Consider the following 57671-nt stretch of genomic DNA (forward strand, 5'->3'; position numbering starts at 1 on the left):
AACTTTCAAATACCCGCTAGAAGAAAGGGTATACAGAGGGCAAGTCGTTTATCTTATGGGTCCTTCGGGCTCCGGGAAATCCTCCCTGCTGAAGCTTTTGCTAAAATTCCGGCCCGGTAATGGAATAATGATAATTAACACACCAATACATAAAATCAGTAATGCTTCTTTAAGATCAAGAATCGCTTATTTATCTCAAAGTTAAGGGCTGGGATACTCTTTTAACAGAGAACGGTGCTAATTTATCCGGGGGAGAAAAGCAGAGGATCGCCATTGCCAGAATGCTTCTGAAGGATGCCGATGTATATATTTTGGATGAAAGCACAAGCAGTATTGACCAAGCTTCTTCAGATGACATTTTTAAGGCTCTGCTGACTATGGCAAAGGATAAGATTGTGATATATACTTCTCATGTTAGTGCTTCAGTTAAGTATGCAACCAAATTGATTTCAATAGAGACGGAGAAGAAACATGAAGAACTATTGGACAGTCGAGGAACTTGCAAAAGAATTACAAGTGACCACTAGAACGATAAGTAATTATTTGAAGTCTGGTGAACTTACGGGTACTAAAATCGGCGGTCAATGGCGGTTTACCTTAGAAGATATACGAAAGCTGACTGGAGAGGCAAGTCTTAATAATCCTATTACTGAATTCATCGAAAATTTCACTACCCCAGAGACTTTTCAACAATCTTTATTAGCGCTAAATATTCCTATAAAGAACCAAGAAGAGCTCGAAACAATTAGAGACCAGATCATTGAGCAATACAATCAAGTGTATTCAGGCGGGAACCGGAGGTTTAATTATGAACTGCTCTCTCCAGATTATTTTAGAGTGATATTGTCAGGGCCGATAAAGTATACTTTGAATTTTGGAGCATGGCTTGAACAAAAATTTTATTAGAATGTGTTAAAGGGCCATCATTTACGTTGTTAAAAGAAATAAAGGAGGACCAGTCTGTACCTGCCGACCGGTCCTCCTTTATTTACTTGCTCGCTTCAGCTGTATATTAATCCGCAAGCTTCATTAATTCTTCGCCAGCGGCGACTCCCAGCGCTTCAGCCGTTTGCCTCCCGTAGCGCTGTTTTCGTTGAACCGACCGGCTTCGACTTAACAGCAACATTATTCATGTTAATGCTCCTTCTTTCTAGTGTGCTAGAAGGGATCGAACGGATTACTTTCACCATTTATCACTTTTATGCCGTTGAAGACAAATGGATTTGCATAATAAAACCCTGCAGCTGAGGTTGCTGCAGGCTTAAGGTATTCTTTCATATGCGGTTTATCAATAACCGATCATTGGTATCGCCACAGGGTATCTGGCATAAGGCTCCATTTCTCCATTTTTGACCTTATACAGCACCTTTGAAGTTTCATATACAGCATCCATCAGCTCTTCATACGGCTGCATACAAATATCGACCATACCGATCTGATAGTTCTCCCCGTCATACCTCCCCAGACAGAACTGATCGTTAAACTGGAACCAATGCGCTCCGACGCCATAGGGATGTGCAGCCACCTTTTCTACAAAATGTCTCCACATGACGCCCCGTTCCTTCTGATCCGTGACACCTTTCAGGCCGGTAGCCGGCAGCCCTCTGTCTAGAGCCCCGCAATGATACTCGCCGAGCAGAATGGGTAAGTCAACGCCGGCATTTTTGACAAAATCCATGTCTTTGGACGGGTCAAAGTCATAGCAATTAATCGAGAACACGTCAAAATATTCCCATCCGGCCATCATGTCAGGGTTATAAGCTTTTGACCATCTCAGCCCTAAATTTAAATGGTGTTTGTCTACCGCTTTGCAGGCCAAAGACGGAATTCTGATATATTCACGGATCAAATGGATAGAGAATTGCTGCAGATCAAACTTCGACGCGGGATAGGTCCGCGAACAGCAATCGAGCGGCTGCTCCAAAGCCTCAAAGCCTGCAAACCCGGCATCCCAGGCTTGATTTAATGCTTCAATCGTCCCGTATTTATCCCGCAAAAACGAGATTAACCCCTGACGGCAATACGTTCGAGCAGGATTATGCAGGACTTCATCGGCAATCAGAAGCCCCTCCACAAAATTAAACTCCGGCTCATTGCGCAGGAAGTAACCGATCAGCCAGACATCATCTGCCCAGTCAGCAAGCTGCCGGGCATATTGCTCCGATTGCTCGCTGTACTCGGGCGACAGCACATCCGGGAAGTCCCTGAATATCAACGTGTTTGTTGCAGGGAAGCCGGGAAGCTCACGGACATAAGGCAATTTGCTTCTTCCATTGTTGACACAGAGTCCGGGGAAGTTCCCCTGTGAGTTGATTCCGTTCTTCATTAAAATATGGTGAGCGATGTTTTCCCACTTTCCGCGCCACTGATCACCGTAAACTTTTTTCAAATTCATGGCGGTAAAGTTAGTTATTTTATAATGGTCAAGCGGCATATAGGCTGTGCGGCGGCGGCTTCCTTCCCTGTAGAACTCCTTATATTCCGGGTCCTGCATATCAGGCAGCCAGTCGCAATTCTGCTCAAAGCCGTCTATACGGCACTGGTCTCCAGGATTCGTTCCGCAAGGACCCAGGGAAAAATAATCACAGCCTTCCGGGTCCACCAGATGCCAGCGGCCGTCTTCCGATTTGAACGTTGCGAAATAGCCTGTTCCTTCTGTTAATTTCCGGGCAGAATCACCGCCCCAGCGGTTCCATTCGGCAAACGGATACCGGGCCTCGCCTTCAATGACTTTAAGCTTCTTGGCCAGTTCATCCAGAGATTGAATCTTCCCCGGCCACTCCTTGCCCTTCCATTGGCCGAATTCATCCACCAGCTTCTTGCCGGGAACCGGGAATTCCTCAGGTTTGTCATCCGTCAGGAAGAAGTTTTCCAATCTTACCCGGACCTCATGAAAGGAACGCTCCATGCCAAGCTCGAACCGGTCTGCCTCTTCGATCCGGGTACGCTGTCCATGAACCACCAGCTTAAGCGTGCCGGAGTACGGTTGGTATATATCGTGCTGTTATCCAGTAAATGAAGGTCCAGGCAGATCCTTGTCTTCAGACAGGGCAACAGGCCAAAGCGCATGAAAATCCGCTCCTCTTCAGCACCCGGCAAGAAACAGCGGAACATCATCGCTACCGAATGCTCCTCCAGCACCTCAATATCTCCTATAATGTATCGTTTTCCGGAATTACGGATTTCAGCAAGCGAAATCCCGCCGCCTTCGGCTCCGAGCACCACCTCACAGCGATCCGCGCTTAGTGAAGTAAACGTTGCTGCTCTTGCAACAGCATTCTCAAAATGGATTTTCATGGTGTAATTGTGCGGATCACAGCTTCTGCCGCAGGCAGCCCCGGCGTTGCCGCTGTTACTTTGATCGTTCCCGGAGCGGCCCCGGTCCGGATGTAAGCCAGCAGTTTGCCGTGATAGGTGCTGCGGGTGTGGGAACGGTAAGGCTGCAGATCCTGCGCATTGCCGTTCTCCAGGCCAAGCAGCTCGCCCGCTCCCTCCACGGTAACCGTTACGGGAAGCTCCGCTTCGTATATGCCGTTGCCGGCCGCATCGGTAATTTCCAGTTCGATATGGGCCACATCCCGCAGATTTGCCCGCAGCTCCAGCGTATCTGCTGTCAGGCTAAGGCGCTCCGGCGCAGCTGCTGTCCGCAGCTCCCGCTTCACTGCTCTCCCCTGTCCGTCCTTGCCCTCCAGCGTCAGCGTTCCCGGTTCATAGTCCACTTCCCAGCTCAGGAACAATTCCGCGCTGTCAGCCGGACGACCTGTCCCGAGCAGCTTGCCGTTCAAACGCAATTCCGCAGCCGCCAGATTGGTGAACCCGCTCACAATCAGCCGTTCGCCCGGCTCCCAGTTCCAGCTCGGAACACCGCCGTACCGTCCGCCGGTATCCGCCATTCCCGGTTCATCCGCTCTGCGGACGGCGAGATAAGCCATCGGCGTCTCGCTCCACAGGCTCTGACGGTAGTAATAGCTCGGCTTCGGAAAACCGGCGAGGTCCAGGAATCCGGCCTGCGCGGCCCGGACCGGCCAGCCGTGCGCCTCTCCCAGATAATCGATGCCAGTCCAGATAAACTGCGCGCAGACAGCATTGTTGTCGCGGACGGCCAGCCATTCCCGGAGGCCCGGGGAATTTTCGCTGCCATAAATCACCCGGTCCGGATAAGCAGCCTGATCCTGCTCATACAGATGCTCCTTGTAGTTATAACCGGCTACATCAAGCGCGTCGGCATAGCCGATAAGGTTAGACAGCTCGGGATAAGCGAGCGCCGCTGTTACCGGACGGGTCGTATCACATGCTTTCACCGCCTGCGCCAGTTTCCGGGCGATAACGGCGAGACGCTCGGCATTCGGCTTGTTCGGGTCGTATATCCGCTCCTCAGCCGGCTTATTGGCGTCATTGTTTCCGGTCATCGTCTGGAACGAAGGATGGCAATACGGGTCATTCGGATAATCCACCTCGTTGCCGATGCTCCATAAAATGATCGACGGATGATTGCGGTCGCGCCGCACCATCTCCTGAAGATCCGTAATCCCCCATTGCGGGAAATCTTCATAATAACCAAAATGCTTCGGGGGATACACATTATGTCCAACCGACCACTTATTCTTGACGCCTTCCCATTCATCAAATGCTTCATCCATCACCAGAAACCCCAGCTGATCGCACAGATCGAGCAGGTTCGGAGCCGGCGGGTTATGGCTCATCCGGATCGCATTGCAGCCCATATCCTTGAGATAACGCAGCCGCCGGGTCCAGACATCGCCGGGAACGGCGGCTCCCAGCCCGCCGGCATCATGATGAATGCACACTCCTTTGATCTTCATAGCCTCCCCGTTCAAAAAGAACCCTTCAGCCGGATCGAAGGAGAAGCTGCGGATACCGACGGGAGTGCGGACCAGATCCACGGTCTCCCCGTCCTGGAGAACTTCTGTCAGCAGCATATAGAGATAAGGGGTTTCCGGCGACCAGCGCTTCGGTTCTTTGACTTCTATGGTCTGCACGTTGTCCTCCGCTGCTCCGGCGGCTACTGGCAGCAACGCGGCCGCTGACCCCGCCGCGTAGCCCCCGGCATCCAGTAGTGTGTGGCGTATGGATAGCTCTGCCGAAGTCTCTGTTTCGTTCATCACCCGGGTCTCGACCTGCAGCTCCGCCCTGTCCCGTTCTGCCGTAACCGCCGATGCAAAAATGCCGTATTGCGCAACATGAATATCGTGCGTAAAAGTGAGATAGACGTCGCGGTAGATGCCTGAGCCGGTATACCAGCGGGAGTCCGCCGTTTCCGCATGGTCCACTTTTACAGCAATGATATTATCCGGCCCTCCGTACTCCAGCAAACCCGTTACTTCATAAGTGAATGTGCTGTAGCCGTAAGGGCGTTTCCCAAGATAATGGCTGTTCACCCAGACCTGTGAATGGTTGTATACACCCTCAAATGTAAGATAAGCGCGTCTGCCTTGCAGCCCTGCCGGCAGCGCAGCATGCTTACGGTACCAGCCGATCCCGCCCGGCAGATAGCCGCTGCCGCTGGAATGCTCCTGTGAAAAATCCTCCTCGACGGCCCAGTCATGCGGAAGTGTAACCCTGCGCCAATCCCAGTCGTCATGCCCTTTGTACCACGCCCGGGCAGAGTCCCCCCGTTGAAACCGCCAATCGGCATTCAGCCATATCATGCTTCTGGATTCGTTCATCTGATCCTCCCTTATTTCGGTTGTCGAATAGGTTAAAAAAGCCCTTCCGCGGGGAAGGGCTCGGCGGAAGCCGTCTGGGCCGGCAGAATTATTGCGCGGCCTCCATTTTTTGCTTGTACGCATCCAATTGCTTTTGCAGCTCTGCTTTGACTTTATCGTACCCGGCCGTTTTTAGTTTTGCCCTGAATTCTTCAACCGCCTTGGCTGGATCGCTCACTTTACCGAAGTTGATCGCAGGCCCAAGTTCCCCGGCCACCTGCGAAATCGCCGTCAGCTCGCTTTCTACAGGAGACTTATCGAAGACAAATTGGCCGTAAGGATAGGGGATTTTGATCTGGTCGTATTCGGAATAAAGTGTGCCGATCTGATCCCAGACGGTGTCGCTCGGGATTTCAAATTTGTCTGTCCGGCCGCCCCAGAAATCGGAATAATAGGCATCCGAAGCTTCGTTGTAGCTTGCCGGGAGCGTTCTTTTACCGTCCTTAAGCTCGTATTGCACACCTTCCATACCATAATTGATCAGATGGTAAATCTCTTCGTTGTTGCGGATCAGATCGTAAGCCATCAGGGCCCGCTCCGGATTTTTGCTGTGGGCACCCAGAGAGGTTCCGCCGTGCGTGATGGACAGCTCCATCAGATTTTTGCCGCCGGTGCGGTTAAACGGAAACATCTGCAGCTCGGAGCCCGGCTGCGCTTTGTCCATTTCTACACGCAGCGTGGAAAAGGTCTGCGTATGATGCTGATCCAGGCCTGATAATCCGGCTTTAAGCGCTACGCGGTTGTCGTTTTTGTTGTTGAGCGCGTCCTCGCGCCAGAAGCCTTTGTCCGCCCATTCTTTCATCAGCGTTGCATAGTTCAGGAACACGTCGCTGAAGATCGGCTCGGCTACGGTATATTTCTCATCGTTGGATACCGCCGTGAATACCGGCATGTACCCCGTGGAGATCGGAAGATCCAGATTATCGGTGTAGGATTGGACGTAGCCGCCCCATGTCATCGCTCCGGAAGCCATATCCCACGGAATTACATCCGGCTGGTTGTCTTTTACATATTGGAGATATTGGCCGATTTCCTCCCAGTTCTTGATCGGCTCGGTAAGTCCGGCTTCCTTGGCCCAGTCACCGCGGTAGAAGAATCCGTGATTGACCCATTGTGTGTAATCGTTCTCGGGAATCAGCACGATTTTGCCGTTATACCGGCTTTCGTTCCAGTCCTCCTCCGGGATGGAACTCCAGGTCTCCGGCGCATATTTCGGCAGCAGCTCATCGAGGTTCATGAAGGCCCCGCGCTGGGCATTGGCCCACGTATCGAGCCAATCCGTACCGATCGTAATCAGATCGACCGGTTCCCCTGAAGCAAGCAGCAGATTGTATTTGGTTTGCCAGTCAGCCCATTCGACCCATTTCCATTCCAGCTCGGCATTGATTTTTTCCTTCATGATTTCATTGACTTTAGCCAGCACCTTCTCGAATTGACCGTTCTTCGGTTTGTCGCCCAGTACCACATAACTGATCTTAACAAACTTGGATGTATCGGGCGCCGAGCTGTCTTCGCTTCCGCTATCTTTATTCGTGGAAGCTCCGGTGTTCGCCGCATTGTTTCCGCCGCCGCAGGCAGCCAGCGTAAACAGCAAGAGGAACGTCAACAAAATGCTTGATGCTTTTTTGATCCCCATCCTTATACAACCTCCCTGTTTTTTGGTCTGTTCTATGTGAGAAGGCCTGTTTGGCCTTGGCACAACGTTTTACCGTTTTCCATAAATCCCTTGATAGCTTAGCCCTTGACGGCCCCTACGGTAATTCCTTTGATGAAGTAGCGCTGCACGAACGGATAAAATAAAATGACCGGCCCCGTGGCCACCACCGCCGTAGCCATCTTCATCGATTCGAGCGGTACATCGCGTAGCTGTACATTGGATGATGCAGCTGAGTTGCGGACAAAGTCCGCACTTGTAATTACGTTATACAAAAAGAGCTGCAGCGGCCGGTACTTCATATCCGCCGATAGGAACAGCATGGAATTATACCATTCGTTCCAGTAACCAAGGGCGATGAACAGCCCGATCGTAGCCAGTGCGGGCGTTGTCATCGGCAGAATCAGCCTGAGGAAAATCGTGAAATCGCCTGCACCATCGATTTTCGCTGATTCGGTAATCGCGTGTGGAATGGAACGGACAAAACTCTTCATCATTATGATCAGAAACGGGCTAAGCAGCCCGGGGAGCAGCACGGCCAGATAGTTGTCCTTCAAATGCAGGTACTGGGTAATCAGCAGGTAGAACGGAACGAGTCCGCCGGAGAATAGCGTGGTGAAGTAAATGAAGAAAGAGATTTTATTGCGGTACAGGAAGTCCGGCCGCTGCAGCGCATATCCCGTCATGGCGACCAGCAGTAGGCCTACCGTCGTTCCCACCAGCGTGATGACGATTGTCACCACATACGATCCGATAATCAGCTCGGGATTTTCAAACACGATTTTATAGGCGAAGGTGCTGAATTCTTTGGGCCAGAAGTTAAAGCCATAATGCTTGATGGCCGACTCGGAGGTAAAGGAGGTACCGAGCACCAGCAGGAACGGCAGCAGGCAGCAAAGTGCGAAGAAGCCGATAAACAGATATCCGATCCACCGGACGACCACTCCGCTTGTGTCCGTTGTTTTGCGTGCGCTTTCAAAAGTTTCATTCATGCAGAAGGCCTCCTAGAAAAGGGAATTGTCAGGCGACAGCTTCTTGACCAGCCAGTTGGCGGTCAGGACAACGAAGAAACCAAACAGGGACTGGTACAGGCTGACCGCACTGCCCATTGAAAAGTTGAAGTTTGTCATCAGCGAGCGGAAAACATAAGTTTCGATAATATCCGTGGATGCGTACAATGCCGTGTTGTTGGCTCCCACCAGGTTGAAGAACAAACCGAAGTTCCCCTTAAGAATGCCGCCGAGCGAGAACAGCAGCAGGATGATGAAGGTTGGTTTCAGCCAAGGGAGCACGATATGGCGGATACGCTGGAAGGCATTGGCCCCGTCAATTTCAGCCGCTTCCACGATCTCGCTGTCCAGCCCCATAATGGCGGCAAAATAAACGATCGAGCCGTAACCGGTACTCTGCCACAAAAAAGTGATGACGATAATAAACGGCCAGGCTCCCGGACTGGAATAGGCTTTTACAGGATCTAGTCCCAGGTAGGTCAACACCGAGTTCAGCAGGCCATAATCATAGCTAAGGATATTGTAGGCAATGAGACCGATCAGAACGGCGGACACGAAATACGGCAGAAACATCATGGTCTGGGATACTTTCTTGAACCATTTCGACCGCATTTCATTCAGCAGCACGGCGACCACAATTTGCAGGATGTTACCAAGGAGAATAAAGGCGATGTTGTAGACGATGGTGTTAAAGGTAAGGCGCCAAAGGTCGCCCGTTATAACGAGGAAGCGGAAGTTTTCCAGCCCGGCAAACGCACTCCCAAAGATACCGTCGGAGTAGTTGTACTTGATAAACGCAAGATATAGGCCAGGCATGGGCAGGTAGGAAAAGATGATGAAGAACACTATGGCGGGACAGCACATCAGCAGCAACGTCTTGTTGTTCATAAAACGCTTCCAACGGCCTTTTTTGGCTTTTGCCTGCTTTTTAGCCGTTAATCTGGTCTGCGATACAGTGGACATAAGACCCCTCCTTAGTTCAGTCAACAGCAGTATTCAGTTGTAACTTTATGAAACCCATTTCATAATAAGCAAAAAAATAAACCCAGGCATTTATCATACCATCCCTTTATTTATCACTATTTTCACAAGGTTGACTTGTTAAACGAGCAAATAACGGATCCGGTTTATGAAATGGGTTTCATTAAAAGATAGAATGTAAGGGCTTTCTTTTTACAGAATAAGCCCATGTCATTCCAAAGTCAACCATTAATTTCAGATAATAAAAGGTGAACTTAAGCACGTTCAATACAGCTCATTTTAGGTGCGGCGCCGCCGTTGTTTGGCGCACTACCAGCTCAGGAACCACAGAGTGCAGCCGCGGCACCTTTTTGCCGGTAATCAGCTTATGCAGCGTTTCCGCCGTGAGACGGCCGATCTCGTTCGCCTTTAGGGATACAGTGGTCAGCTCGGGTATGCTGTAGGACGCAAAAGGAATATCATCGTAGCCGATGATGGACAGCTCAGCGGGCACGGCAATGCCTGCCCGGTCGGCTGCCTTCAGCGCTCCGATGGCAACCAGGTCATTCATGCACACAATGGCTGTCGGACGGCTGGGTAAATTCAGCACCTTCTCGGCGAACTTGTAACCCATGTTGACGGAGAATCCGCCGTGAAGCATCCATTCTTTGCGTATCGTCAAGCCGTTATCCCTCATGGCCGTGCGGAAGCCCAGGAGACGCTGCTGGGTATTGGACATGTGCAGAAATCCCCCAATAACGGCAATATCCCGGTGCCCAAGGTCAATCAGATGCTGAACGGCAAGCTCAGCCCCTAGCTTCTGGTCAGCCGCCACCCGGTGGAGCTTGGTGCCCGGCAGATTTCCGTTGATCATCAGCACCGGAACACGCTTAGCCGCTTCCTCCACTTCCCGCACGAGCACAGCATCCGGCTTGGACAGATCCAGCCTGCCGCCAATCATCACAATACCATCAACCTGCTTCTCCATCAGAATCCCGAGATACTGCGATTCCCGCTCATACTGGCGGGCCGTCTCCTCATCCGAGGAGACAGTATCACAAAGAAAACAGGTGTAGCCCATTTTACGCGCTTCCCGGTCAAAGCCGGCCAGAATCTCGGGAAAGAACGGGTTGGTAATATCCGGTAGGATGAACCCGATCATTCCGGTTTCTTTGCGGATCAGGCTTCTCGCAAGCGCATTAGGCTGAAACTGATGCTTGTCGATCAAAGCCGTGATTCTATCCCTCGTTTCTTTCTTGACGGGAGCGGTGTTGTTGAGTACTCTGGACACGGTGGCAACCGAGACATTGGCTTCCTTGGCGATATCATATACTGTAACAGGCTTCATTCGGTTACCTCTCTCCTGCACAACGGCATAACTGCTTTATTCTTCATCTTAGCGTTAAGGCCGGCCTTTGTAAAACGGCAAATCACTGTCTGCTCCTGTACGGCGCTCCCCTTCTGTTTCCGGCGTTACCCGGTCAGGAAAGCAATCTCTGGCAAAGACAAGTAAACGCTTTCAAGTATTGGTGTGGAATAATGCAAATGCACCTCCCAGGGTATACCCGATAATAAACCCCATTCCATGAAATGGGTTTCATAAAATTTATTATAGCCTTTTTAACATCATTTGGCTATACAGGAAAATACAAAGAAGAGTACGCCGGTGTTCCGGATCAATTCAAGAACTATAAAAAAGGACCTGTTACTATCAGGCAGGGATCGCTTCATCATAGGTTTGTTTCCAATCAATTAATTATGGAATCTCAGTCCAACGAAGGCTGTTACAATTAATCTTTATTTGTAGGATAACGGAATTTATCTGCCTATAACCTCGAAACGCCGCAGTTAGAACAACCAGATCTAATCTGCGGCGAAGTTAAGATATCTATAATGTTACCGAAATTGAAAACGAAAGGTCTCAGACTTCACAGGTGAAATCAAATTGTCCACTCTCTAGTTTGTGCTCCTCACCATTTGGCATAACAAGTGTGCATTCAGTCGACACCGGTACTTGAACATGAATAGCAAATCTGTTTTCTTCAATACTCCACTCAGAAGATGCATATCCATAAGGCGTCTTAATGCTTCCTTTTGCTGAGGTAATTCCTCCTCCTAAAACTGGTGCAATCCGGAAGGTCTTATACCCTCCGCTGGTTGGCTCAAGGCCAACCATTCGTCTGTACAACCAATCTCCCACTGCACCATTAGCGTAGTGATTGAACGAGACCATCCCTCCACCGGATTCTTCATCTGATTTGTTTCCGCTTAGATCACCTATATTCACTGTTCCATCCGGGCGGAGTGCATCCCAGCGTTCCCAGATGGTAGTTCCTCCGGCTTTAACCTCATACAGCCAGGACGGACATCCCTCCTGAAGCAGCAGCTCGTATGCTTTATCAGGATATCCATTGTCTGATAGAGCAAATAATAGATAAGGGGTTCCTGTAAAGCCAGTGGTCAGCTTATTGCCTGCCTCACGAACAAGCCGGACAAGATTATCCGCCATAACAGCCGTCTCTTTACCTTCTGTCATATTGAAATGAAGTGGGAGGACGTAGGCGGTCTGAAATTCTTTTTTTAAATTACCTTTACCATCAGTAAAGACTTTGCGATAAGCTTCAATAATTCTGGATCTTAGTTTCCGGTAATAAACGGCATCCTCTTCATAGCCAAGCAAGTCAGCAATTTGGGCAGCCAAACCGCAAGAGTTGGCAAAATAAGCTGTACCGACCCACTTGCCCTTCTTGAGCCACTGTCTGGCTGTTTCATCAGGTGCGCACCAGTCTCCGAAATGAAACGGGAAACGCCAGACGTGACGGCTGTTAGGTGTAAACGAAAAAAGTTCAGACCACCACTTGGCCGCTTTCAAAAATTTCTTGATCGTTGGATATTGCCGCTCCAAAAGCCGCTTGTCGCCGCGGGCAAGGTATTCCGCCCAAGGTACAAGAATGCAGCTGTCTCCCCAAGCCGAAGTGGCCATCTTTGGCCAATGGTCGCCTGCGCGGGGAACAACCATAGGAAGGCCGCCTCCCGGTGCTTGCTCCGCCCGCATATCTGCCAGCCATTTGTCCAGAAAGCGGCTTAGATCAAAATTGTAGCAGGCAGTCCGAGCGAATACAGCAATATCACCGGTCCACCCCTGACGTTCATCACGCTGCGGGCAGTCTGTAGGAATATCAACAAAGTTAGATTTGCCGCCCCAACGAATATTGCTGTGTAATTGATTAATTAATTCATTAGAGCATTCGAATTCACTTATTTCTTCAAAATCGGAATGAAGCACCAGCGCTGACAATTCCAAATCTTCGGCATTGATACCTCTTACACCTACATAACGGAATCCCATATAGGTTAGACGTGGAGAGTACGTTTGTGGACCCTCTTTGCAAATATAGGTTGCTGTTGCTTTCGCGGTACGTAGCGATTTAACGAACAACTCCCCGTCAACAAGAACCTCAGCGTGGCGAAAGATTACTTCCTGATGATGCTTACCGAGCAGTTTTGCCGAAATGACTCCGGCGAAATTCTGACCGAAATCATAGATCATTTCACCGCTCGGTGAATGAGTACAGGAAATCGGCTTCAGTACTTCCTGAACACGGACCGCCTCTCCATACTGTGCCGACAAGTGAGGATTCTTGCGTGGAGCTGTCAAGGTTGCCTGTTTCCATACTATCCGTTCCAAATCTACAGTGGCATCATAAGTCTCTCCGTCATACCATTCGGCCATGCGGTAGTTACCCTCTTCTGAGACTTGCCAGGATTCATCTGTAAAAACTACATCATACGATCCGTCGGTATACTCAAGATACAATTCGCATAGAAACGCTTGCCGGTCGGCACTGATCTTGTTCTTCCGGACGTAATTGAAAGATCCGGCTGCCCAACCACCTGCAACGACAGCGATTAACATATTATCATTCCCGAGTGAACCGCTAACGTCATAAGTTTGATACTGTATTTGATGATCATAAGAGGTGAAGCCTGGAGCAAAGTAGTCTCTCCCCACCTTGCTGCCATTCAACATCAGTTCGTAGACACCTAGTGCCGTAGCATTAATCCATGCACGACGCACAGGCTTGCTTATTGTGAATGCACGCTTGAAGGTCATTGGAACAGGTGAAACCTTTTTTGGAAAATCATAACCTCCATCTGTAATCCATTTCCCCTGCCAAAGAACTCCCAACCGTCCCGTTTCAAAAGATGTCTCTGCATCAGCGGTTTGTCCGCTTGTACCTGTTGCAGTGACATGAACGCTATACGTAGTAAAGGGCTTCAGTTCTCCGCTGTATAAATTATTGATTTGATCCGTGGTTTCATATTTCCAGTCCCCTATGGTTATCACTGCGCTTAACAAGCGTTCACCTTTCACATCCGAATCGAGCGCAAATGAAATATTAGGACTTCTATCCGTGATACAGCCTTGTTCCATATTTTCTATTTTTAATTTGTTTATTTTAAGCATCGTTTTGTTCCTCCCTGCGGTCTTTCATTGCTTTCTGTTTAAGTCCCAGCCCCTTCTCCACATTTAAGAAGATCAGCAAGCCAATTAAGATAATACTGGTAATGGTTTCAAATCCCACAAAAGCAAAGGTGATCATGTCCTGAACAGATTCTGACTGGGTACTGACTAAATCACCTGCTTGATTATAAAAGGGGGCTGCATAACCCGCAAAAGATAACATGCCGTTGAAAATACCTGTACATAAGCCACCCATCGTTACGGCAATAGTGGTATAAACAGACATCGCAATTCCATCACACCGAAACCCGGTTTTCCATTCCATATGGTCTAGTGTGTCTGCGAATAGCGCCATAAAAATATAGGCGCTTGGCAGAAAGCCTAAATTCTTAATGAATTGCCCTGCCAGAACAATTGGCATGTTGGCCGGATAAACCCAGCAAACAGCACTACCTATGCCAACCAGAACAAAACCTATAAGAGTTACATTCCTTTTTCCAAATTTTTTGGCTAACGGCCATACAGCAAAAATTCCAATGCCAAGCGGAACTCCGCCTACAACGGAAATTAACGTCTGTGTAACACCATCACTATAGGTCCCTAGCACATAGTTGCAATAATAGACCAGACTCAGATTTTTCAGACAGACACCAAAGGTATAGATTAAGAAGTAACTCAGAATAATTAACATATACCGGTCCGAAACTATAGCCTTCAACTGCGTACGAAAGGGTAACTTGGACTCGTCACCATCAATATTTCCGCCTGTACTCTCAGCCGTCACGCGTTCCTTCGTAAAAAAATATTCAAGTAGAGTAAGTGGTAAGACTGCTATGGAAATAACGCACATCACGAGGATCCAGCGGCTTTTATCAACCCCGATAAGCGGCAGAATAGTCATTGGAAAAATTAAGGCCACAATTATTCCACTCATCATAATCGTTGAAACCTGACTGAATACAGACAATTTCCCGCGCTGTATGCTATCACGAGTAGAAAGAGGCACCATTAAATTATGGCCTACATTATAAGTCGTGAAAGCAATTGAATAATACAAATTGTAGGATAGAACAATCCAGATAACCTGTATTTTCGTATCTGCTTGTGGCACGAGGAACAGCAGTATACCAGAAACCAGCATTAGCGGTGCAGATAATAACAGCCAAGGCCGTGCTTTTCCCTGTCTTGTTCTTGTGCGGTCAATCATATATCCCATAACAAAATTCGCTATGGCGTCAAGGATCTTTGAAACGATCGGAAATACAACAAGGAACACTCCACCGCCAACGGAGGTCAAACCAAGTACATCCGTGTAATAAACATTCAGATAAGCCGCCAGAACAGCATTCAACAGCAACGCTCCGGAAGGACCAATCAGATAACCGAGCCAGCGTTCCTTCGCAGTAGTATCCGCTGAGGTTACCCGGGAATTCATAGCATTCGATTGTAAAACCGCTTTCATACGATTCATTTTTTTTACACTCCTTATTGTTCATCCGGAAGAGGAAGCGGCTTTTCCCTTTTTAAAAGGGTCTTCAGCCCTTTGATAAGGTTCCCGTTAGCCAGTTCTGCAAAACCGATCGCAGTTTGGTATGTGAATTTCCCTCCTGATGACATGCACATTGAGCGGATTGAATTGTAAGGCATCATTTTTACGACAAAATGAGAATTTTTCATTCGGGTATCGCGTTCCAGCGAATCCGGCATAGCCTGCGCTTTTTTATAATCCTTTTGTATGACATGCATAACTCCGGTATACAGGATGCGCCCCATCAAAGTTCTCTTAAACTCAGCCAGAGTGGATTCGATTGTTAATTTAGACTTTGATACTGCTACTGGGAGAGGATATCCGACCAGCTCCGCAAAAGCAGAAGGGATACTGAGCGGCGGCTTATCGTAAGCAGCCATAATATCAGCCGAATAGGGAATTACGGCTTCCTTCTCACCGGTTATTGTTATAGATGCGTTTAAACGAATATCGGCTGCCGAGGCAGCCACAGCTATTTCATACGTACCATTCTCCAAAACCCACCGCTGCTCTTTAACGTTCCAGTAAGATAAATCAGATTGGTTAAAGTTCAGCTCAACCGTTTTGGTCTCTCCTTCTGCCAAGAATACTTTAGAGAAGGCACGGAGCTCTTTATCTGCTTTAAACACCTTGCCACGATTATTTTTCACATAGAGCTGTATGACCTCGGAGCCGCTGCAGCCGCCGATATTTGTCACATCTGTCTTCACTGTAATCGTCTCACCGCTCTGGCTAAAGGATAAATTACTATATTGAAACGATGTGTATGACAGTCCGTATCCGAAAGGGAACCGTAGTGTGGTACCGGCCTTATCGTAGAAGCGGTATCCGACATAAATACTTTCATAGTAATTTGAATTAGCACTGCGGTTATAATCAGCGTAACAGCTTGTATTGCTGTTATGCATGGGCCAGCTTTCTGCAAGCTTCCCTGAAGGTGTAACTTCCCCATACAGTAAGGCCGCTGCAGCTTCTCCTCCATACATCCCCGGCAAATACATATTTAGCATTGATGAAAGCTTATCGAAGAAAGGCAGTTCTACAGGTGCACCGGCGAATAAGACTAGTATTACTTTTTTTCCTGTAGCAATAAGCGCGTTTAACAACTCTGTCTGGTTATCTCCCATCCTCATATGCTCCCGGTCGAAACCTTCACTCTCCTCGAAGTCGGAAAGTCCTCCGAAGAACAGAATGGTATCTGCTTGCTTCGCGGCATTAAGCGCTGCTTGCTCCAACTTAGTGTCCCTCTCCGTATAAAAGCAGCGAAATCCCTTTTCATATATGTAAGAAATTCCGCGTTCATCAAACGCGTTCATAGGGGTAATGACCTTGGGCGGATTGATCAGTGACGAACCAGCTCCCTGATAGCGCATTTTTTCGAACATCTCACCAACAACAAGCAGGTTTTCCTTTCCGCTTAACGGCAGAGTGCCGTCATTTTTAAGTAGCACTGCACTGTCTTTGGCGATCTCACAGGATAGCTGTGCATGAGATTCTGGATTGTAGCCCCCGCCTTTGGGCTTCTTGGGAGTGCATTGTTCAACAAGGCCCAGCATTCTTTCAACTGCTTGATCCAGCTTATGCATAGGTAATTTACCGGTTTTGGCTGCTTCAATGATTGTTTTTCGGTTATGCCACACGCCACCAGGCATGTCGAGGTCGCAGCCTGCCAGCACACCTTCTACTCGGTCGCAGGTAGCACCCCAGTCTGTCAATACAACTCCTTCATAGCCCCACTCCTCTCTCAATATAGAAGAGAGTAAGTTCTTGTTTTGAGAAGCAAATACTCCATTCAACTGATTATATGAACACATCACAGTATATGGCTTCGCCTCTTTGACGACGCTTTCAAATGCACGAAGATATATTTCTCTAAGTGCACGCTCATCAACGATACTGTTACCTACAAAACGGAAATTCTCATTTGAATTGGCTGCAAAATGCTTTACACTGCAGCCTACTCCCCTACTTTGAACCCCCTGTACAAATGCCGTGCCAAACTTACCTGAAACAAGCGGATCTTCGGAATAATACTCAAAGTTTCGCCCACATAGCGGACTGCGCTTGATATTAACTCCCGGTGCAAGCAACACATCCACTTCCTCGGCATTACATTCTTCAGCAATGGCTTCACCCATTCTCTTTGCAAACTCCGGGTTCCAAGAAGAGGCAACCGTAACTGAGGTCGGAAACGCAGTAGAGTGAGCATTGTCGGAGACAGCGAATCCACCGCCTGCACTCCTTACCTTTCGAAGCCCATGGGGACCATCAGTTAAAAAAAGTTTCGGTATACCTAATCGAGGTATTCCATTTGTATTCCAGGAATCAATACCTTCGAGGAGCGCCGCTTTTTCTTCAATTGTCAACAGATTAAGAAGCTTTTTCTTACTTTTCATTGTTTCCTCCTTGCAGTAATTATTGTCCCAGTCTACGACATTTTCATGAGAACGTATTGTACATCTATGAACTGGATTGCAAATTTCGAAGCATTTTCTTTAACAATAAAAAAGCAATCGAATACCCCCATCTATACCGGGTACTGATTGCTTTAATGTGCTTATTATTTGAGGTAGCTACGTACCATTTCTAAATGAATTTCTGTATTTTAAAGGAGTCTCTCCTGTATACTTTTTAAATTGATTTTGAAAATAGCTCTGTGAGGAGAAGCAAAGATAATTACTGATCTCACTCAAAGGTTTATCAGAAAAAGCCAGCAGCTTTTTAGCTTCCTCCATTTTTATCTTATGGACATAACTGCTTAAACTAATACCCATATCCTCGTTAAACCTCCTGGATATATAGGAAGCACTAACACCCAAGTCAGAAGCAATCTTACTAACTAATATAATGGAGTTTATATTTTTTTTAATACTTTGAATACATTCGATAGTAATGAGCGAAGCATTTTTAGGAATTTCGTTCATCGCCACTCTCTCGGCAAAATCAAAAACCATCTGTTGCCGCAAGAATGAAAGCGTGTCAAGCCGGGACAAGCTTTCTGACTGTTGAATATAAGTATCGCTGAGATGATATGCCGTTTCAATATCCAGGCCACCTTCTATAGCCGCCCGGGTAACCAAAGTTATGCTGGCAATAAAAATATTTTTCTCCTGACGCAGCGCATCCTTTGCAACAAGGCCGCCTTTGCCACGTACAGAATTTTCAAATAAAGCCTTCAGCCTTTCCACATCTCCAGTACGTACAAATTCAATGATTTGTTGCTCGAGAGTATAGGTATTATGGAAGGTAAGTTCCGTCTCTGTTTCATACAAGTTTTTTGACATCTTACTCTTAATGTCTGCTTCAAAGCTGTTGAAATGGTTACCGGTCATCAGCAGCTTCTCAACAGTTACTCTCTTCCTTGTAAGTGCAAAGTTAAAAAAGCATAGCGAATTCAAAAAGCCTTCAAAAGAGATTAATGGTATTTTAGTTATAAATTCAGAGAATGCTGTGCTGTATTGATAAGAAATTGTAGAATGAATCATAATCTTGGAAAGATGATTTTTTGTTAAAGGCGTGTAGTAGCCCGGCCCCAATATAAACTCTCCCGCTGAACCATCATTAGTAATCTTCCCGTAAAATAGAAAGTCTTCTGAAACATAGTAACTCACAGCATGCTCATCTTGGGCCAAAATAGTAAGTGCTTTGCTCACGGGATCTAAAGATGACGGAACATCGGGCAGCATCCGTACAAGTTGCTGGTCTATATAATATCTTATTGGTAAGCCAGTGATATTATAGAAAGAATCCATTAGAAAATGAATATCTTTTATAAGCATGGTGTTCACCCCTGTATCACTAGTATGCGTTCTTAGTTAATTACGTTATGCTTGCTTACAAAGAAAAAGCTTGCCCTCTAGGAACAAGCTTTTTAACCAAGGACACTCTATTCTCCTGCAATATCTAACTCAGATACTATTTTTTTATATTCTCGTCCATCCTCCTTGCCTTGAATAGGGTTCCACACTTGAGCAAAGAACGGTTCACGCTTAGCACGTTCTTTGTAATTCCAGCTTTCACGTTCACATTGAGGGCAGAAATGTCCTCCCTCAAGAACAAGTTTGGGACTGGCGCTAAAGGTATGTCCGAATGCACATTTGAAATTAAGTTGTTCCGCCCAATCGCCCGTCGCCATCTCTGTAGATAGGCATTCACCACCGCGGAATTTTGCAGCCCCTTTCATATCTTCAATATTTAATTGTGAAGCAGGCTTATTCTCATCATAGCCATGATCGAGCTTTATAACTTTGTTCCAATCGGTGAATTTCTTCATCTCGGATAGTTTACCCGGAATCGACTCCCAATTTTTCTTACTGCCCCAATAAGCTTCGATTTTCTCAATATCATTATCCTCGATAAAACGCAGTGTCCCGCGTTCTTTCACTGCTTGTTTTTTCATTGTCCGCTTAATCATAGCCCCCATAAATTTCTGCCCACCGGGCAGCTTCGTAATGACTTTAGCTACGGGAACAAGTGCACCGAGATTATCGAGGTAGCTCTGATAAAAGTACTCCATCGAGTCCCTGCGGAAGTGGAAATAGTTCTCCAGCTTGTCAGAATCCAGATAATATTGCCCGTGAAAATTCCTGGTAGCATACCATTTGGGGTCGATCACATGATCTAAATTGGTGATGCCAAGCTTGCCGTAAAGCACTTGGTACATCTCAAGCGTGCTGACCCGGCAGCTTTCTCCCCCGCCAATATTGTATATATGCTGCCAGAACCCTTTATCAAGTTCTCCGTCAATATCCTGGATGCACAGATTTCGCATTAATCGTCCTGAATCGCGGTCAGATACGTACTCAAGTACATTTTCCAGACAATTATGGAACATAATCGGGTCTTGAATCTTACTCATCGCCGGTCCCATAATACCCGTCTGTCTGAGACTCACCCAATAGCTTAGTCCAGATTCAATGACCATACGCTCGGCAGCAATTTTTGAAACGGCATAGTAATCATATACACTTGGCTTAAGAGGATCTCCCACACGTCCCCAATGGATTGGCGGCATACGGTCACCTGTTTCTGCAATTGTACCGATATTTACAAAACGCGTTGTACCTGCACGGCCACTTTTCTTAATGGAGTCAACGATGTTTTTTGCTGAACCATAGTTAATCTGCATGGCCCGTTCGGGAAGCTCATCAGCCGCAGGAGAAACAAAAGCAGCTATATGAAGTATAATGTCGGCATCCCTCACACATTCGTAAACCAGGTTGCGATCCAATAGATTACCATAGACTACTTTAACACCACTAAGCCCCTCATATGGCTTGAGCTTCTCACGGCTGTTAGGATTGTCTAAATCAAAGAGTAACAGCTCACATTTCGCCAAATCGTTGATTAATAACTTCAACGTCTCCCCACCCATATTGCCCGCTGCACCAGTAATCATGACCCGTTTTTTCTTCATTTTTTTCACCTGCATCATAAGTATATTGACAAATCATTAGTCTACCTTCAGAATACAGACACAGTGTCTATTTAACAACCATCAGTTGATTGGTTCTCTGATGTAACATAGACATTCGATATGAAAGTGTCTATTTCAATAGAAATTTATTTTTTCAGAGGTGATATGACATTGAATCAACGTGAACGATTAACCAAACTCTTGCTGAAACAGAGCTTGATAAGCTTGCTCAAAGAGAAAAACATAAGCCAGATCAGTGTAAAGGAATTATGCAATTCAGCTGGAATTAACCGCTCTACTTTCTATTTACATTATGCTAATGCATATGAACTGCTTGAATATGTTGAGCAGGAGATTATTAATAATACGAGTGCCTATCTGGATAAAATTGAAGCGGGAGACAACGGTACTACTTATATCCTGGCTTTTCTGGATTACATTAAAAAGGATGAGGAGCTATTCTCTGTAATGCTCCTCACCTCTAATGAAAACGTGTTATTTCCCAAACGCCTTCTGAGTGAAATACTCAAGAATATTGATAGCCAGCTTCAACTCAACGTACCCGACAGGTTGAAACGGTATACTTATTCTTACCTGGTCAATGGAAGCCTGGCGATCATCCAAGAATGGATACAAGAAGGATTTGTAATCTCCAGTTTTGAACTGGCAGGGCTCATCTTCTCCTTAGCTGACCATTCATTATTGGCGTTTGACCCCATAGAAGAGAAGTAAGTATCTTATTGATTTATCCCATCAGTTTTACTCTTCAGCTCTTTCATTACTGATTCACCTTCAATGTCAAGATTAGGCAAAATCCGGTCCAGCCATTTCGGCAAATACCATGCTGATTTACCCATCAGAGTCATAACAGCCGGAACGATGAGTAGTCTTACTATAAAAGCATCAAAGAGAATACCAAACGCTAGTGCGAAGCCCATCGACTTAATAATCGGATCTTCTGCCAGCATGAAGCCGGTAAATACGGAGATCATAATCAGGCCCGCAGCCGTTACTACACCGCCACTGTGTCCCATTCCAGCCAATACGGCTTTTTTTGCATCTCCTGTATGTTTGAATTCTTCACGCATTCGGCTAACAAGGAAAACCTCATAATCCATGGCAAGGCCGAATAGGATGCCTACAACTATAATTGGAAGAAAGTTTAGAATCGGACCTGAACCGTAGAAGCCAAAGACGCTGCCCATATGTCCATCCTGAATGACGAAGACGACAAATCCAAATGTTGCGGCAAGGGAGAGAATAAAGCCCAGCACCGCCTTCACTGGCACCAGCAGCGAACGGAATACGACCATCAGCAGGAGAAACGCCAGTCCGACGATGATGAGACAGAATTTGGGCAGCGCATCACTCAGGTTCTGCGAAATCTCAAGATTAACGGCTGTGCTGCCTGTGACCATAAATTCCACATGGTTCTTCTCTAGAATGTCAGGAGCCTGATTTCGGATTGCTTCGACAAGCTTAGTTGTTTCCGTATCATGCGGCCCCGTCGCCGGGATAATATTGATCAGCGCAACTTCTCCCGATGGTCCTGGAATAGCCGGTGATACCGCACCTATATTGGGTATAGCTTCCAGTTCCTTTAGTGCACTTGATACGTTGGTCATGAAGTCTCCTTCACCTTCGGCAACCGCCAGAACAATGAGAGGACTGTGAAATCCTTCACCGTACCCTTCGGAAAGCAGGTCATAAGCCCGGCGCTCCGTTTTTTCCGTTGATTTCAGACCGTCGTCGGAACTCCCCAACTGCAGATGTGAGAAAGGTAAGGCAATTACACCCAGCAAGATCATTCCTAGAATAACTATCGTCCAAGGCTTACCGGTTACAAAATGCCCAAGACGGTTACTTTTTGCGGTCTTCCGTTTACGAGGCTGCAGCCACTTGTTTCCGCTTGAAGCAGTGACCCTGCTCCCCACTGCGCTGAGCACAGCAGGAACAAGGATGATCGAGGTGAGCATTGCTATGAATACACAGAATGCGCCTGCCAGCCCCATGGCTGTGAGGAAAGGAATTTTTACAACTGCCAGCCCGACCAAGCCAATTATGACTGTTATGGCTGCAAAAACTACAGAGCTTCCTGCTGTCGCATTTGCGATAGCTATAGATTCCTGAGCGTTATAGCCCTCCGCCAATTGCTGGCGGTACCTGGAGACGATAAAGAGCGCATAATCTATTCCTACTGCCAGCCCAAGCATAGCTGCGAGCGACATTGAGGTTGAGGGAATATCCAGCATATTGGAACCAATCATTACGCCGAGCAAGCCAATCCCAAGGCCTACTACTGCAGTGGCAATGGGCAGTACTCCGAGCAAGAAGGAACTGAATGTGATTGAAAGAACCAGAAAAGCGATGAGTACACCAATAACCTCAGACGGACCCATGATTTTCATCTGAACGTAAGCAGAGCCAGTCAGTTCAGCTTGCCAGTCCGAGAATCGCATGCCTTCTGCAACAGCTGTTATATGTTCTCTGGAAGCTTCTGTGACTTCACCTGCAGGTATTTTATATGTGATGTCCATGTAGGCTATAGTCTTGTCTGCATTTAGTGACTGATTATCATAAGGACCCGCCACTGATTTCACTTGTGTATCTTCCACAATCTCTTTTAGTGTTTTCTGAATGACTGCCTGAGAGGATTCTGAGGACAATGTCTGACCTTCAGGTGCTTTGATGACCAGTCGGGTTTGTCCCCCGTCTTCCTTCGGCCCGGCGAATTCCTTATTTAATATATCAATCGCCGCTTGGGATTTAAGCCCCGGAATAGATGTGTTGTCATTGAACGCTGGCCCTATGCTCAGTGCAAGTATTGCAAATGCCAGTAGAACTACAAATCCTCCAAGCATGACTAGTTTCGCATTTCTTGCTGACCAGCGGCCTAATCGGTATAAATATTTTGCCATTTCTTTTCCTCCCGACATCCTATTTGTTTATTCTCTATGTATTTAGTTTATAGGAAAAATTTAAAGGGCGAATCGTACCAAGGGGAAGGAATGGACATGTACCTTTGGGAAGAAAACGAACAGCATAACTCTTTGAGTGAATAATGAGCATGCAATAGAAAAAGACATTATCCCGGCATATCCCAAAAGGGAATGGCTAGATAATGTCTATTTGAACAAGTAATGCTTACAGGGTTAAACCTCCATCGACAGCAATTATTGAACCCGTCATATAGCTAGATTGGCTGGTTGCGAGCATTAATACTATTTCGGCAATTTCGGCAGGGTCTGCAAATCGCCCCATTCGCATATTAGGAAATTCCTCTGGAGTATATCCATTGTTTTGCATCATTGTCGGTACAGCTTGTGTAAGAGTGGTATCTACACCTCCTGGGCATATCGCATTTACTCTTACTCCCTTGCGTACATATTCTAGAGCAGCAGCCTTTGTCAATCCAATGACAGCGTGCTTACTGGCTGTATAGACCGACATACTATGTTCAGCGCGAAGCCCCGCAGTGGAGGCTGTATTTATAATCGAACCGAATCCTTGTTCAGCCATTATTTTTAGTACATGCTTTAAGCCTAGAAAGACACCCCTAACATTAACATTAATTATGCGATCAAACTCTGCTTCTTCGATATTTTCAAGCAAAGAGAATTTTTGCAATATTCCTGCGTTATTTACAAAAGCATCTATTCTTCCGTATTGTTCCATAGTTGTTTGAACATATTTCAGAACATGCTCATTCTTTGAAACATCTGCCTGAATAAAGATGCCTTCTCCGCCTTCTTTTTTAATAAGACTAAGCGTTTCTTCCCCGGTCACAGAGTTAAAGTCTACAACGCTAACCTTATAACCTGCTTTAGAAAGCTTAATCGATGATGACCGGCCAATACCACTACCCGCTCCTGTAACAATAGCTACCTTGTCTTCTAACCTAATCGAACCTTCATAATCGCTCATAATGAGTTCCTCCATCAAATGATTTTGCTGGATCCAGCAATCCACTCAATAAGTTTACAAATCATTATGTTCGAAAACTATATGGAAATGCGACATCTTTCATCCTATTTCAATAAGTTAGCTTGCGGAATGCTCCAGGGGTCATTCCACAATACTGATGAAATAATTGATAAAAATGATACATATCATGGATTCCTACCAAATTCGCTATTTTTTCAATACTTATAGTAGAGTAACTCAGTAACCCGCAGCTATGACGAATCCTTGTCTCCATCAGCAATTGCTTATATGATTTCCCAGTCAGATTTTTGAAATTACGCTGAAAATGCCGTGTACTCATGTGTAATTGTTTACTGATGTGATGAACCGAAACCGAATCCTTAAATTGGCAAGCAATATGATGGAGGGGTTTGTACAAAGGATCTCCACTGTTCTCGAATTCTACTAAACTTGCCTTCATCGGCTTAGACAAAAGAAAATCAGTGAAATATTTCCAGGCCTCTAGTAGCCTGTTCTCTGCATAGCTAACTGGCTTTCCATAAAATGAATAAGTAGCTTTGAAAAATTGAATGAATTCATTACGATAACTTTGGTTTACTGACCATTTCATTGGAAGATGTGGAACGGCCTTGTCTTTCCCACAATCCAGATAGATATAGCGTAGCACTTGAACTGATTTTTGCTGATGAATTTCCATTTCTAAAATATCCGCTTTAGATGCACGAGTGATGAATAAATCACCCGGCATAGCTTGTCTTTCAGCATACCCTAAATGTTGTAAGCCAGTACCCTCTACGATATAAGTGATGACTACGTATGGCGGTAGTTTATTCATGGCTGTCCCCCGAATCAGTGAGTAAATTGCGATTTATGAAATCTCACGAGCTGACTAGATATGAAGAATACCTAGTTCTAAGGCAGTAACTACCGCCTGGGAACGTGATTCTACTCCAAGCTTACTGTAAATGTTGGTTAAATGCGCTTTGATCGTCCGCTCTGTAACTCCCATATCAAATGCAATTTCTTTGCTTTTGAACCCCCGTGCTACCATTTGTAGGATAATCGTTTCTTTATCAGTCAGGTATACATGCCCTTTCTCTTTAGCCTCCGGAGTATCCAGCCTTTCTTTGGCAGCTAATACTTCGCCAGAATATCAGCCTGCAAAAGAGTGCTTCCCCGTACGGCCGATTCGATGGTCCGGAATAGATCCTCCCGGCTTGTATCTTTCAGTAAATAACCTTTTGCTCCAAGTGCCAATGCTTGTACCATTAACTCATCTTCGTTGTAGGTCGTTAATATTATGATTGGAATTACAGATTGTGCAGCATTTAAAGCCTTTAATGTATCCAATCCACTCATAACTGGCATATTCAGATCCAGTAAAATCACATCAGGTACAAGTGTTTCAATTAAACTAAGTGCAATCTGGCCATTCTCTGCTTCACCGACAATACTAAAACGCTTATCGGTCTCCAAAATCATTTTCAATCCTTCTCGTACCACTAAGTGATCATCAACGATGAGTATTTTATATGGAATCATATCCCGTCTCCTTTATTAACCGGAGCTTCTATTTGAATTCGTGTACCACTTGATAGGCTCCTGATTGTGATTTCCCCGCCGATTAAGCGCACACGTTCATACAATCCCAGTAGGCCATAATGCCCGGTTTTTTTTCCAATAACATTTGTATCGAATCCTACCCCATTGTCTTTAATTTCGATCTGAATGCGGTTATTCTGCTCTTGAACACTTATCCATACCTTATCTGCTTTCGCATGCTTCGCCACATTCATCAAGCATTCACTGATGATTTGCAGACTATGCTCCTTCAACGTTCCCGTCATAACAGAAGCAATTTTTAGTTGTTGCATGACATCAATGCCTGTCGCTTGATTAAATCTATGCACTTCATCTCTAACCGCCTCTTCAAAATCCGTTTTGGAGACAGACTTTGCCCGTAAATTATCTATTGCAAGACGCGCTTCTGCAAGTGTCCGCCGTGCTTGACTCATGGAGACCTCGACAAATTCTTGTGCCCGTTGAATGTTTCCTTGAGTGATATGGGCATTAACAGCCTCCAATTGCATTATAAGCCCCGCAACTCCCTGGGCCAAAGTATCATGAAGATCACGTGCCAGACGCTGGCGTTCATTTGCAAGTGTGAGCTCCTCAACCTTCTTGTGTGCCTTTTCCAGATCCTCCAGAAAGATTTGGGTACGTATCCGGGCATGTACCTGTTGAAAAAACATCGAAGCGTATGCCCCCACAACAATCAGCATTAACAGAAACAACAGGACTAAAAGTACAAGGTCATATTCATCTCCTACATAAATGATGGTGTAGAAGAACATTGAAACGCAATATAAACTAACAAGCGCTATTTTTCGCCTTTGATAAAACAGCCCTATGCTTTGACCGATTAATACAGGGAACAAACCGATTATAACCGCAGGCGAGCTATCCGGCATTAGTAAAGCACATGTAAAAATCAACAATCCTTGAATGATAAAGTAAAGCCATGCTTTGCTTAAGGATATCCTATATAGGCTCCAATGAAGAGTAGCATGAACAATATAAACTATAGTAAAGAGCAAAGCATTAAGCAGAACAAGCTCGCCGATGCTTTGCAGGATCATTGAAGCTGCATACACTAAAGAAACCCAAATGAGTATGGGAATTCTGGCAACCATCAATTCATTGATTCTTTGATCTTGCAACTCACTCTTTGACTTAAATATCCGTGATATCTTCATCTCATTCCTCCGCGTTAGTTCTTACCATCGTCTAATGATTTTCTCCGAAGAATTAACCGTATTGCTCTTATTGAGAAAAAATAGCCTATAAGCAGTAGGCCGCCTGTATATAAGGTAATACGGATTTTGCAGGTACGATTCATCTTCTGCTTTTCTGCTTGTTGAATTGAATTTAGGGCTTCTCAAAAATGGTATGAAACCCATTCTTGATATCATTCCAGAACCCGGCATAGGCATAATTCGGAAAGCTCCAAGGCAGTACAAAAACAACGAGTAGTATCATTAGGCTGAAGTGACACATTAATGGTTTATTACTCATAATCAAAAGGGTTATCATCAAAACGAATCGCATAAATCTCAATATTCATAATTAAAATCAACCCAGTCATTATTACCACCTCTAGCTTATAATTAATTGAGAGTTATTCATTGTCCAATTGACTCACATTGTACAATAATTCATTACTTCTGGAATCGTACGAAAGGGAATAGCCGACTGTACGAAAGGGCTGTATCATTCCCTTCTTTTGTTCATTGGTTCTAATACGAAAAAAACAACAGAGTATGAATACCCTGTTGTAAAAATTAATAATATCATGCTCATTATATATTGTTCAAAGTAATTTCTGCGTTGTAATATCCGCTGCTTTCCTCTCTGACAGATTGTCCATCCGGCAAAATTATTGTGCAGGAAATCTGCTTTGGCCACGATGCAATGAAGTAGAAAGACGAATCAATCAGCTTCCATTCTACAGAGACGATTCCTTTGGATGTCATCACGCGGCCTTCCGCCCGCTCAAGCCTTCCGATTCTTGGACTGATACGAATCTCTTCGCATCCAGGAGCAACAAATTGAACTCCGAGTGTCTCTGTTGCATACTCGTAAATAGGGACCGAACCCCATGCATGAGCATCACTGCGCTTGCTGACTGTATCCTCCATCCATGTTGTTAAGCCGTTGCCTGCCATCTGACGCCAAGGTGCCAGTAAGTCATGTACTTTGTCATATAAGCCGACAACAGCAAGAGCACGGAACAGATAGATGGCCATTGCGAAGGAACAGGGTACGAAATCAGGATTCTCTATTGATAGCTTCATCGCCCTGCGGGCTCTCTCTCCTGACAGGGTCCCGCTTAGAACTGCCCAAATCTGCGTATGCTGGCTGTATGCTTCGACCCCGGGACCGTCAGTTAGACAGCCTGGATAAGCTAATGAGCTGCAGTGCTCCTTTACCGCGTTCTGCATTTGAACAGCACGGGTCAGGTATTCTTCCGCAAGGCCACTTCTGCCGGCGTAAGCTGCCAGTTCGGCTGCTTTCTGCAAAGCATACGTATACATCAGACAATAGACTGTCAGGGTGCCTTCCTTGGCTGCTCCAGGAACTCCGTAATCCTCTCTCCATTCTTCAGCCCAGTCAACAAAGGACCAATATCTCGGATTCATAGTTCCGACCAGACCTCTTTCATCAATCGTTCGATGGAAGTAACCAAGTACAGCTTCTACCCCCGGGAGGTATCTTTCGATGAGCGCACGGTCTCCGGCAAACATCATATGATCATGCAGCATAAGTATCCAATATAATGAGAATCCCGGGATAACCTGTGATTCAACGGATGGATAACGGGATTGTGTTAACCCTTCCGGAAGCAATGAGCTGTAAAAATCGTATAAGGTTCTTCGTGCCATCCGGTCATCACCGGATAAAAGATAGGTGAACTGAATTTGAGATCGTGTATCCATAACATATTGCAGCTGCTCATAGTACGGGCAATCCTCATAGGTTTCATGCATGCAGCGCTTGAGCGTTCTGACACTGATCTCCCACAAGTCAGTCTCTTGCGGATCAGAGGAAGTATACGCAGCCGCTACATTAAGCGGATAGCCCGTTTCCCGGTATGCAAATCTATGCAGAACCATACCTTCATCACCGGTCTCAATTTCTAATCTGACATAGCGGAACGTTCGGAACCAAAATGGCTCGTAGGATTCAAATGGCTGAATGCTGCCTGCAGGCCGATAGATATCCACATCCCCATATAAATCTCCGTTAACGCTGTCCGTCCTAATTCCTTTATCTCGAATCCAAGGCACAATAATAGGCGGTTTCTCGTAACATTCGGCGCAAATCAGCCGTATATCACTGCCATGTCCCCCGCTCATTATCAGCTCCAGATAACCAGTAGTTAACTCACCGGCATCGAAGTCTATCGAAATGCTTTTACCCGGTTCAATTACGAGTGGTTGGTCGTTTGTTATTAGCCCCTGCCAGTCCAGTTCGCCTGCTTCTGCCGTAAGCCGGCTGACTCCAGTAAACCGTCTCTCTACTTCATAGAGATGTGGAATTGGACGTTCCCTTAGCTCCCAAGGCTTAAGCCCTCCATGCACGATGTCAAACTGGTATACTGCAGCCTCTTCCCACTGCTCCGGGCGATAGGCTGTCTCGGTCCAACCGAAGGGTCTTATGGACCCGTTAACAGTTTCAGTAATACCAAGAAATTGTGTGTATACACCTTGAGATAATGAAATGGATTCATCCTTCATACACTGCCAGGAAGCGTCTGTATGTGAATTAATGATTACCTTATTCTGCTCATCAAGAATTGCTGCGTGAACATAAAGACCAGGTAAACGCGTTCTCCATACAGAAGCATTCCCTCCTCCCTCATAGGGCAACCGGAGAACCTGAACGGCTATTACATTAGTCCCCTCAGTCAGATATTTTCCGATTTCAACTTCCTCATAATACCATGTGAAACGGTCTCCTTTGCAGGGTCCGCGGCTTACAGAAACGCCGTTTACAAAAAGGCGGTAGCGGCTGTCAGCCGAAATACGGAGAGGACAGGTATACGAACCCTGTTTAACCTCAAATACTTTGCGGAAATAAACAAACCTGCCCGCCTCGCTCTCGTCTTCCGTTTTCCATTCAGGATACCATATCCAGCTTGCCTCTTCTTCCCATTTAGGACGCATTGCGGACCTCCTGTATAATGTTAATTTATTCTTTCACACTCCCTGAAGCTACCCCTGAGATAATCCGTTCCGAAAAGATAAAGAACAAAATGAGTACCGGAATAGTTGCCATTACAGAAGTTGCCAGTGCTTTGTCCATGTTGAGCAGAATGTTAGATGTATATTTCATAACGGCGAGCGGGATAGTCTTAACCGAATCGTCTTGAAGCATTATCAGCGGCAGGAAGAACTGGTTCCAGATGTTAACGGACAGTACAATGCATAAGCTGACAATGACCGGTGAGGCCAAAGGAAACATTATGCGATAAAACACCTTCCATTCCCCTGCACCGTCTATGCGTGCGGACTCCGCAAGCGCATTCGGCAAACCGGCAAAAAAATTAGAGAGCATCAGTACTGCCATCGAGATGCCGGCGGATAGTACCAGAATTACGCTCCAGGGTGAATTAATGAGTCCTAATTTCTTGATAATCAAGAATACGGGAACAACCCCAAGCTGCACTGGAAACATAAGGCCGACCAAAAAATACAGCATTACACCTTGTTTAAATTTAAAGGAATAACGCCCCAAACCATAAGCTACCATAGAAGCCAGTGCTACGATGATCATAATTGTCATGATGAGAATAAACACGCTGTTCCAGATGTTGATTCCGAAATGCTCGTCACGAAAGATTTTAATATAAGAATCCAGAGTAAACGACTTCGGCCATCCAAGCGTATTTGACAGTACGTCTTGCTTGGTACGGAATGAATTCCAGATCAGATAACCGAGGATAAGTATAGTAAAGGAAGAATATATCCACAGAATCAGCTTGGTTACATATAACTTTTTGATGTCAGCCATAATAATCAGTTCTCCTCCTTATACGTTAGTCTGAGCTGGATTAGAGCGACAACGAAGATAATGGCAAACATAACGCACGCAATCGTAGTTCCCATCCCCACAGAGTTTGTACTGACCGATCCTCCCATGGCACCGTTTGTTCCGAATGTAATTCTGTAGAAGAACAAAGTCATAACATCCATCGAATTATTAATTCCTCCGCTTACACCACCCAGCAGATAGCTGAAATCAAACAATGTCATGGCAGCAATGTAGCTGATCATAGCTATATTCACGATACTGGAGCGAATCTGCGGAATTATAACCGAGAAGAAACGTCTCCAGTATCCGGCTCCGTCCAAATAAGAAGCTTCCATGACCTCATCTGACAGCATCTTCATGGCAGCTACGAAATAGATCATACTGAAGCCGACCCCGGCCCAGGCATTAATAATGAACAACGTAATGACTTCATACCCTGGTATTCCAAGCCAGTTCCGGGCATACTCGCCCAGCCCGATGATATTAAGCAGTTCATTGAAAATACCGATATTCTGATCAAAAACAAGTGTGGCCAGGAAGACAATAACACTGGTGGTAATAAATTGCGGTGCAAAGATCATGGTTTGAAAAATTCGATAGCCTTTGACACGGGTATAGATCACGTAGGCAAAATATAACTGGACAGGAATTAGGAGTCCTACATTAAGCACAACTAAAATAACGTTATTTTTAAGTGCATTTAAAAATTGCCGTTTTAATTCCGAGTTAGTAAAGAGTTCAATATAATTATCGAAGCCTACGAACACCTTCGCACCAAAACCGTTAGAATGGAACAGGCTGAGCTGTGCCGCAGAAAAAATCGGATATATAACAAAAATCGAATACAGAATGAAACCAGGCAGAATGAACCACAGGTACGGCTTCTTACCAAACCACTGCAACATAGATAATCTCCTCCAAAATTATCAGGACGGTTAAGCTGCTATGCTCAACCGTCCAATAAAAATATCTCTTTATTTCGTACGGAGCAGCGCTTCCTCTAACATATCTGCAGCTTGTTGCCCATCAATTTGGGAAGTCAGCAGCATAGGGATTACCTGTTGCAAGAAAATGTCGGTCAGCTTAACCTCTTCTGTTGAGACATCTGTCAGAACGGAATAAATATTATGGCCCAGTGAATCAAAGGCACTTAGCTCCTTAACCCCTTCGTCTCTCGGTGTGATGTCCTGCAGTGCAGGCACGGCGCCGGTTTCATCCTCAAACAGCTGCTGTGCCTTTTGGCCGGACAGGAATTTAACGTATTCAGCCGCTTCTGCCGGATGTTCAGTTGCAGCGGATACAGCGTAAGTAGTTGCATTGCTAAAGCTTTGCGGAGCGATACGCTCACCTGAAGCTGTTGGAATATAGAATCTGCCCAGATTCACACCTGCTCCGACAAAGGTCGGATCGTTCCAGGTTCCGTCTGCAATCATCGCTGATTTTCCGTTAGTAAAGGCCAGTTGCGCGCCCGCATTGTCCACTGACGCCAAATCCTTGGTGAAATATCCCTTATCCGCGAAATCCCTAATCGTCTGGAATGTTTTAATAATGTCTGGATCGTTAAATGAACCTGTTCCTTCTTTTATTTTGTTCAATGCTTCTTCTGCAGTTGACGGCATCATGGCAAAGGCAAGCCACGCCCGTTCAAACTCCGCTTTACCCGGTACGCTGAAAGGAGTGATTCCTTTGTCCTTGAGAGTTGCGGCCAGTGTGATGAACTCATCAAAGGTCGCAGGTACCGTTACACCTTCTTTTTCAAAGATATCTTTGTTATAAAATATCAGCTGCGAATCCATAAAGGCAGGCGGAGCAGCGTACAGCTTACCCTCAACCATCGCATACTCCAAGGCATCTTCTCCATACCGGCTTGTATCCATTTCATAGCTGTCAAGCGGAAGCAGTGCTCCACTCTCAACGTAGAGCTTCATCTTCGGTGTTTTGTTACCCTGTACAAAGAATACATCCGGTAAAGAATTACTTTTGACAGCCGTATCAATCGCTGTTTCTGTTCCTGAAAATTGATAATTTAATTTAATGTTCGGATGCTCGTCTTCAAATGCTTTATTAATTGCGGTAAATGCAGATTCAAATGAGGATTGATTAGCCTGATCGCCCCAAACAGTTAATTCAACCTGCTTACCAGCATCAGCACTGTTCCCGTTGCTTGATGCCGGGTTCTCGGTGTTGTTTCCACATGCAGCTAAAAGTAATACAGAAGCTCCAGCGGCCACAAGAAGTGCTTTTTTTGTTTTCCCCTTTGTCATTGAATTCTTTCTCCCTTCATGTCTTGCGTTATATATTGCCTGTAATAATCATAGTTCACCGAATAGAAAGGAACCATGAACAGGTTTTTGTTTATGATGCCACTTTATTGGCTTATTCAAATTCACAGTAGCGCAAAAAACCGGAACAGTATGCTCCGGTTAAACAGTGTTCCATATTATTTGCTGATCATTCCATTAATTTAGTTTGGATGCCAGAGAACCTTTAAATTCAGATACTGTCATTCCCGTAACCTTCTTGAATACCTTTACGAAATAATTAGAGTTGGGATACCCTACCCGGGAAGCCACTTCCTCAGCTGATAGCTGAAACTCTCTTATTAACTGCATCGCCTTGCGTATACGGATCTGCGTAACATACTCCAGAAAAGTCATTTCCATTTCCTGGCTAAACCGGTGACTGAAATAGTGTATATTCAAATTAACAATTTTTGCAGCTTCTTCGAGCCGGATACTATCCGCAAAATGTTCTTCAACATACACAAATACTGGTTCAAGCCATGGATGACGGCCAGGTTTTGATCCGGCTGAGGCTTCCAAATGTTCAACCGTTTCCAAAAAGGAATTCTTCAAGTCATTCCATGTAAGGAAGTGCCCTTTTGAAAAAAATGGAGACGGAACTGTACTTGCTTCGTCTATACCACTCAGCAAATTACTGTCCATGCGATCATTCAGGTATACTTTCAGCATCCACTGAATCAATCGGAAAGCCGTCTCAGGAGAATGAAGTCTGCTCAACTCCTCTCCAACAACGTCCAGCCATTGCTTAAATTCAGTGTATGAGGCTTGTTTCATCAAAATTGCGAACTGCTGCTGCCACTGCTGAAGCTGTAACTCTATAAGCTCCGGATCAGAATAACCATGAACTTCAAAATGGTACAATCCTGGTCCCTTAAAGAAAGAACACTCAAACATCCGCTCGGCTTGATTTCTTAGCATCTTGCAATCCTGGAAGTTTCGGCTCTCGGATAGTCCAGCCACAACTGTAATCGCCAGATTCTGTTTGACTGTATCTATCCATTCTTTTACCAGTCCGGTCAGCATCATAATCTCTTCCTGTCCCTCTTCATTGCAGAAGAGCAATCCATGAAAACTACCCCGGTCAACACCAAGAGGGACAGCATATACCGTTTTGTTCATAAGATCCTGAAGCAGAAATCCCAGTGCGGATTGATCCGAATCGTGATCCGAGTGATTCAATAGCCAAGAATGGATCGTAACCCATCTGACTGAAGATGTATACTTCAACATTTCTGAGAGTATAGGAAAGTTTACCGGATCCGTAACAACAGCAGGTGCAATAATCCCCGGAAGCATTCTAGAGTGTGTCATTAAACGCTGCTTCTCTTCGTCTAAGGCATTAGATTGGCTCCGTTGCATCTGCTCTTGTACGGCATTCTTTTTTTTATCAGTTAATCGGGATAGGGTAGCAATCAATTCTTCGGGATCAAAAAGATGCTTGGGGATGTAATCCTGGACGCCCAGTTGTATGGATTTACGTGTGTATTCAAATTCTTCATAGCTGCTCAGAACCAGAATAATCATGTCCATGTCAGCCTGCCTAATGTGTCGAATCAATTCCAAACCATCCATTTCAGGCATGCGAATATCTGTCAGCAGAACATCCGGAGACCCCTTCTGACAAAAGGCTTCCCAAGCCTCTTTTCCGTTCCGGTATACTCCATGCAGCTCATAGCCAAAAGCCTGCCAGTCAATTATGGTCTGGAATCCAACCCGAACGAGAGACTCATCATCAACAATAGCCAGCTTAATCATACGCCTCTCCACCTTCTCCCATAATTGGCAGTCTAAGATCTACTGTTGTTCCAGTACCCGCCAGGCTTGTAATCTCCATTCCATGTTGCGGTCCGTAGAAGATCTCGATTCTCTCTTTTACACTCAACAACCCTATATGGTTGCCCTCTCCACTACTCAGGTTCTCGTGAATTTGTTTTAACCGCTCAGGTTCTATACCGCTGCCATTATCCCAAACCTTGATGTGAAGCCTCTCCTCCTCTTTCCGGGCTTCAAGGTGAATCTCTCCGGAATGATTGATGGAGGAAAGGCCATGAACAATAGCATTTTCAAGAAGAGGCTGAATCAGAAACTTTAACAGTCTGCACTGTGCAACCGTATCATCCAGTTCAAACTTGAAGACAAAATTCTGATACCTCACCTGCTGAATTTTAACAAATTCACGCATGACGTTTACTTCATTTTCCAGGGTGACAAGCTCGTCAGTATCCCTGATTGAATATTGCAGCAAATTGCTCAGTGCATCAACCATTTCTCTAATATGATCCTGTTTTCGTATCATGGCCATCCAACGTATGGAATTCAGCGTATTATACATGAAATGAGGCGAAAGTTGATTTTGAAGTACCTTTAACTGGACCTTCCGTTTACGCTCCTCGCCCTTCTTGACTTCAGCTACTAAATTATAAATTTCATACATCACCGATATAAAGGTGTCATTTAGCTGCATAATCTCCCGTGCACCTTTAAATTTTAATAACGCATTCGGTTGCTCCCCGCGTATCCCTCTTCGCATATTTGCCAGAAGTTTTGCCATAGGGATGACAATGTCTGTACGGATCAAATAGGAAGCAGCTAAGCCAAGAAGCAGACAACCGCCAGCCAGCCATGCAGCAAAAATGCTCATTCGATAAACAGTAGCATACAAAGTGTTCAGGGCGTATTCTGCTGTTAATGTCCATCCATTAAGTGAAAGTGTCTTTTTTAGCCGTAGTGCATCTGTAATTTGATTGTCCTGGATTTCCGGTTCTGTCAGGAGTACCTCTTGCTGATGGTCTGCCAGCTTAAAAGATGTGCTGGAACCTGCCAATGCAGAATTAAGAACCTCCCTAAATACGTCTGATGAAACTACAAGGTAGAAGGTGCCTAATGGGCGGAAATTATCATCTTTTATAATACGGCCAAGTCTGAATGCGCCTATATCTCCAGAGTCAGAAGATTTGTTCTTCACAGTAGCCCAGTAAGCTGCTCCATTTGCGTTAATGATCTCCGCCAAGTCCTGCCTGTCCAGTGGCTCTTGACTATCCTGACCAATAATGTATGTGCTCTCATCTGTTACAAATACGCATCCGATGATTCGTTTATCATCCAAGCCGCCAATGATCGGCAATACACTTTTCTCCAACTGCTGCTGCAGTCCCAGCTTCTCAAATTCATTATGAACTGGAACAGCAAGAGTGCGGGCAACCTCATCCGAACTCAGAATATGCAGACTCACATCATTATAAGATTGTACTGTTGCTTCCAGTTTATCAACCGTCAGCTTTGCAATCGTCTCTGAATAAGCCTCCGCGTTTGCCCGAATCCCTGTATTGTAATTTTGGGCTAGAAGGCTAAGGCCAATTATAGAAGGCATTACAAATAGGGGAAGGTAAAAAACGACAAGCTTTCTTGTCAGGCTCCACCTGTTCCATCTTCTATTTAACCATGTAAGTTTCAGAAGGAATTCTCTTGGCGCTGTCATAACGGGCTCCTGTCTGCTCCTTTATTGATTTTTTCAAAAATACATTATAAAAGCTTAAAAGAACAACCCGGTTTTCGAGTTGTTCTTAAGTTTGATATGAATTATTACTTCAATTTTATTTAAATCATTCTGGCCACTTCATGCGCTTCGCTGACGGCGTTCAAAGCTCTGCGGGCCCGTAATGCATCACCGATCACATGAATGGGTATATGACGTTCATCGCAAAAAGTAAGAAGACCTTCATAGCTGCGTGACTTTGCCCCTATAGCAACAACCACTGAATCACATGGATACGCCGAGATATCACCCTTGTTTTCAATAACAACTCCATACTCATTAATTTCAAGACATTTGGTGCTGGTCAAAAGATGGACTCCTGATTCATGCAGGCTTTCCATTACACAAATCGAACGAAGTTCACCTAAGTCTTTAGCTACTTTATCCAGCATTTCAACAACAGTAATCTTAGAAGCCTTGCCATGCAGGTATTCAGCTACCTCGAGTCCAACCAGGCCTCCGCCGACAATAACGACTTCTCCGGAAACCATTGCTTTTCCAGACAATACATCGTGCGAATTTGTAACCTTTGCCAACTGGCTTCCGGGAATATTTAGCTGCATCGGAGCTGCACCTATGGCCACAATAACTTCGTCTGGTTTAAGCTCTTCCAGCAATGACTCTGTAACAGGGCTATCCAGTCTGACCTCAATACCCTCTCTAATTACCTGTTCTCCCCGGGATATAGCTGCTGTTTTCATCTCTTCTTTTCTTGGCGCTTCACCAGCCAGAGCAAATTGACCTCCCAAAGAATTAGTCGACTCGCAAACAATGGGATGATGCCCTCTACGTTTTAGGACCATAGCTGCTTCCAGCCCTGCGATTCCGCCGCCTGCAACTACAACCTTCTTAGGATGACCCGTCAAAATTAGTTTGTATTCCGTTTCTCTCCCCAAAGCCGGGTTTCTTAAACATGTAATATAAGGGACTTCGCTTGAGACAAATCCGTCATAACAGCCCTGATTGCAAGCGACACATTGTATGATATCATCACTGTTTCCGGATTGGGCTTTCATACAGAACTCAGGATCAGCAAGCTGGGCGCGTCCGATAACCACCATATCTGCTTTGCCATCCGCCAGGATTTCCTCTGCTTGACCAGGGGTATTAATACGTCCTACCGCAACAGTTAGCATTCCGGTTTCCCGACGGATTCTGTCTGCATTATTAACATTAAAGCCTCTTGGCAGGTCAATTGGAGGAACTTCATATTTTATTGCTGCAGAGGAGAAGTTGCCACGCGAAACGTCAAGCGCATCTACTCCGGCAGCCTTAGCCAAATTGCAGAATGCAATAACATCCTCTATACTCAGTCCGCCCTCCAGATAGTCATCATGAGCATCAATACGCATAAATAACGGCATATCATTCGGTATATTCTGGCGGATAGACGAAATACATTCAATCAGAAATCTGGCCCTGTTCTTCAGGTCTCCCCCATATTCGTCGTTCCTCCGGTTAAAGAAGGGACTCAGAAATGAATGAGGGGTGTAGTTATGGCCTGCATGAAATTCAATGGCATCAAAGCCAGCTTGTACTGCACGCTGCGCCCCTTCTCCAAATGCTTTAGCTGCAGCTTTTAATGTCTCAATTTCTGCTCCTGGTATGGTATATTCTGTACCGGGAACGGGCACGGGACTTGGAATAATGATCATCTGCTCCGGATCACTGGCAACTGCCAATCCGCCTAGCCATAACTGAATTCCTGCCTTGCCGCCTGCCTCATGAATTGCATCTGTAAGCTGCTTTAAACCCGGGATATATTTATCTTCTGAAATCGCCAAAAACTTCTTAGGGGAAGCTGGAGCATATACCGAGCATACTTCGGTGAAGTTTAGGCCGCATCCTCCCTCTGCTCTTGCAACATGGTAATCAATCAGCTGCTGAGTGACAAAACGTTCTTCATCAGGCATTTTAGTTCCCATAGCTGGAAAGATGATTCGGTTCTTCAACTCTAAACCTCTGATTGTAATTGGGCTGAAAAGTGTAGGATAGGCCATAAACATTCTCCTTCTCATTCTTTTTATAAGGTCCCGGTACTTTGTAAAAATTTTCACATAATCAATATTACCTTGATTACTGACAGCTCAAATATACCTGAGAAAAGAGAATGTTACAATATGTTTAAAACAATTTGTTTGAATTTTCCGCGAACTCTCTTATTTAGAAAACAACGAATGAATCAATAATTTAAGATACTCTATACGAGCTTCTTTGCTGGCCAAGATTAAACCATCTGTTTCCATAACTCCTTCGTATTCCGTTGGATAGTTAATAGATGAAGTGAAAATTAAATACTTGAATTTGAAGTTTAACTCATCTCCTGGGATAAGATTGCGTAAGCATTCTTTGAGCAAGTTACCAATTTCCTGGGATAGATCAATAATTCGTTTTGAAGTTTCATCATTATCCGCACATTCTAAGGAATGCGTATGTATCACTCTGTTACCGGGAAAACGCAGTGAATATTCCATTATCTCATTTGCAGATAACAGCAGTTTCTCTTTTTCACTGTAGGTTTCATTTGAAGTATTGATAATACGGCAAGGGTATTTTCAATGTAGAATTCTTTTACCAGTTTAAGCATTTCGTCTTTGCTTCTAAAATAATAATTAATAGCGCTCACGTTTACATTGGCTTCCTTAGCAATTGCCCTAATCGCAATATTACAGCTTTTATTCTTCCCCATTAGATAAAGTGCACGATCCAAAATTCGTTCCTCAATATTTTTTAACTCCCTCATTGTTACCCCTCCGATAATTCACTCTTATGACATTATAATTAGAAACAATAATGATAAACAACAGATACTATTTTTCCAAAACTTTATTTAAAAAACACCTTTAAGTTGCCACCACTTGTCTTAAAAGTTAAAGAGCAAGAAAACCTGGATAACACCAAATACTTTTAAAATCAAAAAAGTCCTGTCTTAGGAATTCCCTAATCAGGACTTTTTTGCATCATTTTTGCAGCTTTCATTGCCATTTTTGCAGCATTTGGTGATCCACCACATTCACATAATGGCAAGATCTACCTTCAAATCCTCACCCGCACCGGCTATATCCGCAGTTCCCGCACGTCTTACACCCCTCTATGTTTATAAGCGATGCACTCCCGCAGGAAGGACAAAGATCCCGCGAAGCCGCCGAGTGGCTATGCGCCCCATGGCCGCCGTGCCCGGCATCCGCAGGAGCCGCGGCTGGGACACTCGATTTCAGTTCGGCGCTCAGCGCCTCATTGAAATCGAGCTCCAGGGTGGCCGCGATTGGAGCGGCCACGTGGTCGTCATGTGCGTTGTTCTGCACATGGGTCTCAAGGGCTTTGGCTACCGCGTCGGCGATGGACTCGACGCGGTTGGCACCGAAGCCGATGGCGCCGGAGCCGCCGATGCCTTTGAGATGCTTGATCAGCAGCTCGACCTTCTCGCCGTGATCGCCGTAGCGCAGGAACAGCGAGCAGACCCGGCCCAGGGCTTCGGCCATGGCGAAGACGTCGGAGCCGGCCTTGCCGACATTCAGGAAGATTTCGGCCGGAATGCCGTCCAGGTCGTTAATAGTGATATACGCCATACCGAATGGCGTGTTGATCTTATAGGTAGCGCCGCGCAGCACCTGCGGGCGTTTTTTGTATTGCTTGTCGACCACATTCGCCTGCGGTGCCGGAGCTGCTGCCACTACCGGAGCCGGTACTGGTGCGGGTGCAGGTTCAACTGCAGCTGGCTCTGCTGCGGCGGGTTCGTCCTTCTTGTCTTCCTTCTTCGACGTTTCCAGCACCTGAACATCGCGGCTGCCGTCGCGGTAGATCGTTACGCCTTTGCAGCCGAGGTCGAAGGCCATTTCATACAGCTCAGCCGTTTCTTCGACGGTGAAGTCGGACGGGCAGTTGGCTGTCTTGGAGATCGAGCTGTCCACCCAGCGCTGAATCGCCGCCTGCACACGGATATGATCCTTGGCGGACAGATCCATCGAGGTTACGAAGTATTCCGGCAGCTCCTCACCCGGATTGGCCTGCAGCCATTCCTGGGCAATTGGCACGAACTGCTCGTCATAGCCAAGCCGGCTCTGACGGAAATATTTGAAGGCAAATACGGTTCAATCCCGGTAGATGTTCCGACCATTGTACCTGTGCTGCCTGTCGGTGCCTGGGTAATAACAGTGACGTTACGCATGCCGTGCTTACGGATGGATTCGCCGACTTCCGGAAACACATCTGTAATATTACGCATGAATCCGCTCTGCAGATATTTTTCTGCGTCAAAAGCCTTGAAAGATCCCTTCTCACCTGCGATGGCCGAAGAAGCCAGATAGGCCTCTCTTGCCATGAAGCCGTAGAGCTTGTCCAGGAATTCCAGAGATTCCGGGCTGCCGTAGCGGATGTTCAGCTTGATCATCAGCTCGGCAAGGCCCATCGTACCGAGACCTACGCGGCGCTCCAGCTTCTGGTTCGCTTCATTTTCCGGGAAATGATACGGTGTCTTGTCGATGACATTGTCCAGGAACCGGACAGAATAACGCGTCGTTCTCGCCAGATCCGCCCAGTCCACATCATGATTCTCAGCATCATAGAATTTGGACAGGTTAACCGCCGACAGGTTGCAGACACCCCAGCCCGGAAGCCCCTGCTCACCGCAAGGGTTGGTGCAGATGATCGGGTTGAAATACCAGCTGTTAGACATCTGGTTGTAATACTCCATAAACACAACGCCCGGCTCCGCCGACTTCCAGGCCGATTCGATAATCGTATGCCAGACATCGCGCGCCTTGACAGTCCGGTAAGGGATAACCGCACGGCCGGCAGCCTTCCATTTATCCAGATCGCCGTCCCAGATTTCGTCGTAGTCCGGATCGGTTGTATCCGGGAAGACCAGCTCCCAGTCCAAATCCTCTTTGACGGCCTTCATGAAGCTGTTGCTCACGCACACCGACAGGTTAGCATTGGTTACCTGCCCCATTGTCTGCTTCACGGTGATGAAATCGACTACGTCCGGATGCCAGTCGTTGATCATCAGCATCAGCGCACCGCGGCGGCTGCCGCCCTGCTCAATCAGTCCGGTGGTGTAGCTGAACAGGCCGCCCCAGGATACAGAACCGCTGGATGAGCCGTTGACGCCTCTGACAATCGCCCGGCGCGGGCGCAGCGAGGACAAGTTAATGCCGACACCGCCGCCGCGGGCCATAATTTCGGTCATTTCGGAGAGGGTCTGCATAATCCCGCCGCGGCTGTCTTTTGGTGAAGGGACCACATAACAGTTAAACAAAGTGAGCTCTTCGCTCGCCCCCGCTCCTGCAGCAATCCGTCCGCCCGGCACGAGCTTCCAGTCATCAAGAATAGAACGGAATTTGCCGGTCCACTCCTCCTGCAGTTCGGGCGTCTTCTCGACAGAGGCCATGGCTGCGGCCAGACGGTCCCACATTTCTTCAGGAGTCTTTTCTATATTAAGGGTCAGCTTCTCCACGTCAGATTGCACAAGCTCGCCGCTGCGGGTCTTGACGGTTACTATCCGTCCGCTGCGCTCGACAATTTCGCCAACTTCCTTGGTGGGAAATTTCGGGTCATCCTTGGTCAGCACCAATACAACATCGCCCACCTTGGCGTTATTGCTGTCCGCATCCTTCCAGGCGTAACGGTCCAAAAATATTTTCTCGCTCAGTCCCTCAAGACGCTGCTTGGGTTCCACTGTACTCAATAGAAAAACCTCCCGGTATGTGATATGTAACACAAGTACTGCAGCAATTCGGCTTGTCAATAACAAATTAACGCCAAAAGTATGCCGCAAACCAACATTTCAAGCTTTTGTAACAATATATTGTGTAAACATGCTTTAACACTATACCACATATTGTACCAGAGTTCCTTTTCGAAAATAGAAGCCTGTGCGCAAAAACAACCGTTTTCGGCGGCATTTTCTAGCGAAATCTCGGTTTTTTAGTCTCTGTTATGAATTCTCTTTTTTACGAGCATACTACTTTTACGCATTCCGATATGAGACCTTGCCGGAGGAGGCTGCAACATGATGCAATTATCCCGCAATTCCTTACCGCAGGAGGAGGGCACATCCGCCCCGCTGCTGCCGGTTCCCCTGTCCTTTGAACGGAACTGGCTGCAGGATCTGGAATCCAGGCTGGAAAAAGGCGGCCCCTGGGGCGACTGGAAATTATCCAGACTGGCTGTGCAGGGGGAACAATGCGGCCTTGTCACCAGCTTTGACGAGCTGCAGTGCACGAAGCATTTGTCTGGCCTGTCCCCGCTGCCTCACCAGCTTGATACCGCCCATAAAGTACTGTTTGAAATGTCCGGCCGGGCCATTCTTGCAGATGAGGTGGGGCTTGGCAAAACAATTGAAGCCGGCCTGATTCTGAAAGAGTATCTGGTACGCGGTCTGGTGGGCAAGGTACTGATTCTGGTCCCCGCTTCTCTTGTGCTGCAGTGGGTCCGGGAGCTTAATGCCAAGTTCGGAATTAACGCCGTCGCCCAGAAAAAAGCCTATTCTTGGAGCAATGACATTGTTGTCGCCTCCCTTGACACGGCCAAACGTGATCCGCATAAGGAGCTGCTGTTAAGCTCTGAATACGACATGCTGATTATTGACGAGGCCCACAAGCTGAAGAACAAAAAATCAACCAATTACCAGTTCGTACAGCAGCTGCGCAAAAAATACTGCCTGCTGCTCACCGCGACGCCTGTCCAGAACGACCTCGGCGAGCTGTTCAATCTGATTACGCTGCTGAAGCCGGGACAGCTGGGTAACCAGGGCGATTTTGCCGCCAATTTTGTTGTCGATAAACGCCAGCCGAAGAACGAGGTGCAGCTGCGCGGCGAGCTCTCCAAGGTGATGATCCGCAACCGGCGCGGCGAGGGGCCTGTTACCTTCACAAAGCGCAAAGTACGCAATATTCCGCTTACTCTATCACCTGAGGAAAAGGCACTCTATGACGGGGTTACCGCGTTTGTCAAAGATACGTACCAGGAATCCGGCGGTAATCTCAGCAGCATGCTCTCTCTTGTGACGCTTCAGCGTGAAGTCTGCAGCAGCCGTGACGCTGTCTTCATTACTCTTGTTAATCTGATCAAAAAGCTGCCTGCCGATTCGCCCAAACGTGACCGGATGATGGAGCTGCTGCAGAGTATCCGCACAGTCAAGACGAACACCAAGGCGGAAAAGACGATGGAGCTGATCCGGGATATGAATGAAAAGGTGATTGTCTTCACGGAGTACCGGGCTACCCAGGAATATTTACTGCAGTACTTCCGTGATCACGGGCTGCAGTGTGTACCTTATTCCGGCGGAATGAACCGCGGCAAAAAAGACTGGATGATGGATCTTTTCCGCGGACGCGCCCAGGTCATGATAGCCACCGAAGCGGGCGGCGAGGGCATTAACCTGCAGTTCTGCCACCATATGATCAATTTCGATCTGCCCTGGAACCCGATGCGGGTGGAGCAGCGGATCGGCCGGGTACACCGGCTGGGCCAGCAGAATGATGTCGTCATCTATAATCTGTCTACCCAGGGAACGATCGAAGAGCATATCCTCCATCTGCTGCATGAGAAAATCAACATGTTCGAAATGGTTATCGGGGGGCTGGATGTCATTCTCGAACGCTTTGAACAGAAGGAATCACTGGAAAAAAGCCTTTATAAAATCATGCTGGAAGCCCGCAGCGACGAGGAGCTACGCAGCGGACTGGATCATATCGGCGAGTCGCTGAGCGAGCTGTCCCAGGAAACCCGGCAGGAAAGCGGGGTTACGCCATGACGCTGAATGCACAGGAGGTCCGCAGGCATGTGATGGATTATCTGGAGGCTACCGGCTGCACTGTTATCGAGGTTTCACCGCTGCATGTAACGGTCAAGCTCTCGCCCCGCGCCGACCGGATGCTGACCGACAGGCCCTATTACTGGGGGTTCGTGGAGCGGACAGGCGCGGAGCCGGAGACGCTTTCCTTCACCTTCGTATTTGATCCCGAGCAATATGATCATGCCGCAGCTCAGGCGGCTGCAGCTCCTGCCCGGCCGCGCGGCGGTATGAATCTTCCGCCGGCAGCTGCGGTTCAGCCGGTCAGCACAGAAATGGAGGCTGCGTCAGAGCCTGCCGAGGGCGCTATTGGCGGCTCCCCGAACGGTGCGCCGCCCGGAGTTTCCACGGACCCGCAGGACAGCATCCTTGCCCGCTACTTCGGCATCGTGCCGGCACTGCCGCGGCTGGGTCCGGGCCTGATCCGCCGTGAGGATGTCACCTACGGCAGCAAGCGGCTCAAGCAAATCTGGCACGCTGCGAGAGATGAAGGCAAGTGCCTGCAGCTCTTCGAGGACCCTGGCAGCAGACAGCGCATGACTTTATTCTCGGCAGCCTATGAGCCTTGGCTTGGCGTATGTTATAAGGTCGAAATGACCTGCGATCTCAAGCGGGAGGAGCTGCATTTCCTCGGCATCTCCCTGACCACAGGAAGAATTGTCCCTGATTTCGGCACCAGGCTGGGCAGTCTGGAGCTGACCCCCCGCCTGCCGGAGAATATTCATATCCAGCCCTATGAGCTGACCGTTTCAGGCGGTGCGGACAGGCTGGAGAGCTATCTGACTGAGCAGCTCGCCGGACTGGATTACAGCTGGGCTGAAGAAGCCCGGGAGCGGCTTAGGCTGGAGCTCAGCATCGTGGATCTTTATTATTCGGAGCTGCTTAAGGAGCCGGACGAGGAGAAGAAGCAGGCCATCGAAGAGCAATATAACGCCCGGCGGACCGAAACTGCCTGGCAGTATGAGCCGCAAATCGCAGTTTCCGCTGTCACATATGGTCTGTTTCATCTGCGCAGCTCATAGAATACGACCAGGTCTGCTAAAAGCAGGCAAAAAAACAAGCCGTATTCCCCGCAGCCGCGCGACAGCAAGCAACAGCCTTTTCAGGGCTTGTCTTCTACAATAGCTGTAGAGGACAAGCCTGTATGATTTTGGAAGAAGAAAGGTGAATGATGAGATGAAAGCATCAGCAAGACCACAGGCAGTGCCTTGGCGCCGCCGGCTGTTCCCCCTTCTGTGTCTCGGACTGGCCCTGCTGCCTGCAGCTGCGGTGGTTCCGTCAGCAGGTGAAGCAACTGCTCAGGGCAGCCGTACTGTTGTGCCACAAGCCGTTTCTCAGGCGCTTCAGCCTGACCTCTCCATAAAGCCTCTGCCGTCACCCAAAACTCTGCAGGAATTTACTGCCGATACAATCAGCAGGTTATCTGCAGCCGCACCTTTTACAGCATGGAAGAATGCCGAAACGGAATATTACCCGCTTGGACCAGGCACACACAGCTGGCTGATCAATGTGCTCAGCGGCGGGCAGCGCATCGGTTATCTGATCATCTCTGCTGCTGAAGACGGCGGCTATATGCTCAGTGAATACGGTGCGGGTACGACCGGACTTCCATACAGCTTGACCGAACTGCGCCAGTTTGTGGTGCAGGAGGCCCTTATTCCCTCATCCTATTCAGGCAACGCCGAACTCACAGCTCTTTATGCTCCCATGCTGCCGGTATGGAAACTGACCGTTGATAAACAAACCTACTATATTAATGCTGTAACCCTGCAGCTTCTGCCCTGGAATTCAGCCAAGGCTGATGCTGTCCTGGAAGGGACCCTGCCGTCAGCCGATGTGGTAACCAGCAACGGCAGCCGCTGGTCTCCGCTGCAGGCCAGCCTTAGCGGCGGCCAGGATGATCCGTATGCGGATATCCGGTGGCTGGCCAGCTCCAGGCTGAAGGCTGTAGACAGCGGCAATGTTGCCGTCCTGCTTGGCAAGGGACGGGCCCTGGCCTATCAGTCGCCTGGAGCGAATGATACGACCGGCGCTCCTTTTATGATCACCGGCTATCAGAGCTGGCGTCCCTCCGTCCAGGAGAATGCCAAAAACAGCCGCACAGTGATCTATGCCGCTACAGGCGGAAAGGGTCGCCGCTATCTGCCCTTTGCCCTGCTGCAAAAGACGGGGACCCTGCATAAGCTTCCCGATACACAGGGCAGTGATTTGGCTTACGGGACTGAGACTGACGCTGTTACAATGTTGCGTTAGCTGGTGAAGTTGCGCGTCTGCCGCTGTTAAGGTGTAACTGCTGTAAAGTTTGTGTTAGCTGGTGGATGAGTGCACTTGCTCCAGCAACTGATTTAGATGACTTCGTAAGCAGCAGTTTATCAGTATTTGCTCATCACCGATTACTACAAGTCACGCTAACGGACTCTAGAATCTTTATTCACCGCAAAACTAACTTTCGTATACGTTAACGGACTCCAGCGCCGTTAATAAGCGGCGTTTACCTTCCATTGGGCTGATTTGGCAACAATAAGAGCGCAGCGGTCCGTTAGATTTTCGAATGGTCTCATACAGCATAAATAGCGTCATCACGGTCCGTTAGCGGGCTGCAGACGCGGGTTGCAGTTGACGATTGACAGTCTGAGGCTCAAAATTCCGGGTTTCCATCCGCAACCATCTTTGCGGCAGACCACCAATTCTACAGTCCGCTCGATCCAGATAAGCTTACCTCTAAACACAAAGCAACCTTCCCGGTAGTTGTCGTAATACGGCCGGGAAGGTTGTTTTATTTGCGTTAGACCCATGCTGCGCTCCTTGTATCCGTAGTTCACTTACGGCCCTCCCGGGTCCATTTGCTCCGCCAGATCGACAGGCCAAGCGGCAGCATGCCGAACCATTTTTGCGCCCAGGGCTGCTTCTCCGCTCTGCGCCGTTCCCGGCTGGCCTTCGGATCCTCCATATAGACTACTACCTTTTCGGTAATGTACTTTACCAGATCATCTCCGCTGGAAGCCATTATCCATACCTCCCTTTAGATCTACACTTCATCCGGTCCGTGCCGGACCTCTATGGATCTAGTGTGCTCGAAAGGTGACCTCTCTAAACCGTCAGCAGCCCGTATAGAGTTGCCTTATACAGCACAATCTAACAAAGATACCACCGGATGAACCAGTAGAACGTGCAAGGAGGTCATACACTTGAGAAATGCAAGCTTGCGGTCTGCCGGCTTTGATAAAAAGACTGTGTACCGGAGATGGCGCAGATGGACCATTCTGCTCGCTTCAGCGGGACTTATGGCGCTGCTGGCCGGACCTGCCGATGCCGTGCAAAAGGAGCCTTCGGCGGCCCCGGCGCCTCTGCAGAAGGATGAACGCCGGCAGGTGCTGGGCCATGATCAGCGGATTATCCTGATTGATGCCGGGCACGGGGGAGTTGACGGCGGAACCTCCCACGGCGAGATCCTGGAGAAGGACATTACACTCGCGATCTCACGCCGGTTGTTTCTGCTGCTGCGCAGCGACGGCTTCGACGCTATCCTTAACCGTACCGGGGATTACGCCCCGAGCGACGAGAACCGCTGGCTGCGCAGCAAATCCCGCCATCTGCGCGATCTGGCCCAGCGCAAGGAGCTGGCCGAGACTCTGCCTGCAAATGTAGTTGTCAGCGTACACATTAACTGGGCGCCTTCACCCGCCAAGCATGGGCCGTTGGTGCTGTACCGCCAGGAAGGGCGCAGCTTTTTGCTGGCCAGGTCGATCCAGGACCAGCTGAACAAGCTGTATGGAATGAAGACCGACCCCAGACCCGGCAAGCCGTTCTATCTGCTAAATAAAATAACCGCCACAACGGTAATCGTTGAGGCGGGATTCATAAGCAGTCCGGAGGACCGCAGCCGGCTCTGTACGCCTCATGGGCAGGAGGAGCTGGCTGAGGCCATTGCCGGCGGGATCGCAGCCTACCTTATGGAAGTGTAAGCCGCGCATCCCATTTCCATTCTTCCTTAACCAGATCCGAGATGCCGACAAAGTCCACACTGTCCTTCAGTTCTTCAATGCCGCTGCGGATGCCCGCGGCGGTCTCTTTGCCCTGAATGCCGACATGCCCGATGGTTATACAATACCGCTGGTCCTGTGCATGCTCCTGTACCAGCCGCATTTGCTTCAGGACATGGCCTGCAGAGTGGACATCATCAAGGAAGATGTGGTTCTCCACCGGGGGAAGCCCTTGCTTACGGGCAAGCTTACCGGCTATTGAACGGTAATTGGTATGGCTGTCTACAAAAAACAGTCCCCGTTCCCTGCAGACTGCCAGCACAATGCCCATTACCCGTTCATCCCCGGTCACCTTGGAGCCCATGTGATTGTTGATACCGATGGCGTAAGGGACATTATCGAGCGCCGTTTCCACCCGTTCCCGTACCTCCGCGTCGCTCATACTGGTCAGCACAGCTCCCGGTCCCAGCCACTCCGGCTTGCCCTGGCGCGGCTCCATAGGCAGATGCACCAGCACATCATAACCGCGTTCATGCGCCCTCTTGGCGTCCTGCTCCGTAGTGGACAGGAACGGCATGACCGCAGCGGTAATTTTGACCGGCAGTGCGAACATTTCCTCTGTGCCGCGCATCCCGTTGCCGAAATCGTCAATGATGATCGCTACCTTGCTGCGGGCTGCCTGTGCCGGCTTATTTCCAGTTGCCTGCACATCATCGATCCTGGAGGGCTCCCTGACTGCTGTGGACCTGTCCCCCTCTGCCCTTATTTCAGAAGCTGCTCCCGCTGCAGACGGGGCTCCCGGAATCAGAGATGTCATAAGGACAGCTACAGCAGCATAGGAGAGGAGCTTGCGGCAGCTGGGCAACGGGTACTGGCTTTTGTTCATAAGAAACGCCTCCTTCGTCTATAACTAATACTCTCATTGTTTGGAATCCGCAGGAGTAATATGTACAGGCGGGATGCGCAATAATTAACAGCCCTGCCCAGTCTGCCGTCCAAGGAGGTCGGCTGCCAGCAGCGCTGCATATACATCCTGAGGTGCCACCGCAAACGGCATGTTTTTCATCGGTCCGTCTTCGGCACAGCTGGCCGCAGCAGCTGCCATAAGCTTCTCCTTAGAAACACCTCCAAGCCCCATCTGATCAAGGGTAAGTGGCAGCCCAACCCCACGGCAGAAGCCGGCAACGGCAGCAGTCTCCTCTTCCGGCGCCTGCTCCAGCATCAGCTGAGCCAGGGTGGCGAAAGCCACCTTCTCTCCATGCAGTATGTGCCGGCATTCTTCAAGCACGGTCAGCCCGTTATGAATAGCATGGGCTGCAGCGAGGCCGCCGCTCTCAAAGCCTATACCGCTCAGGTAAATGTTCGCCTCAACAATGCGGGCAACCTGCGCGGAGGCTCTGCCCTGCCGGACATCCTTCAGGGCGCAAGGCCCGTCCTGGAGAAGGGTATCATAGCAGGCCCGGGCGAGAGCCAAGGCAGCGATCGAGCCCACCCCGCCGGCTTGAGTGAAAGCGCCCGACCTGCGGCAGGCTCTCGCTTCAAAGTAGGTCGACAGCGCGTCTCCCATCCCCGCTGCCAGCAGCCGGGCCGGTGCCTTAGCGATCAGCCCGGTGTCGGCGATTACAGCATCAGGGCTGTGCCGCAGGGACAAGTAACGGTCAAATTCTCCTTGTTCCGAGTACAGCACAGATACCGCGCTGCACGGCGCATCCGTTGAAGCAACCGTCGGAACCACAATGACCGGCAGTCTGGCGTAGTGACTGACCGCCTTGGCGGTATCGAGTGTTTTGCCTCCGCCGATCCCCAGAATGACCCCTACCCTGTCAAGATTGAGCTCAGAAACAATCTGTTCCACTTGCACAAAGCTGCACTCGCCCTTAAATTCCCTCACCTGGAGTCCCATCGCCTCCCGGGCAAAGCTGCTCCGGATCTCCTCACCATATACAGACAAAATATAAGGGTCAACGATTGCATAAGCCTCCCCGGCTTCCATTTGTACACAATAGGCTCCAAGCCTGGCTATCTCGCCCTCACCCTGAATGTACTTTGACGGTGCATAAGTAACCTGTCTCATGCCGATCCCTCCTTTTTCCAATTGACCTTCATTGTAAAGAAGCCCTGCTCCCTGCGCTATTAAAAAAGCCCCAATCCCGGCGGGATGGAGCTTTAGCAGGCAGTTATCTATTTTTTTCGGGCAGGCATCCGTTTGACATCTCCGGTCAGTGTACAATCCTCATTGCGGGTTCCAATGCCGCTGACGGTAACCTTGTTGTCGATGAAATCCACGATCTGCTGCAACGAAGCAATCTGATCGAGGATATTTTGCTTGTGGGTCTGGATTTTGTCATACAGCTCCGGGTATTCACTCAGCGCGGAATCCGGGGTCTGGCTCAGATAGGGACGCATCTCGTCCAGCGGCATTCCGGTTTTTTTGAGGCAGACAATCAGCTTCATCCGCTCCACATCCGTCTCGCTATAGATCCGGTGCGTGTTCCCTTTACGTTTCGCCCGGGGCAGCAGCCCGATTTTTTCATAGTAGCGGATGGTATCCTCGGCAATACCGGTAAGCTCCGCTGCTTTTTTAATGGAATACCCCTCCTGGGCTCCCTCTTCTGCTCCACCTGCTTGTTCTTCCTTCCCCAGTTCTTCTTTCGCCTGTTCCATTCCAGCTTCCGTCGCCTCTATCAATTCCTGCACCTCCAGAATTTCCCGGCCTATTCTTGAGCCTGTAATATCCGATTAACTTATTGTATAACTTGGAGTCAGCTCCAAGTCAAGCGCCTCATTTTCCGCCAAAACATCCCTTGACTTGGAGTCGGCTCCAGGTTATAGAATGAAGCCCACCATCAGATTTGCCGAACCGGCTATCCTGGTCACTATATTTAAACAAAGGAGAGATATCAATGAATGAACAGTATAATCATGCCAGCCGCGGAACCGTGCTGATTACCGGAGCCAACAACGGCATCGGACTTGAGCTGACCCGTAAAATGCTGGGCGAGGGCTGGCAGGTCGCCGCGCTGATCCGCTCCGCTTTTCCTGCCGGTGATCCTCTGATAACTGAAGCTGCAGCCAGCAAAAGGCTGAGGATATACAACGCGGATTTGACCGATTTCGTAAGTCTGCACCAGGCTCTGGATGCAATTAAAGCCGGCGAGTCCAGGCTTGATCTGCTCTTTAATAACGCCGGAGGCAGTTTTTCGGAACTAAGCTATTCCGCACAGGGCCGTGAGCTGCATTTCGAGCTGCAGACGGTTGTCCCGTATATTATCACTATGGAAATGAAAGAGCTGCTGCTGAAGGGTTCTGCACGGACCGTCATCAACACGTCCTCCAATGTGATCCTCAGTGTACAATCCTTTGACCCCGCCCTGCTGGAGCGGCCCCGTTCCTTCAGAAAGCTGTTCGGTCCGTACGCCGTCTCCAAACTGGCGCTGTCCCTGTGGACCAAGGAACTCGCACCGCAGCTCGCTGCCGAGGGCATTATGATCCGCAGCGCAGACCCTGGGGGCAACAACACGCTCCGCAAGGATAAAAATTCAGGCCTGCCCTTTTATATCAAGCCCCTGATGAAAATGTTCTTTCACCATCCAAGCTACGGTGCCGGTCTGTTGTATAATGCCGCTTTGGGCAGACACAAGGATCAGCCGGGTATTTTCCTGATGAAGGATAAGGAATCCGCCCTGAAATTCTCTGAGCATGCCCCTGCCGTTCTAAGTAAGGTCAGGGATATTTATGCCCAGGAGTTCTCAGCCATCCGTAAAAGCTCCTAACAGCGTTCCCGCAATATAGCCATCCTGCTAACCAGGCAGAAACGGATAAAAAGCGGCGTCGCAAGCTCTCTCCCGGGAGAACAGCTGCGCCGCCGCCTTATTTATTTTCCCCGTATTCAGTCCAGCCGCCCGAAGGCCCGTAAAAACTGCAGCTTCTCCAGCGCAATCCAAGCCTTCCACCAGTATTCGCTGACGGCAAACTCCCGCTCATAGCCGGCCCAGCTCCAGTTCAAGTTCCATATGCCTTCCCCGTTGCGGCTTTCAAGCGTATAGTCCAGTTCCTTCTCGACAATAGCTGCATTGTCTTCGTAGCCCAAACTTTCCCGCTTTTGAATGAAAAACGAAGGTTTGCAGGTATAGCCGTTCCAGTCACCGGCATCCCGCTGCAGCAGGGCATTAATCCGCCGCGCAGCCGCTGCGTTCATCTCAGCGTAAGCGAACTGCTCCTGCAGTCCTGCCAGGGCGATATACTCAAGCAGCGTAACGACACATTTGAGCGGATGCATCTCGATCGCCGGTTCCTGTAAAAAAAACACTTCAAGCTCCTTCGCAATCGCGAAGCCGCGTGCATAAAGCGCGCTGTTCCTGTCAGCATACCGCAGAATGAAGCCGGCCAGGATCGCTGTCGGATTGAATATGCTGCGTGCTGTGCTCTCCGAGCCCATATTCCACCAGGGTGCATGCGGATAATCGTTGTTAGAGGCAATAACATTCCGCCATGTGCTGCCGTCCATTTCGGCTCCGCTGTCCAGATACCTGAGTATGCCCTGAACAACGGGATGATCTCCGTCCTCAAAACCAATCTCCATCAGCATATCCGCCCCGGTTGCGGTCTGAAGCGGCGAGGAATACGGATTCCAGGCATCCGGCTCCAGCGCATTTCCGAATCCGCCGTCTTCATTCTGGTAGGCTGCCAGTGCCGTCAGCACAGCAGTCGATCCGCCATTCTCGAAATGAAACTGCCACTTTGCCAGTTCAAGCGGACGGGCATTACGGTAAAACCAGTTTCTGATCCCTTGAAAATCCTCGCGTGCAAGCTTCATCCACATTCCCCTTTTATTCAATTTACGCTGCCCAAGCAGCCCTTACCCCTGTATTATATACCTGACAGGCTGCATCTTGGCTGTGATGTTGTTCAAGCAGGTTAATATTATAAACATACCAGTGCATATTATAGAGTACGCAGAGGAGGGAATTATGAAGAAGAATGCCGCCGGAATGTACGCTTTTGCCAAAGAGCTGTTCAACAAAATTAAAAACGATGATGTGCAGGGCGTCAGTGCGCAATTAACCTATTATCTCATCCTATCCCTGTTTCCGTTCCTGATCTTCATCATGACGCTGATCGGGTACGCCCATATTTCCCTGGAGGACAAGATTCAGCAGCTACAGCCGATTATGCCGGCCGAAGCCTACTCTATTATTGAAGAAATTCTGCAGGATGTCTCCGAGGGGCGGAGCCAGGCCCTGCTGTCGTTTGGTATGCTGGCTACACTGTGGGCCGCCTCGAAGGGAATCAACGCCATTATCAAAGGCCTCAACCGCGCTTATGATATTGACGAGAGCAGGGTCTTCTGGAAGGTCAGGGGGATCGCTTTTCTGGCTACGCTGTCCATCGGCCTGGTGGTGCTGCTTAGCATTCTGCTGCTTGTATTCGGGAGCTGGCTGAAGACACAGGTCTTTTTGCTCACTGATCTGCCTTATGGTCTGCAAAAGCTCTGGGATCTGCTGCAGTATGCCGTCCCCTTATTTGTTATGTTCGTGGTATTCACGCTGCTCTACTGGATCGCCCCCAGCCGCAGGCTTCGCCTCAAGGAGGTTATGCCGGGTGCGCTCTTCTCTACCGTCGGCTGGATCGTCACCTCTGTCCTTTTTTCCGTCTATGTCAATCAATTCAGTGATTTCACCAAAACCTACGGCAGCCTTGGCGGGGTTATGATCCTGTTAATCTGGCTCTATATCAGCTCAATCATCATTCTTGCGGGCGGAGAGATCAATGCGCTTCTGCTGAACCGCAGGACTGTTCCGCACAGCCGGACCTGAATTTGTATATCCCAGCATGACAAAAAGGTACTTTCCATGTATGGAAGGCACCTGTCATTATAGGATCGTAACGGGTATTTATACTCCGGACCCGTTAAGTTCGTATTTGCAGCAGACTGCAGATTCAGCCTCCCTGAAGCCCTCACCGGTATACAGCGCCTTTGCCTGTTCATTTTCTGCGTTCACACACAGGATACTCCGGCTATATCCGTTATTCTTTGCCGTGTGAAGCGCTGCCCGCAGCAGGACTCTTCCAAGACCTTTCCCCTGATACTCCGGCAAAAGCGCCAGCGGGCCGATGTTCATAATCGGCTCACCGCCGTATTCATCGTCCGAGCCGCGAACAACACCCACGGCTTTGTCCCCGTGGTACAGCAGCAGCATACCATTCTCAATATAATCCGCTCCTGCAGTCATTGTCTTTACCATCTCCGGAGTTACCGGCGTTTCACTGCCCTGCAGTCTGGCGAAACCGGCATTTCTGACCTGACACCATACATCCTCATCTGCCCCCGGCCGAAACTCTCTCAGATTAAAGGTTTCCGGCACACCCGCATCCGGCAGCTCCCCAATGTCACGGATAAGCAGATAAGAATACCGCTCCACCTTGAAACCCGCGGCAGCAAGCTTTGACAGCTCACCCGGATTGGCAGACGGGACAAAAATATTCAGCTTATCCAGTCCGGCCTTATGCTGCAGAACCGCCTGCAGCAGTCCGCGGTACACTGCCGGGTCCTCAGGCTCTGCATGCAGAATCCGAAGCCGCGCCTTCCGCCCTCTGCGGGCGTAATCATCTAGAATCAGCGAAGCCGCCCCGGCTATGTCGCCCTGCGCATTTACTGCAATGTATGTAGGATTCTCCGCATTCAGTTTAAACGCTGCAAGATCTTCGTCGCTGAGATAGGAATCATCCAGCAGACTCCGGTGCTTCCGGCAATAGTCCAGAAAGCCGTCGATTTCCCCCAGCTCCAGTGCTTTGATTATCAAACTCTCTCCCCCTTCGGTATCGAAAATACTTTCAGTTAAGCTCACCCCGATTTCAAGGGTTCAAACCGTTAAACTGCTTAAGCATTTCAACAAATTCATAAAGCCGCTCATCCTTCCAGCCCGCAATCCGCTCATAAAAAACAGCGCCCTTCTCTTCAAGCGCCTCCACGATCTTCTCCTGCCCGTGCCCGGTGAGCGAGAGAAGAATGGCCCGCCCGTCCTCTGGAGATGACTCTCTCCTCACATAACCCAAGGCTTCCAGTTGTTTGATCAGGCGGCTTACCGAGCTGCGGTCCATTGCTGTGGATTCCGCCAGCACCGCAGCACTGGCCGGGCCATAAGAATACAGCCAGCGGATGAGGTGAAAAGCCGCCGGCTGCAAAGAATCATCGAAACGGGCTGCCGCCCTCACATTGATAGCATGGGACGCGCTAAGCAGCGCATTCAGCTGTTCTCCGAGCGCTGCCTCAAGCGCTTTTCTCCCTGTATCAGCCAAGGAATCTCTACTCAATCTGTTCACCTTTCTTCCTTCAGTTCAGAATGAACATCCAATATAGTTGGTTGACATATATCAATCATATTAATATGATGGACATATATCAACTATATTACTATACTATTATATCACACGAAGGAGACTGAACTCATGTCTAAAAATCCTGTAGCAGTCATTACCGGAGCCACCAGCGGACTCGGGCAGCTGGCTGCCGCTAGGCTGGCGCAACGCGGCTTCAGGCTTGTTTTGACAGCCCGGAGCAAGAAGCGTGCCGAAGCCGCAGCACTTATGATCAGACAACAAGCACCGGGGGCGCATATCGACTTTTATTACGGTGACCTCTCGTTAATGAAGGATGTCCGCAGAGTCGGACAAGAAATCCTTTCCTCTCATCCAGCAATCGACGTATTGTTAAACAATGCCGGTATCCATGCCTTTGAACCGCGTGTCACTTCTGAAGGCTATGCTGAAATGATTGCTGTCAATTATTTAGCGCCCTGGCTGCTGACCCAAATCCTTCAGCCCTCTCTATTGAAGGCCGGACAGGCCCGGGTGGTCAATGTTGCCTCTGAAGCCTCACGCCGTCATGGAACGCTGCAGCTGCCAGAGGATTTAAGTAACACCAGCCCTTTTACAGCACGCGGCTCATCCGCGCTTTACGGCAAAACCAAGCTGCTCAATATTATGTTCACCGCTGAGCTGGCCCGCAGATGGTCCGGCAGCGGAATCACTGTGAATGCCCTGAATCCTGGATTTAATGTCACTGGACTTGGACGTGAACTCAGGTTCGCCGCGATGCTTGAACGGTTGTTAAAGCTGCTTCGTATCGGCGACCCGCGCAGAGGAACAGAAATCATACTCAGGCTCATTCTGGAGCCTGAATACGGTAAAGTAACCGGCGGATATTTCAATGTCGGAACCGGCAGCTCCATTGAACCGGTCTTCCCTGGCAATGATGCAGCACAGCAGAGAAAACTGTGGGAGGCTACTGAAGAGCTGCTCTGCAAAAGGGATTAACGGGTGCCGGTTCAGATCAGTTCGCCGCGTTTTTTCAGGAACCGGTACAGTACAAAGGCACATACCGCACACAGCAGGGCACACAGGCCGATAAATCCGTATCCCGCCTGTAACCCGTGCAGCAGGGCATTCGGGTTATTGTCACCATATAGCTTCTTCACCGCTTCGATTACAAAGCCGATCACATAGTTCCCGATTACACTTCCCAGTCCCATCATGGTAACTGTAAAGGTAATGGCTGTATCGCTTCCGTTAGGATACCGTTTGGCAATAAAGGCCATAACAGTAGGATAGATCATCGCAATCCCTAAGCCAGCAGCCGCGAACAGAAATGCCAGGGACTCTCCTCCGGCAATCGCCGTAAAGGTACAAACGGCGGAGAAGCCCGAGAAAATAATCAGCGACAGGGTGAAGCCGATTTTGTCCGTCACCGGTCCGAGCACAAGCCTGCCGACTGAAAAC

The 57671-nt window shown here is 48.2% G+C and carries 42 protein-coding genes and 3 pseudogenes (2 of these 45 running past the window's edge); 10 read left to right on the top strand and 35 right to left on the bottom strand.

Features of this window, described 5'->3' with window-relative positions; translation table 11 throughout:
- Both AWJ19_RS37750 and AWJ19_RS26060 read left to right on the top strand, forming a co-directional pair.
- Nucleotides 1–205, top strand: a pseudogene (locus AWJ19_RS37750) (ATP-binding cassette domain-containing protein); its annotated part reaches 608 nt to the left of the window's first position; the annotation flags it as partial.
- 266 nt (nt 206–471) lie between these two features.
- Complete coding sequence (locus AWJ19_RS26060; protein ID WP_068728141.1) at nt 472–906, top strand: helix-turn-helix domain-containing protein; 435 nt, start codon at nt 472–474, stop codon at nt 904–906.
- Between the two features lie 382 nt (nt 907–1288).
- Here the strand turns inward: AWJ19_RS26060 and AWJ19_RS26065 are convergent, their stop codons facing one another.
- The 12 genes from AWJ19_RS26065 to AWJ19_RS26120 all read right to left on the bottom strand — a co-directional run bounded on the left by AWJ19_RS26065 (nt 1289) and on the right by AWJ19_RS26120 (nt 20759).
- Nucleotides 1289–2962: a beta-galactosidase gene (locus AWJ19_RS26065; RefSeq protein WP_128083699.1), complete on the bottom strand. Its 1674-nt coding sequence runs from the start codon at nt 2960–2962 to the stop codon at nt 1289–1291.
- The gene (locus AWJ19_RS35415) at nt 2878–3297 is read right to left on the bottom strand and encodes a hypothetical protein (protein ID WP_068728143.1); all 420 of its coding nucleotides are present in this window, start codon (nt 3295–3297) and stop codon (nt 2878–2880) included. Before AWJ19_RS35415 ends, AWJ19_RS26065 begins: the two co-directional genes overlap by 85 nt.
- The gene (locus AWJ19_RS26075) at nt 3294–5687 is read right to left on the bottom strand and encodes a glycoside hydrolase family 2 TIM barrel-domain containing protein (protein ID WP_068728144.1); all 2394 of its coding nucleotides are present in this window, start codon (nt 5685–5687) and stop codon (nt 3294–3296) included. The genes AWJ19_RS35415 and AWJ19_RS26075 overlap by 4 nt, the downstream gene beginning before the upstream one ends.
- An 88-nt stretch (nt 5688–5775) precedes the next feature.
- The gene (locus AWJ19_RS26080; protein WP_068728145.1) at nt 5776–7362 is read right to left on the bottom strand and encodes an ABC transporter substrate-binding protein; all 1587 of its coding nucleotides are present in this window, start codon (nt 7360–7362) and stop codon (nt 5776–5778) included.
- Nucleotides 7363–7460: 98 nt separating this feature from the next.
- The gene (locus AWJ19_RS26085) at nt 7461–8372 is read right to left on the bottom strand and encodes a carbohydrate ABC transporter permease (RefSeq protein WP_068728146.1); all 912 of its coding nucleotides are present in this window, start codon (nt 8370–8372) and stop codon (nt 7461–7463) included.
- A 12-nt stretch (nt 8373–8384) separates the two neighbouring features.
- On the bottom strand, nt 8385–9278 hold the full coding sequence (locus AWJ19_RS26090) for an ABC transporter permease subunit (RefSeq protein WP_241781901.1): 894 nt from the start codon (nt 9276–9278) through the stop codon (nt 8385–8387).
- Between the two features lie 367 nt (nt 9279–9645).
- Entirely contained in the window at nt 9646–10698 is a 1053-nt protein-coding gene (locus tag AWJ19_RS26095) for a LacI family DNA-binding transcriptional regulator (RefSeq protein WP_068728148.1), read from the bottom strand.
- Between the two features lie 573 nt (nt 10699–11271).
- Nucleotides 11272–13818, bottom strand: coding sequence for an alpha-L-rhamnosidase (locus tag AWJ19_RS26100; protein ID WP_068728149.1), 2547 nt, complete (start codon nt 13816–13818; stop codon nt 11272–11274).
- Complete coding sequence (locus AWJ19_RS26105; protein ID WP_068728150.1) at nt 13811–15286, bottom strand: MFS transporter; 1476 nt, start codon at nt 15284–15286, stop codon at nt 13811–13813. The genes AWJ19_RS26100 and AWJ19_RS26105 overlap by 8 nt, the downstream gene beginning before the upstream one ends.
- Before the next feature lie 14 nt (nt 15287–15300).
- Nucleotides 15301–17739, bottom strand: a complete 2439-nt coding sequence (locus AWJ19_RS26110) for a glycoside hydrolase family 3 C-terminal domain-containing protein (RefSeq protein ID WP_068728151.1) — start codon at nt 17737–17739, stop codon at nt 15301–15303.
- Nucleotides 17740–17916: 177 nt separating this feature from the next.
- On the bottom strand, nt 17917–19122 hold the full coding sequence (locus AWJ19_RS26115; protein WP_068728152.1) for a helix-turn-helix domain-containing protein: 1206 nt from the start codon (nt 19120–19122) through the stop codon (nt 17917–17919).
- A 107-nt stretch (nt 19123–19229) separates the two neighbouring features.
- Nucleotides 19230–20759: an NAD(P)-dependent oxidoreductase gene (locus AWJ19_RS26120; protein ID WP_068728153.1), complete on the bottom strand. Its 1530-nt coding sequence runs from the start codon at nt 20757–20759 to the stop codon at nt 19230–19232.
- Nucleotides 20760–20930: 171 nt separating this feature from the next.
- Here AWJ19_RS26120 and AWJ19_RS26125 point away from each other — a divergent pair, with 171 nt between their 5' ends.
- The gene (locus AWJ19_RS26125) at nt 20931–21491 is read left to right on the top strand and encodes a TetR/AcrR family transcriptional regulator (RefSeq protein ID WP_198536642.1); all 561 of its coding nucleotides are present in this window, start codon (nt 20931–20933) and stop codon (nt 21489–21491) included.
- 5 nt (nt 21492–21496) lie between these two features.
- On the opposite strand, the gene AWJ19_RS26130 is transcribed toward AWJ19_RS26125, so the two are convergent.
- The 15 genes and pseudogenes from AWJ19_RS26130 to AWJ19_RS26195 form a co-directional block, all read right to left on the bottom strand.
- Entirely contained in the window at nt 21497–23677 is a 2181-nt protein-coding gene (locus AWJ19_RS26130) for an MMPL family transporter (protein ID WP_068728155.1), read from the bottom strand.
- A 226-nt stretch (nt 23678–23903) separates the two neighbouring features.
- Entirely contained in the window at nt 23904–24662 is a 759-nt protein-coding gene (locus AWJ19_RS26135) for a glucose 1-dehydrogenase (RefSeq protein ID WP_198536647.1), read from the bottom strand.
- A 130-nt stretch (nt 24663–24792) separates the two neighbouring features.
- Nucleotides 24793–25518, bottom strand: coding sequence for a helix-turn-helix transcriptional regulator (locus AWJ19_RS26140; protein ID WP_068728157.1), 726 nt, complete (start codon nt 25516–25518; stop codon nt 24793–24795).
- Nucleotides 25519–25572: 54 nt separating this feature from the next.
- A pseudogene (locus AWJ19_RS26145) lies at nt 25573–26222 on the bottom strand (response regulator transcription factor).
- Nucleotides 26222–27439 carry a sensor histidine kinase gene (locus tag AWJ19_RS26150; RefSeq protein WP_068728158.1) on the bottom strand — a complete coding sequence of 406 codons (1218 nt, stop codon included), beginning with the start codon at nt 27437–27439 and terminating at the stop codon, nt 26222–26224. The pseudogene AWJ19_RS26145 and the gene AWJ19_RS26150 overlap by 1 nt, the downstream one beginning before the upstream one ends.
- Nucleotides 27440–28042: 603 nt before the next feature.
- Nucleotides 28043–30409 carry an alpha-L-rhamnosidase C-terminal domain-containing protein gene (locus AWJ19_RS26155; protein ID WP_068728159.1) on the bottom strand — a complete coding sequence of 789 codons (2367 nt, stop codon included), beginning with the start codon at nt 30407–30409 and terminating at the stop codon, nt 28043–28045.
- Between the two features lie 25 nt (nt 30410–30434).
- Nucleotides 30435–31256, bottom strand: coding sequence for a carbohydrate ABC transporter permease (locus AWJ19_RS26160; protein WP_068728160.1), 822 nt, complete (start codon nt 31254–31256; stop codon nt 30435–30437).
- 5 nt (nt 31257–31261) lie between these two features.
- Nucleotides 31262–32182, bottom strand: a complete 921-nt coding sequence (locus AWJ19_RS26165; RefSeq protein ID WP_068728161.1) for a sugar ABC transporter permease — start codon at nt 32180–32182, stop codon at nt 31262–31264.
- 69 nt (nt 32183–32251) lie between these two features.
- Nucleotides 32252–33541: an extracellular solute-binding protein gene (locus tag AWJ19_RS26170; protein ID WP_068728162.1), complete on the bottom strand. Its 1290-nt coding sequence runs from the start codon at nt 33539–33541 to the stop codon at nt 32252–32254.
- A gap of 195 nt (nt 33542–33736) precedes the next feature.
- Nucleotides 33737–35335 carry a response regulator gene (locus AWJ19_RS26175; protein ID WP_068728163.1) on the bottom strand — a complete coding sequence of 533 codons (1599 nt, stop codon included), beginning with the start codon at nt 35333–35335 and terminating at the stop codon, nt 33737–33739.
- Nucleotides 35328–37058: a sensor histidine kinase gene (locus AWJ19_RS26180; protein ID WP_068728164.1), complete on the bottom strand. Its 1731-nt coding sequence runs from the start codon at nt 37056–37058 to the stop codon at nt 35328–35330. Before AWJ19_RS26180 ends, AWJ19_RS26175 begins: the two co-directional genes overlap by 8 nt.
- Before the next feature lie 119 nt (nt 37059–37177).
- Nucleotides 37178–39115, bottom strand: coding sequence for an FAD-dependent oxidoreductase (locus AWJ19_RS26185; RefSeq protein WP_068728165.1), 1938 nt, complete (start codon nt 39113–39115; stop codon nt 37178–37180).
- A gap of 159 nt (nt 39116–39274) precedes the next feature.
- Complete coding sequence (locus AWJ19_RS36025) at nt 39275–39589, bottom strand: hypothetical protein (protein WP_198536643.1); 315 nt, start codon at nt 39587–39589, stop codon at nt 39275–39277.
- Nucleotides 39589–39858 (bottom strand): TetR family transcriptional regulator, encoded by a 270-nt coding sequence (locus tag AWJ19_RS36030; protein WP_198536644.1) that lies wholly within the window; start codon nt 39856–39858, stop codon nt 39589–39591. Before AWJ19_RS36030 ends, AWJ19_RS36025 begins: the two co-directional genes overlap by 1 nt.
- Before the next feature lie 301 nt (nt 39859–40159).
- Nucleotides 40160–42801: pseudogene (locus tag AWJ19_RS26195) on the bottom strand (adenosylcobalamin-dependent ribonucleoside-diphosphate reductase).
- Nucleotides 42802–43125: 324 nt separating this feature from the next.
- Here AWJ19_RS26195 and AWJ19_RS26200 point away from each other — a divergent pair.
- From AWJ19_RS26200 to AWJ19_RS26210, 3 genes are all read left to right on the top strand, one after another.
- The gene (locus AWJ19_RS26200; RefSeq protein ID WP_082708121.1) at nt 43126–44871 is read left to right on the top strand and encodes an SNF2-related protein; all 1746 of its coding nucleotides are present in this window, start codon (nt 43126–43128) and stop codon (nt 44869–44871) included.
- Entirely contained in the window at nt 44868–45932 is a 1065-nt protein-coding gene (locus AWJ19_RS26205) for a YqhG family protein (RefSeq protein ID WP_068728166.1), read from the top strand. The genes AWJ19_RS26200 and AWJ19_RS26205 overlap by 4 nt, the downstream gene beginning before the upstream one ends.
- A gap of 154 nt (nt 45933–46086) precedes the next feature.
- Entirely contained in the window at nt 46087–47163 is a 1077-nt protein-coding gene (locus tag AWJ19_RS26210; RefSeq protein ID WP_128083700.1) for a hypothetical protein, read from the top strand.
- A 565-nt stretch (nt 47164–47728) separates the two neighbouring features.
- Here AWJ19_RS26210 and AWJ19_RS26220 read toward each other — a convergent pair.
- Nucleotides 47729–47917, bottom strand: coding sequence for a YqzE family protein (locus tag AWJ19_RS26220; RefSeq protein WP_068728169.1), 189 nt, complete (start codon nt 47915–47917; stop codon nt 47729–47731).
- 181 nt (nt 47918–48098) lie between these two features.
- On the opposite strand from AWJ19_RS26220, the gene AWJ19_RS26225 reads away from it, so the two are divergent.
- Entirely contained in the window at nt 48099–48875 is a 777-nt protein-coding gene (locus AWJ19_RS26225; protein WP_068728170.1) for an N-acetylmuramoyl-L-alanine amidase, read from the top strand.
- Here AWJ19_RS26225 and AWJ19_RS26230 read toward each other — a convergent pair.
- The 3 genes from AWJ19_RS26230 to AWJ19_RS26240 all read right to left on the bottom strand — a co-directional run bounded on the left by AWJ19_RS26230 (nt 48862) and on the right by AWJ19_RS26240 (nt 51581).
- Nucleotides 48862–49779 (bottom strand): divergent polysaccharide deacetylase family protein, encoded by a 918-nt coding sequence (locus tag AWJ19_RS26230; protein WP_068728171.1) that lies wholly within the window; start codon nt 49777–49779, stop codon nt 48862–48864. The two genes, AWJ19_RS26225 and AWJ19_RS26230, sit on opposite strands and share 14 nt — an antisense overlap.
- An 84-nt stretch (nt 49780–49863) precedes the next feature.
- Nucleotides 49864–50967: a glycerol dehydrogenase gene (locus AWJ19_RS26235; protein ID WP_068728172.1), complete on the bottom strand. Its 1104-nt coding sequence runs from the start codon at nt 50965–50967 to the stop codon at nt 49864–49866.
- Nucleotides 50968–51074: 107 nt separating this feature from the next.
- Entirely contained in the window at nt 51075–51581 is a 507-nt protein-coding gene (locus AWJ19_RS26240; protein ID WP_241781897.1) for a MerR family transcriptional regulator, read from the bottom strand.
- 215 nt (nt 51582–51796) lie between these two features.
- Here AWJ19_RS26240 and AWJ19_RS26245 point away from each other — a divergent pair, with 215 nt between their 5' ends.
- Nucleotides 51797–52666 carry an SDR family NAD(P)-dependent oxidoreductase gene (locus tag AWJ19_RS26245; protein ID WP_128083701.1) on the top strand — a complete coding sequence of 290 codons (870 nt, stop codon included), beginning with the start codon at nt 51797–51799 and terminating at the stop codon, nt 52664–52666.
- A 116-nt stretch (nt 52667–52782) separates the two neighbouring features.
- Here AWJ19_RS26245 and AWJ19_RS26250 read toward each other — a convergent pair whose 3' ends face one another.
- Nucleotides 52783–53709: a hypothetical protein gene (locus AWJ19_RS26250; protein ID WP_068728173.1), complete on the bottom strand. Its 927-nt coding sequence runs from the start codon at nt 53707–53709 to the stop codon at nt 52783–52785.
- A 154-nt stretch (nt 53710–53863) separates the two neighbouring features.
- On the opposite strand from AWJ19_RS26250, the gene AWJ19_RS26255 reads away from it, so the two are divergent.
- A complete protein-coding gene (locus tag AWJ19_RS26255) occupies nt 53864–54709 on the top strand; it encodes a YihY/virulence factor BrkB family protein (RefSeq protein WP_068728174.1) in 846 nt (281 codons plus the stop codon).
- A 78-nt stretch (nt 54710–54787) separates the two neighbouring features.
- Here AWJ19_RS26255 and AWJ19_RS26260 read toward each other — a convergent pair whose 3' ends face one another.
- Both AWJ19_RS26260 and AWJ19_RS26265 read right to left on the bottom strand, forming a co-directional pair.
- Complete coding sequence (locus AWJ19_RS26260) at nt 54788–55696, bottom strand: GNAT family N-acetyltransferase (RefSeq protein ID WP_068728175.1); 909 nt, start codon at nt 55694–55696, stop codon at nt 54788–54790.
- Between the two features lie 52 nt (nt 55697–55748).
- Nucleotides 55749–56207, bottom strand: a complete 459-nt coding sequence (locus tag AWJ19_RS26265) for a MarR family transcriptional regulator (protein ID WP_198536648.1) — start codon at nt 56205–56207, stop codon at nt 55749–55751.
- 135 nt (nt 56208–56342) lie between these two features.
- On the opposite strand from AWJ19_RS26265, the gene AWJ19_RS26270 reads away from it, so the two are divergent.
- Nucleotides 56343–57209, top strand: coding sequence for an SDR family NAD(P)-dependent oxidoreductase (locus tag AWJ19_RS26270; protein ID WP_068728177.1), 867 nt, complete (start codon nt 56343–56345; stop codon nt 57207–57209).
- An 11-nt stretch (nt 57210–57220) separates the two neighbouring features.
- Here the strand turns inward: AWJ19_RS26270 and AWJ19_RS26275 are convergent, their stop codons facing one another.
- On the bottom strand, nt 57221–57671 hold the final stretch of the coding sequence (locus AWJ19_RS26275) for an MFS transporter (protein WP_068728204.1). The gene runs 749 nt beyond the window's last position; only the last 451 of its 1200 coding nucleotides appear in the window; its start codon lies off the right edge, out of view; the stop codon is at nt 57221–57223.

Source organism: Paenibacillus sp. DMB5 (assembly GCF_001517085.1).
Classification (GTDB): domain Bacteria; phylum Bacillota; class Bacilli; order Paenibacillales; family Paenibacillaceae; genus Paenibacillus_AQ.

Excerpts from the sequence above, each read along its gene's own strand:
- AWJ19_RS26060 (WP_068728141.1), top strand. The coding sequence starts at position 472 with ATGAAGAACTATTGGACAGTCGAGGAACTTGCAAAAGAATTACAAGTG.
- AWJ19_RS35415 (WP_068728143.1), bottom strand. The coding sequence starts at position 3,297 with ATGAAAATCCATTTTGAGAATGCTGTTGCAAGAGCAGCAACGTTTACT.
- AWJ19_RS26075 (WP_068728144.1), bottom strand. The coding sequence starts at position 5,687 with ATGAACGAATCCAGAAGCATGATATGGCTGAATGCCGATTGGCGGTTT.
- AWJ19_RS26080 (WP_068728145.1), bottom strand. The coding sequence starts at position 7,362 with ATGGGGATCAAAAAAGCATCAAGCATTTTGTTGACGTTCCTCTTGCTG.
- AWJ19_RS26085 (WP_068728146.1), bottom strand. The coding sequence starts at position 8,372 with ATGAATGAAACTTTTGAAAGCGCACGCAAAACAACGGACACAAGCGGA.
- AWJ19_RS26090 (WP_241781901.1), bottom strand. The coding sequence starts at position 9,278 with ATGAACAACAAGACGTTGCTGCTGATGTGCTGTCCCGCCATAGTGTTC.
- AWJ19_RS26095 (WP_068728148.1), bottom strand. The coding sequence starts at position 10,698 with ATGAAGCCTGTTACAGTATATGATATCGCCAAGGAAGCCAATGTCTCG.
- AWJ19_RS26100 (WP_068728149.1), bottom strand. The coding sequence starts at position 13,818 with ATGCTTAAAATAAACAAATTAAAAATAGAAAATATGGAACAAGGCTGT.
- AWJ19_RS26105 (WP_068728150.1), bottom strand. The coding sequence starts at position 15,286 with ATGAATCGTATGAAAGCGGTTTTACAATCGAATGCTATGAATTCCCGG.
- AWJ19_RS26110 (WP_068728151.1), bottom strand. The coding sequence starts at position 17,739 with ATGAAAAGTAAGAAAAAGCTTCTTAATCTGTTGACAATTGAAGAAAAA.
- AWJ19_RS26115 (WP_068728152.1), bottom strand. The coding sequence starts at position 19,122 with ATGCTTATAAAAGATATTCATTTTCTAATGGATTCTTTCTATAATATC.
- AWJ19_RS26120 (WP_068728153.1), bottom strand. The coding sequence starts at position 20,759 with ATGAAGAAAAAACGGGTCATGATTACTGGTGCAGCGGGCAATATGGGT.
- AWJ19_RS26130 (WP_068728155.1), bottom strand. The coding sequence starts at position 23,677 with ATGGCAAAATATTTATACCGATTAGGCCGCTGGTCAGCAAGAAATGCG.
- AWJ19_RS26140 (WP_068728157.1), bottom strand. The coding sequence starts at position 25,518 with ATGAATAAACTACCGCCATACGTAGTCATCACTTATATCGTAGAGGGT.
- AWJ19_RS26150 (WP_068728158.1), bottom strand. The coding sequence starts at position 27,439 with ATGAAGATATCACGGATATTTAAGTCAAAGAGTGAGTTGCAAGATCAA.
- AWJ19_RS26155 (WP_068728159.1), bottom strand. The coding sequence starts at position 30,409 with ATGCGTCCTAAATGGGAAGAAGAGGCAAGCTGGATATGGTATCCTGAA.
- AWJ19_RS26160 (WP_068728160.1), bottom strand. The coding sequence starts at position 31,256 with ATGGCTGACATCAAAAAGTTATATGTAACCAAGCTGATTCTGTGGATA.
- AWJ19_RS26165 (WP_068728161.1), bottom strand. The coding sequence starts at position 32,182 with ATGTTGCAGTGGTTTGGTAAGAAGCCGTACCTGTGGTTCATTCTGCCT.
- AWJ19_RS26170 (WP_068728162.1), bottom strand. The coding sequence starts at position 33,541 with ATGACAAAGGGGAAAACAAAAAAAGCACTTCTTGTGGCCGCTGGAGCT.
- AWJ19_RS26175 (WP_068728163.1), bottom strand. The coding sequence starts at position 35,335 with ATGATTAAGCTGGCTATTGTTGATGATGAGTCTCTCGTTCGGGTTGGA.
- AWJ19_RS26180 (WP_068728164.1), bottom strand. The coding sequence starts at position 37,058 with ATGACAGCGCCAAGAGAATTCCTTCTGAAACTTACATGGTTAAATAGA.
- AWJ19_RS26185 (WP_068728165.1), bottom strand. The coding sequence starts at position 39,115 with ATGGCCTATCCTACACTTTTCAGCCCAATTACAATCAGAGGTTTAGAG.
- AWJ19_RS36025 (WP_198536643.1), bottom strand. The coding sequence starts at position 39,589 with ATGGAATATTCACTGCGTTTTCCCGGTAACAGAGTGATACATACGCAT.
- AWJ19_RS36030 (WP_198536644.1), bottom strand. The coding sequence starts at position 39,858 with ATGAGGGAGTTAAAAAATATTGAGGAACGAATTTTGGATCGTGCACTT.
- AWJ19_RS26200 (WP_082708121.1), top strand. The coding sequence starts at position 43,126 with ATGATGCAATTATCCCGCAATTCCTTACCGCAGGAGGAGGGCACATCC.
- AWJ19_RS26205 (WP_068728166.1), top strand. The coding sequence starts at position 44,868 with ATGACGCTGAATGCACAGGAGGTCCGCAGGCATGTGATGGATTATCTG.
- AWJ19_RS26210 (WP_128083700.1), top strand. The coding sequence starts at position 46,087 with ATGAAAGCATCAGCAAGACCACAGGCAGTGCCTTGGCGCCGCCGGCTG.
- AWJ19_RS26220 (WP_068728169.1), bottom strand. The coding sequence starts at position 47,917 with ATGGCTTCCAGCGGAGATGATCTGGTAAAGTACATTACCGAAAAGGTA.
- AWJ19_RS26230 (WP_068728171.1), bottom strand. The coding sequence starts at position 49,779 with ATGAACAAAAGCCAGTACCCGTTGCCCAGCTGCCGCAAGCTCCTCTCC.
- AWJ19_RS26235 (WP_068728172.1), bottom strand. The coding sequence starts at position 50,967 with ATGAGACAGGTTACTTATGCACCGTCAAAGTACATTCAGGGTGAGGGC.
- AWJ19_RS26245 (WP_128083701.1), top strand. The coding sequence starts at position 51,797 with ATGAATGAACAGTATAATCATGCCAGCCGCGGAACCGTGCTGATTACC.
- AWJ19_RS26250 (WP_068728173.1), bottom strand. The coding sequence starts at position 53,709 with ATGAAGCTTGCACGCGAGGATTTTCAAGGGATCAGAAACTGGTTTTAC.
- AWJ19_RS26255 (WP_068728174.1), top strand. The coding sequence starts at position 53,864 with ATGAAGAAGAATGCCGCCGGAATGTACGCTTTTGCCAAAGAGCTGTTC.
- AWJ19_RS26270 (WP_068728177.1), top strand. The coding sequence starts at position 56,343 with ATGTCTAAAAATCCTGTAGCAGTCATTACCGGAGCCACCAGCGGACTC.